Origin of the sequence: Aeromonas sp. R4-2 (assembly GCF_040908295.1) — a bacterium.
GTDB classification, from domain to species: Bacteria; Pseudomonadota; Gammaproteobacteria; order Enterobacterales; family Aeromonadaceae; genus Aeromonas; species Aeromonas veronii.
This window is the reverse complement of sequence record NZ_JBFODL010000019.1, coordinates 1-56855: the sequence shown is the minus strand read 5'-3', so window position 1 is coordinate 56855 and position 56855 is coordinate 1. Positions and strand designations below refer to the sequence as shown.

General features: G+C 59.1%; 50 protein-coding genes, 2 tRNA genes, 1 pseudogene and 1 riboswitch (1 of these 54 running past the window's edge). Of the genes and pseudogenes, 17 read left to right on the top strand and 36 right to left on the bottom strand.

Annotated elements, in window-relative coordinates:
* Positions 1-178 carry the 3' portion of a polyphosphate kinase 1 gene (ppk1, locus tag AB5Y99_RS16675; protein ID WP_368210205.1) on the top strand. The gene continues 1892 nt to the left of window position 1, outside the view, so only the last 178 of its 2070 coding nucleotides appear in the window; its start codon lies off the left edge, out of view; the stop codon is at positions 176-178.
* Positions 168-1658, top strand: a complete 1491-nt coding sequence (gene ppx, locus AB5Y99_RS16670; protein ID WP_139444045.1) for an exopolyphosphatase — start codon at positions 168-170, stop codon at positions 1656-1658. Before ppk1 ends, ppx begins: the two co-directional genes overlap by 11 nt.
* Before the next feature lie 60 nt (positions 1659-1718).
* Here ppx and mgtE read toward each other — a convergent pair whose 3' ends face one another.
* The 14 genes from mgtE to AB5Y99_RS16600 form a co-directional block, all read right to left on the bottom strand.
* Positions 1719-3062 carry a magnesium transporter gene (gene mgtE / locus AB5Y99_RS16665; protein ID WP_058056049.1) on the bottom strand — a complete coding sequence of 448 codons (1344 nt, stop codon included), beginning with the start codon at positions 3060-3062 and terminating at the stop codon, positions 1719-1721.
* A gap of 122 nt (positions 3063-3184) precedes the next feature.
* Positions 3185-3354: riboswitch (M-box (ykoK) riboswitch) on the bottom strand.
* A gap of 183 nt (positions 3355-3537) precedes the next feature.
* Positions 3538-4746 carry a flagellar hook-associated protein FlgL gene (flgL, locus tag AB5Y99_RS16660; RefSeq protein WP_323892509.1) on the bottom strand — a complete coding sequence of 403 codons (1209 nt, stop codon included), beginning with the start codon at positions 4744-4746 and terminating at the stop codon, positions 3538-3540.
* Between the two features lie 4 nt (positions 4747-4750).
* Positions 4751-6754, bottom strand: coding sequence for a flagellar basal body rod C-terminal domain-containing protein (locus AB5Y99_RS16655; RefSeq protein WP_323892508.1), 2004 nt, complete (start codon positions 6752-6754; stop codon positions 4751-4753).
* 3 nt (positions 6755-6757) lie between these two features.
* A complete protein-coding gene (gene flgJ / locus AB5Y99_RS16650) occupies positions 6758-7831 on the bottom strand; it encodes a flagellar assembly peptidoglycan hydrolase FlgJ (RefSeq protein ID WP_323892507.1) in 1074 nt (357 codons plus the stop codon).
* 43 nt (positions 7832-7874) lie between these two features.
* Positions 7875-8972: a flagellar basal body P-ring protein FlgI gene (locus tag AB5Y99_RS16645; RefSeq protein WP_005350664.1), complete on the bottom strand. Its 1098-nt coding sequence runs from the start codon at positions 8970-8972 to the stop codon at positions 7875-7877.
* An 8-nt stretch (positions 8973-8980) separates the two neighbouring features.
* Positions 8981-9652 (bottom strand): flagellar basal body L-ring protein FlgH, encoded by a 672-nt coding sequence (gene flgH, locus AB5Y99_RS16640; RefSeq protein WP_005334152.1) that lies wholly within the window; start codon positions 9650-9652, stop codon positions 8981-8983.
* A 14-nt stretch (positions 9653-9666) separates the two neighbouring features.
* Positions 9667-10455, bottom strand: a complete 789-nt coding sequence (gene flgG, locus AB5Y99_RS16635; RefSeq protein ID WP_005334158.1) for a flagellar basal-body rod protein FlgG — start codon at positions 10453-10455, stop codon at positions 9667-9669.
* Between the two features lie 14 nt (positions 10456-10469).
* Entirely contained in the window at positions 10470-11216 is a 747-nt protein-coding gene (gene flgF / locus AB5Y99_RS16630) for a flagellar basal-body rod protein FlgF (protein WP_005334159.1), read from the bottom strand.
* 144 nt (positions 11217-11360) lie between these two features.
* Positions 11361-12728: a flagellar hook protein FlgE gene (gene flgE, locus AB5Y99_RS16625; RefSeq protein ID WP_019446134.1), complete on the bottom strand. Its 1368-nt coding sequence runs from the start codon at positions 12726-12728 to the stop codon at positions 11361-11363.
* 10 nt (positions 12729-12738) lie between these two features.
* Entirely contained in the window at positions 12739-13479 is a 741-nt protein-coding gene (locus AB5Y99_RS16620; RefSeq protein WP_019446133.1) for a flagellar hook assembly protein FlgD, read from the bottom strand.
* Positions 13480-13494: 15 nt separating this feature from the next.
* Positions 13495-13914 carry a flagellar basal body rod protein FlgC gene (gene flgC, locus AB5Y99_RS16615; protein WP_005350658.1) on the bottom strand — a complete coding sequence of 140 codons (420 nt, stop codon included), beginning with the start codon at positions 13912-13914 and terminating at the stop codon, positions 13495-13497.
* Complete coding sequence (gene flgB / locus AB5Y99_RS16610; protein WP_064338293.1) at positions 13914-14312, bottom strand: flagellar basal body rod protein FlgB; 399 nt, start codon at positions 14310-14312, stop codon at positions 13914-13916. Before flgB ends, flgC begins: the two co-directional genes overlap by 1 nt.
* A 295-nt stretch (positions 14313-14607) precedes the next feature.
* The gene (locus AB5Y99_RS16605) at positions 14608-15432 is read right to left on the bottom strand and encodes a protein-glutamate O-methyltransferase CheR (RefSeq protein ID WP_005350656.1); all 825 of its coding nucleotides are present in this window, start codon (positions 15430-15432) and stop codon (positions 14608-14610) included.
* A 17-nt stretch (positions 15433-15449) separates the two neighbouring features.
* Positions 15450-16361, bottom strand: coding sequence for a chemotaxis protein CheV (locus AB5Y99_RS16600; protein ID WP_005334174.1), 912 nt, complete (start codon positions 16359-16361; stop codon positions 15450-15452).
* 144 nt (positions 16362-16505) lie between these two features.
* On the opposite strand from AB5Y99_RS16600, the gene flgA reads away from it, so the two are divergent.
* From flgA to AB5Y99_RS16585, 3 genes are all read left to right on the top strand, one after another.
* Positions 16506-17189, top strand: coding sequence for a flagellar basal body P-ring formation chaperone FlgA (flgA, locus tag AB5Y99_RS16595; protein WP_323892614.1), 684 nt, complete (start codon positions 16506-16508; stop codon positions 17187-17189).
* A 91-nt stretch (positions 17190-17280) separates the two neighbouring features.
* Positions 17281-17601, top strand: a complete 321-nt coding sequence (gene flgM / locus AB5Y99_RS16590) for a flagellar biosynthesis anti-sigma factor FlgM (protein WP_005334177.1) — start codon at positions 17281-17283, stop codon at positions 17599-17601.
* Entirely contained in the window at positions 17598-18014 is a 417-nt protein-coding gene (locus AB5Y99_RS16585; protein WP_040066163.1) for a flagella synthesis protein FlgN, read from the top strand. The genes flgM and AB5Y99_RS16585 overlap by 4 nt, the downstream gene beginning before the upstream one ends.
* 36 nt (positions 18015-18050) lie before the next feature.
* Here AB5Y99_RS16585 and yfcE read toward each other — a convergent pair whose 3' ends face one another.
* The gene (gene yfcE, locus AB5Y99_RS16580; protein ID WP_323892506.1) at positions 18051-18593 is read right to left on the bottom strand and encodes a phosphodiesterase; all 543 of its coding nucleotides are present in this window, start codon (positions 18591-18593) and stop codon (positions 18051-18053) included.
* A gap of 10 nt (positions 18594-18603) precedes the next feature.
* Complete coding sequence (locus AB5Y99_RS16575; protein WP_323892505.1) at positions 18604-20241, bottom strand: peptide ABC transporter substrate-binding protein; 1638 nt, start codon at positions 20239-20241, stop codon at positions 18604-18606.
* 156 nt (positions 20242-20397) lie between these two features.
* Here AB5Y99_RS16575 and AB5Y99_RS16570 point away from each other — a divergent pair, with 156 nt between their 5' ends.
* A complete protein-coding gene (locus tag AB5Y99_RS16570; RefSeq protein ID WP_323892504.1) occupies positions 20398-21297 on the top strand; it encodes a DMT family transporter in 900 nt (299 codons plus the stop codon).
* Between the two features lie 19 nt (positions 21298-21316).
* On the opposite strand, the gene rsuA is transcribed toward AB5Y99_RS16570, so the two are convergent.
* Positions 21317-22009, bottom strand: coding sequence for a 16S rRNA pseudouridine(516) synthase RsuA (gene rsuA / locus AB5Y99_RS16565; protein WP_323892503.1), 693 nt, complete (start codon positions 22007-22009; stop codon positions 21317-21319).
* 168 nt (positions 22010-22177) lie between these two features.
* On the opposite strand from rsuA, the pseudogene AB5Y99_RS16560 reads away from it, so the two are divergent.
* Positions 22178-23385 (top strand): annotated as a pseudogene (locus AB5Y99_RS16560) (HD-GYP domain-containing protein).
* A gap of 17 nt (positions 23386-23402) precedes the next feature.
* On the opposite strand, the gene AB5Y99_RS16555 reads toward AB5Y99_RS16560, so the two are convergent.
* Positions 23403-23582: a hypothetical protein gene (locus tag AB5Y99_RS16555; RefSeq protein WP_021231068.1), complete on the bottom strand. Its 180-nt coding sequence runs from the start codon at positions 23580-23582 to the stop codon at positions 23403-23405.
* Positions 23583-23710: 128 nt separating this feature from the next.
* Positions 23711-24364, bottom strand: a complete 654-nt coding sequence (gene fsa / locus AB5Y99_RS16550; protein ID WP_005334193.1) for a fructose-6-phosphate aldolase — start codon at positions 24362-24364, stop codon at positions 23711-23713.
* Positions 24365-24492: 128 nt separating this feature from the next.
* On the opposite strand from fsa, the gene AB5Y99_RS16545 reads away from it, so the two are divergent.
* The 4 genes from AB5Y99_RS16545 (at position 24493) to AB5Y99_RS16530 (ending at position 30644) form a co-directional block, all read left to right on the top strand.
* Positions 24493-25389, top strand: a complete 897-nt coding sequence (locus tag AB5Y99_RS16545) for a glycyl-radical enzyme activating protein (RefSeq protein ID WP_368210199.1) — start codon at positions 24493-24495, stop codon at positions 25387-25389.
* Positions 25390-25393: 4 nt separating this feature from the next.
* Positions 25394-27826, top strand: a complete 2433-nt coding sequence (locus AB5Y99_RS16540; RefSeq protein ID WP_368210197.1) for a formate C-acetyltransferase/glycerol dehydratase family glycyl radical enzyme — start codon at positions 25394-25396, stop codon at positions 27824-27826.
* Between the two features lie 93 nt (positions 27827-27919).
* Entirely contained in the window at positions 27920-28666 is a 747-nt protein-coding gene (locus AB5Y99_RS16535; protein ID WP_005350628.1) for a DNA-binding transcriptional regulator YciT, read from the top strand.
* Positions 28667-28793: 127 nt separating this feature from the next.
* Positions 28794-30644 (top strand): extracellular solute-binding protein, encoded by a 1851-nt coding sequence (locus AB5Y99_RS16530; protein WP_368210194.1) that lies wholly within the window; start codon positions 28794-28796, stop codon positions 30642-30644.
* A 94-nt stretch (positions 30645-30738) separates the two neighbouring features.
* Here AB5Y99_RS16530 and AB5Y99_RS16525 read toward each other — a convergent pair whose 3' ends face one another.
* A complete protein-coding gene (locus AB5Y99_RS16525) occupies positions 30739-31131 on the bottom strand; it encodes a DUF2750 domain-containing protein (RefSeq protein WP_005334204.1) in 393 nt (130 codons plus the stop codon).
* 159 nt (positions 31132-31290) lie between these two features.
* A complete protein-coding gene (locus AB5Y99_RS16520; RefSeq protein WP_368210193.1) occupies positions 31291-31839 on the bottom strand; it encodes a hypothetical protein in 549 nt (182 codons plus the stop codon).
* Positions 31840-32084: 245 nt separating this feature from the next.
* Here AB5Y99_RS16520 and AB5Y99_RS16515 point away from each other — a divergent pair, with 245 nt between their 5' ends.
* On the top strand, positions 32085-32333 hold the full coding sequence (locus tag AB5Y99_RS16515) for a TIGR02647 family protein (protein ID WP_005334209.1): 249 nt from the start codon (positions 32085-32087) through the stop codon (positions 32331-32333).
* Here AB5Y99_RS16515 and AB5Y99_RS16510 read toward each other — a convergent pair.
* The 11 genes from AB5Y99_RS16510 to AB5Y99_RS16460 all read right to left on the bottom strand — a co-directional run bounded on the left by AB5Y99_RS16510 (position 32320) and on the right by AB5Y99_RS16460 (position 46031).
* Entirely contained in the window at positions 32320-32625 is a 306-nt protein-coding gene (locus AB5Y99_RS16510; protein ID WP_144712481.1) for a hypothetical protein, read from the bottom strand. The two genes, AB5Y99_RS16515 and AB5Y99_RS16510, sit on opposite strands and share 14 nt — an antisense overlap.
* A gap of 90 nt (positions 32626-32715) precedes the next feature.
* Entirely contained in the window at positions 32716-32925 is a 210-nt protein-coding gene (locus tag AB5Y99_RS16505; RefSeq protein WP_005302803.1) for a cold-shock protein, read from the bottom strand.
* A gap of 208 nt (positions 32926-33133) precedes the next feature.
* Positions 33134-34234 carry a dihydrolipoamide acetyltransferase family protein gene (locus AB5Y99_RS16500; RefSeq protein ID WP_323892498.1) on the bottom strand — a complete coding sequence of 367 codons (1101 nt, stop codon included), beginning with the start codon at positions 34232-34234 and terminating at the stop codon, positions 33134-33136.
* A complete protein-coding gene (locus tag AB5Y99_RS16495; RefSeq protein ID WP_270656603.1) occupies positions 34231-35217 on the bottom strand; it encodes an alpha-ketoacid dehydrogenase subunit beta in 987 nt (328 codons plus the stop codon). Before AB5Y99_RS16495 ends, AB5Y99_RS16500 begins: the two co-directional genes overlap by 4 nt.
* Positions 35210-36298 (bottom strand): pyruvate dehydrogenase (acetyl-transferring) E1 component subunit alpha, encoded by a 1089-nt coding sequence (gene pdhA, locus AB5Y99_RS16490; RefSeq protein WP_100654074.1) that lies wholly within the window; start codon positions 36296-36298, stop codon positions 35210-35212. Before pdhA ends, AB5Y99_RS16495 begins: the two co-directional genes overlap by 8 nt.
* A 267-nt stretch (positions 36299-36565) precedes the next feature.
* Positions 36566-37435, bottom strand: coding sequence for a hypothetical protein (locus tag AB5Y99_RS16485; protein ID WP_100654075.1), 870 nt, complete (start codon positions 37433-37435; stop codon positions 36566-36568).
* A complete protein-coding gene (locus AB5Y99_RS16480) occupies positions 37432-41421 on the bottom strand; it encodes an amino acid adenylation domain-containing protein (protein ID WP_368210189.1) in 3990 nt (1329 codons plus the stop codon). Before AB5Y99_RS16480 ends, AB5Y99_RS16485 begins: the two co-directional genes overlap by 4 nt.
* A gap of 125 nt (positions 41422-41546) precedes the next feature.
* Positions 41547-42314 (bottom strand): 2,3-dihydro-2,3-dihydroxybenzoate dehydrogenase, encoded by a 768-nt coding sequence (gene dhbA / locus AB5Y99_RS16475; protein WP_368210188.1) that lies wholly within the window; start codon positions 42312-42314, stop codon positions 41547-41549.
* Positions 42311-43243 (bottom strand): isochorismatase family protein, encoded by a 933-nt coding sequence (locus AB5Y99_RS16470; RefSeq protein ID WP_368210185.1) that lies wholly within the window; start codon positions 43241-43243, stop codon positions 42311-42313. Before AB5Y99_RS16470 ends, dhbA begins: the two co-directional genes overlap by 4 nt.
* Positions 43240-44886, bottom strand: a complete 1647-nt coding sequence (locus AB5Y99_RS16465) for a (2,3-dihydroxybenzoyl)adenylate synthase (RefSeq protein WP_368210182.1) — start codon at positions 44884-44886, stop codon at positions 43240-43242. Before AB5Y99_RS16465 ends, AB5Y99_RS16470 begins: the two co-directional genes overlap by 4 nt.
* The gene (locus AB5Y99_RS16460; RefSeq protein WP_368210180.1) at positions 44883-46031 is read right to left on the bottom strand and encodes an isochorismate synthase; all 1149 of its coding nucleotides are present in this window, start codon (positions 46029-46031) and stop codon (positions 44883-44885) included. The genes AB5Y99_RS16465 and AB5Y99_RS16460 overlap by 4 nt, the downstream gene beginning before the upstream one ends.
* 266 nt (positions 46032-46297) lie before the next feature.
* On the opposite strand from AB5Y99_RS16460, the gene AB5Y99_RS16455 reads away from it, so the two are divergent.
* Positions 46298-48250: a TonB-dependent receptor gene (locus AB5Y99_RS16455; protein ID WP_368210178.1), complete on the top strand. Its 1953-nt coding sequence runs from the start codon at positions 46298-46300 to the stop codon at positions 48248-48250.
* Between the two features lie 125 nt (positions 48251-48375).
* Entirely contained in the window at positions 48376-49440 is a 1065-nt protein-coding gene (locus AB5Y99_RS16450) for a 3-deoxy-7-phosphoheptulonate synthase (protein WP_368210176.1), read from the top strand.
* Positions 49441-49517: 77 nt separating this feature from the next.
* Here the strand turns inward: AB5Y99_RS16450 and AB5Y99_RS16445 are convergent, their stop codons facing one another.
* From AB5Y99_RS16445 to AB5Y99_RS16435, 3 genes are all read right to left on the bottom strand, one after another.
* Positions 49518-50516, bottom strand: coding sequence for a LacI family DNA-binding transcriptional regulator (locus AB5Y99_RS16445; protein ID WP_042080223.1), 999 nt, complete (start codon positions 50514-50516; stop codon positions 49518-49520).
* A gap of 177 nt (positions 50517-50693) precedes the next feature.
* Positions 50694-52595: a transglycosylase SLT domain-containing protein gene (locus AB5Y99_RS16440; protein ID WP_040066126.1), complete on the bottom strand. Its 1902-nt coding sequence runs from the start codon at positions 52593-52595 to the stop codon at positions 50694-50696.
* A gap of 99 nt (positions 52596-52694) precedes the next feature.
* Positions 52695-55199, bottom strand: a complete 2505-nt coding sequence (locus AB5Y99_RS16435) for a bifunctional diguanylate cyclase/phosphodiesterase (RefSeq protein ID WP_021231088.1) — start codon at positions 55197-55199, stop codon at positions 52695-52697.
* A 368-nt stretch (positions 55200-55567) separates the two neighbouring features.
* Here AB5Y99_RS16435 and raiA point away from each other — a divergent pair, with 368 nt between their 5' ends.
* Positions 55568-55906 (top strand): ribosome-associated translation inhibitor RaiA, encoded by a 339-nt coding sequence (gene raiA, locus AB5Y99_RS16430; protein WP_005334257.1) that lies wholly within the window; start codon positions 55568-55570, stop codon positions 55904-55906.
* A gap of 111 nt (positions 55907-56017) precedes the next feature.
* Here raiA and AB5Y99_RS16425 read toward each other — a convergent pair whose 3' ends face one another.
* A complete protein-coding gene (locus AB5Y99_RS16425) occupies positions 56018-56527 on the bottom strand; it encodes a VC2046/SO_2500 family protein (RefSeq protein ID WP_201903705.1) in 510 nt (169 codons plus the stop codon).
* 124 nt (positions 56528-56651) lie between these two features.
* On the opposite strand from AB5Y99_RS16425, the gene AB5Y99_RS16420 reads away from it, so the two are divergent.
* Both AB5Y99_RS16420 and AB5Y99_RS16415 read left to right on the top strand, forming a co-directional pair.
* Positions 56652-56736 (top strand) — tRNA-Tyr (locus tag AB5Y99_RS16420).
* 34 nt (positions 56737-56770) lie between these two features.
* Positions 56771-56855, top strand: a tRNA-Tyr gene (locus AB5Y99_RS16415).

Sequence of the window (56855 nt, the reverse complement as noted above, 5' to 3'; positions counted from 1 at the left end):
GCTCAAGCAGCGCATCATGGACATTCTCGAGCTACAACTGAGTGATACCTGCAAGGCGCGGGTCATTGATGCCGACCAGCAGAACGAATATGTGAAGCGGGGCAACCGCCGCAAGATCCGCTCTCAGGTGGCGATTTACGACTATCTCAAACGTATCGAGTCAAACAATGGACAATAGTCTCTATGCCGCCGTGGATCTCGGCTCCAACAGTTTTCATATGGTGATCGCCCATCTGAGCGAAGGGCGTTTTCGCATCGTCGATCGCATCAAGGAGCGGGTACGGCTGGCGGAAGGGATGGATGAGCAGAAGCGGATGAGCCCGGAGGCGATGGAACGCGGCCTCGCCTGTCTGTCGCTGTTTGCCGAGCGGCTCACCAACATCAAACCGGATCAGATCCGCATCGCAGGTACCTACACATTGCGCCGTGCCAGCAACGCGCGCGAATTTGTGAGTGAAGCAGCCAAGGTGCTCAACCACCCCATCGAGATCATCAGCGGGCAGGAAGAAGCACGGCTCATCTATCAGGGGGTTGCCCATACCCAGCATATCGAGGGCCAGGTACTGGTGATCGATATCGGCGGCGGCAGCACCGAGCTCATCATCGGTGAAGGGTTTGAACACAAGGCCCTCACCAGCCGCAAGATGGGCTGCGTCAGCTTTACCCAGAGCTTCTTTGCCAGCGGCAAGCTGAGCGACAAGCACTTCACCAATGCCGTGCTGGAGGCGCAGCACCAGCTCGCCCCCATCGTCAACCAGTACCGCAAGCTGGGCTGGCAGAGCTGCCTTGGCAGCTCAGGCTCCATTCGTACCGTGCGCGACGTGCTGCAGGGGGAAGGGCTGACTGACGGCAGCATCACGCTGGAGGGGCTGGAGCGGCTCAAGGCGCTGATGATTGAGCGCAAGCGAGTCGATAACCTCAAACTGGTCGGGCTTACCGAGGAGCGTCAGGAGGTGTTTGCCGCCGCGGTCGCCATCCTGCTTGGCCTGTTTACCTCATTGCCCATCGAGCGGCTCGACTACTCCGATGGTGCTCTGCGCGAAGGATTGCTGTATGAGTTCGAGGAGCGCTTGCAGCACCACGATATTCGCGAGCGTACCGCACAGGCGCTCGGTACCCACTACCGGATGGACCGCAAACAAGCCGCCCGGGTGGAGCAGAGCGTGCTGACGCTGTTCGATGCCTTGCAAGAGCCCTGGCAGATGGAGATAGAACCCTATCGCGCCATTCTAGGCTGGGCAGCGCGGCTGCACGAAATTGGCCTTGCCATCAACTACAGCGGCATTCACCGTCACTCCGCCTATATCCTGCAACACACCGACCTGCCCGGCTTCAACCAGGACGATCAGGCCCTGCTGGCGGCGCTGGTACGCTTTCAGCGCAAGGGGCTCAAGCTCTCCGAGCTGCCTCCCCTGCCCAACCACGACATGCAGACGGTGCTGCGCTGCATCCGCATCCTGCGCCTCGCGGTCGCCGCTCATCACAAGCGTCAGGACAACCTGCTGCCTGAGTGGAAAGTCGCAGTGCAAGGGGATCAGCTGGTCGTGACCCTGCCGATCGACTGGTGCGAGGAGAACCGTCTCCTGATGCAGAATCTGGAGAAGGAACACCGCTACTGTCAGGAGCAGGGCTGGCCACTGTTGTTCCAGCTCGGCTAAACCGGAGAGATAAATGAAAAAGGCAGCCCACTGGCTGCCTTTTGCATCTCAATCTCCCGGTTACTGCAACTCGGGCAACAACCACTTGGCCATCTCGAAGTAGATGATAAGGCCGGTGCCATCCACCAGTGTCGCGATGAATGGCGCAGAGACCACCGCCGGATCGATGCGAAAACGGCGCAGCACCATGGGAATAATGGACGCGACTGTGGCACTCCAGAGCACGATAGCGATGATGGTAAAGGTCACCACCATGCCAATCTGGGGACCGACGCCAAGACTCCAGGCCCGCACCCAGGCCGCCATAGCAATGGCCCCCGAGATCAGCAGACCGGTGGAGAGCTCCTTTTTCAGCACGGTGCCGAGATTGCGCAGGCTCACCTCCCCGACCGCCATGGCTCGTACTATGGTGGTGGTGATCTGGGTGCCGCTGTTACCGCCAGTACCAATCAGGAGCGGAATGAAGAAGGCCAGCGCAATGGCTGCTTCCAGCTGCTCCTCGAATGCCCGCAACACGGTGCCGGTGTAGGCTTCCGCCACAAACAGGATAAGCAGCCAGCCTACCCGTTTGCGCCACAGCTGCCAGGGGGTCGCCTGCAAGTAAGGGGTATCGAGCGGTGATGAGCCTCCTTGCATCTCGGCATCCTCGGTGGATTCGAGCTCCAGAATATCCGCCGCATCATCGACGTGGAAAATACCGACCAGTCGCCCCTGATCCTCGACCGGCAATACCGACAGGTCGCGGTCGATGAGCAGGCGCGCTGCCAGCTCCTGATCCGCACGGGCGTTGATCCGCACAGTCTCCCGATCCATCAGGGTCGCGACACTGGCCAGCGGGTCGGCGATCAGCAAGGTCTTGAGCGAGAGGCTCCCTTGCAGACGACCATCCCCGTTGACCACATAGATATGGCGAAACAGCTGGGCATTGTCCCAGGCATCGTGGATCAGCTGTTTGGCGTGACCGACCGTGTCCTCCTCCCGCACCGCCAGATATTCGTGGCGCATGTTGGCCCCCACCGACTCGGTGGGCCAATCCAGCAGGGAGTAATACATGGCCTGCGCCTGGGTCGGGAAGCGAGCCAGCAACATGGTGCGATCCTGACGACTCAGTTTGCGCAGGATGGCGACCATCTCACGGCGGGGAATGGCCTCCTGCAACACGCTGACGATGCTGCCATGGAGCCGCTGCAACAGGCGCCCGGCACTCTCGGCCGAGAGTGAACCAAGCAGTTCGGCCCCTTGCGGGATTGGCAGGGTATCAAAGATGCAGTTGAGCTCTTCCGGACGCAGGGTCAGCAGTTGATCGGCGCGCTGAACCGGATCCAGATTATGTTCCAGCCAACCCTGCAGGGCGGCCAGATCGAGCAGTTGGTGACGGTTAAGAATGGTATGTGTTTTCTTCATCACAGATATCCTCATGTGATTTCAGGCGAGCCTGAATGCCTCCGGAAATAGCCGGAGGCAACGACAAGAAAACAGCAATTTGATTGACGAGTAATAGGCAGGAAATGACGCCGTTCGGCGTGTCATCATCCCCACGTACCAGCTTTAGCACTGTATAACGTATCCGGCATGCCGGAAGCCACTTGGGTTTACACCTTAATCCGATGAAAACTGTCCTGATCTTGGGCGTCTCTGGACGTCGTGAGATCAGTGGCCTGTGTTTATACAGGAGCCTCGCCTAACGAGATGCTGCAAATAATTCGCACAACCCTCTGTTGTGCGGGCGGCATGATTATCCAATCCCGCAGGGAGGTCAACCCCGCAACCACCATTAAATTGGCAACGGCAACAGCTTGTTACAATTGGCAGGAGATGACACGGAACCAATTTTCATAGTCTGGACAAAAGAAAAGGCCCCAAAGGGGCCCTTCTTTAATTAGCGAATATAGTCAAATAATGTCAGACGGCTTATTTTGCTGAAAGAGAGTTGCGAGGCACTCAATGCCGCATCCTCTTTTGACAGCGCGGAAATCACTTCATAGAGATCCGCTTCCGATACCTTGGCTCTCGCCTCGGCGTTGAGGGTACTCAATCCCTCATTGGAGCCCATAGCCTGTTCCAGACTGTTCATCCGGCCGCCCAACTCACCCAACCCATGATCGATATTCAGGCGGGCATTTTTCATATGAACGGTGGCATCGGCTATTTTCTGCTCGAAGGTCTCGGCAGAAATAGCCGGATCTCGCAGAGCCGTAATAAAGTCCGACATACCATTCAATATGTTGTCATTCTTCGGTGGATTAAGATCAAACTGCTGAGCCGCACCACCTGCAGGCAAATCAAGGGTCAGCTCCAGACCATTAAAGGGGATCTTGGTGCCAGCAGTGTAGTTACCCGTTTGCAACGTATTGCCACCGGCATCCTTGATATGATAGGTATCAGGCGGACCTATGGTGGTTGATACGGTATAAGTGTTGCTGGGCAGTGCCGAGTTATAATTGGACTTATAGAAATTATCAAAGTTACCCTGATCGCCTATCCCGACCTTGATATTTGCGGTGGTTGCACTGGCGGTTCTTCTGGTCGCCACGATTTCAAACAGATCCTGCCCGGAATCATTGGCAGCGATTTGTACTGTGGGTGAGACCTGAATATTTCGCTGACCTGGATCACCCTGATAAATATATTTTCCGTTGACGTCTTTTATATATGGCTGGGTCTTGCTCTGATTGCCACCAAATATAAATTCACCCGATGAGTTTTTGCTATTCATCAGGTCGAACATCTGCTGCTGCAACCCTTCAAGCTCGCTGGCGATGGCCTTGCGATCATCCATGCTGATAGCGCCATTATTTGACTTCTGGATCAGGGTCTGGGCACTGAGCATCGCCGTATTAAGAGAATCCAATACTGTCTCTTCATGCCCCAGGCTGTTTTCCAGCAAGCTGCCATTGACACTGTACTGCTTGAACAGGTCAATCTCCTTGGTCAGAGCCATCTTCTGACTCATCCCTGCGGGATCTTCGCCGGCAGTCTGAAATTTATTGCCGGTTTGCAACTGTTGATAGGCAGTATTCAACCGCTCGTTGGCACTGTTGAGGGAATATAAATTCCGGTCGTAGATCATGTTGGTGGTGATGCGCATGACGTTACCTCACGGAAGAGAGCAGTGTATCGAAAATGGTTTTGGCCGTGCTGACGATTTGCGCCGATGCCGCATAGGATTGCTGGAAGCGGATCAGATTGGCCGCCTCCTCCTCCAGATTGACCCCAGACACGCTTTCAAAGATGCCGGTGCTCTGGATAAGCTTGGATTCATTGGCCTTGAGCAGCGTTTTTGCCTGACTGGTATTGTTACCCACTTCCATCACCAACCCGGAATAGGCCTGATTGAAGGTCATCTTGTCGTTGGTCGTCCCACCATTGGTGCTCTTGCGCACCAGATCCTTGTTTTGCAGCTCGGCCAGAACCAGGCCATTGCTGTTATCGGCAAAGCCATTGCTGTTGTAACTGAGCTTGAAGCTGTCACCGGCATCCACCGTCCCGGTGATGCTGAACTCGTAGCCGGGGGCCTGTTTCGGGTTGGCATAGACTGTGGCTCCGGCGGGAAAAGGGTTGACGATCGCAGACATCAGGTTTTGCCCTTTGCTGCTCGCAGGGGCAGTGCCAATCAAGGTAGTACCATCGGCTTGAAACACCTGATAGTTACCACTGCCATCAATTTTGACCACCTGGGGCGCTGTCGGGCTCAGACTATTGGTACCAAAACCTGACCCTGCACCTGTATTGAATACGCCACCCAGTTTGATATCTGCCCCGCCGCCATTATTGGTGGTCTTTTCCGCTTTAAGCGGAGAGGCCAGGGCCAAATCTTCCGGTCGGGTGATCAGCTGACCCAGACCGGCGGCCGCACTTTTGGTGGGTTGCAGCAACAGTTTGTCACCCGCAGCCGGCGTGCCGGTGAGATCGATCGAGATCCCGTGCCCGGACAGCTCAAAGGTCGCTGGCGGCATGGTCCCCGTGCTCACAGAGGTACGATTGCCAGACTTGTCCAGCGAGAACACCTCATAACCGGTAGCGCTGCTAAATTGCACTTCGTAATCAAACGGGGTCACTGATGTCCCCTTGCCCGGCACGAAGCTGACATTCGCCCCGACCGTCCCCGTGTTATTGCCGTAGGGTAAGCCCTTGCTGGTAGGCAGGGTGAAGATATCGCCGCCAATCTCGTTATCCAAGTCCATCCCGAGGCGGTTCTGCTGGTTCATCGCATCAGCCATCGCCACGGCCAGCTGCCCCAGTTCGCGCTTGGTCGGCTCAAGGTCGGTACGCGCCTTGAACAGCCCCCCCATGGCACCACCAAACGTATCGTGATCGATGGTTGCCTTGTTCGCCCCCAGGGTCAGCTGCAGCTCCTGATCCCGGGAGTCAGGATCTCCTGCAATCACCTTGAACTGGGCGACGCCCCCATCAAGGATCAACGAATGGCCAGTGCTCATATTGACCAGCATGCTGCCGTTGGGTTGGGCTACGGTGCGAATATCCATCTTCTCCGACAGCTGGCGGATCGCCTCATCCCGCTGATCAAACAGCATCAGGTTCTCTTCGGGTGACCCCTGGGTGCGGATGATGGCCTGATTAAGATCATTGATGCTGGTGAGCAGGCTGTTGACCTGCTTGGTTTCATCTTCAATACGGGTGTTGAGGGTATCGCTCTGCTTGTCGAGCTGCGCCGAGAGGGTATGAAAACGGTTGACCATGCCACTCAACTCCGTCATCACCACCTTGCGCCCACCGATCTCGGCAGGCGATTCATTGGCTGAGTGAAATGACTTGAAGTAGGAGGTGATGGCCGCCCCCACGCTGTTGCTGGTATCCCCCAGCAAGCTGTCAACGCCTGCCAGCTGTTCATAATGGGTCAGGGAGGCATGATAGGCGGAGGTATCACGGCGCACCTCCCCCTGCATATAGTCGTTGATTACCCGCTGGGTCTTGATGTCACCGGTCCCCAGACCGATGGTATTGGTATACACCAGCGTACGCTCACGCACATAGCCCTGGCTATTGACGTTCACTATGTTGTTACTGGTGGTCTGCAGCAGGCGTTGCTGTGCCAGCACGCCCGATGAACCAATCCCAAGCAGGTCGCTTGCCATATGTTACAGCTCCATCTCGTTGTATTGGGCAATGGCATCACTGCGCAATACCTGTTTCAATTTTCTGGCGTAGTGCGGGTCGGTGGCATAACCCGCCTGTTGCAGCGCCTCAAAGTAGCGATCGGGACTATCCACCTTCGCCAGGGCTCCCTTGTAGCGAGAGCCGGAAGTGAGGAAGTCCACGTAGTCGTTGAAGCTCTCTTCAAACGACTCATAGGAGCGAAATGCCGCTTTCTGGCGGGAGGCGACGCCTTGCTCATATTCGAGCGTGCTGACCACCGCCTTGGGCCCTGCCCAGCGCGGATCGGCCTTGATGCCAAACAGGTTATGGGTCACCTGCCCCTCGCCATCCTTGATCACCCGCTTGCCCCAACCGCTCTCCAGTGCCGCCTGGGCGACCAGTACCGCCGGGCTTAACCCCAGCTTGTCGGCCGCTTTCTTGGCCAGCGGCATCAGGCGATTAACAAACTCTTCCGGTGTATCGAACTCTTTGCCCCCACTACCGGTGGCACTGCTCTCTTCGCTGGCCATGCGTCCCATGGGCGGAATGCTGCGGTGCGGTCGACGGGGCATAGTGAGTCCGTGGCTCTCCTTGACCCCCTCGGTCATCTCTCTTTCAGCAAAATCTTTGCCAACTTTTGATGCCGCGATCAAATCATCGGCAGCGGCCGTGGGTGGCTGATAGGGTTTGTAGGTCCGTTCGGTACGCTGCGGCATCTTGAGCACCCGTCCATCCTGATGGGTAAAGGTCTCGGGAGAGAGCTGCTTGGCCACCATGTCAGCCAATCCCAGTCCCCCCTTGCTGGACATGTCGGCAACCCGCTGCTCATCCAGCATCCCTTCATAGAACTGGGTATAGCTGCTGTTCATCGGGTTGTCCTGAGTCAACACCCCGTTGGCCTGACGCATGCTCTGAAACAGCATCTGGGTAAAGATTGACTCGAACTGGCGTGACGCACTCTTGAGCGCTTCGGCCTGTCCCTCTTTGCTTTGGCTCATCTGGCGCAGACGATCCAGGTTCTTGATGTCCTGTACCATCCCGAGATTCATGCCGCTGTTGCTGTCAAACTCCGCCATTTTGCTTACCTCATTGCCACCCGTGGCAACCACTTGCCGCTTGTTACAATATGACCAGTTGCCCCTCGATGGCGCCTGCCTGCTGCAGCGCCTCAAGGATGGCCATCAAATCACCGGGGGCGACCCCGACCTGATTGACCGCCCGGACCAGATCGTCCAGGGTCGCACCGGTATCAAACTTGAACATTCGCCCCGGCTCCTGCTGGACATTGATGGTCGAGTTGTTGGTCACCGTCGTCTCTCCTCCCGCCAGCGGGTTGGGCTGGGAGACCTGCTGGTTTTCGGCGATGGTCACCGTCAACCCGCCGTGGCTGATGGCCGCCGGTTTGAGCTTGACCTGACTGCCGATCACTATGGTCCCGGTGCGGGAGTTGACGATGATCTTGGCCGCCTCGTTGGCCGGATCCACCTCCAGATTCTCGATGGTGGCGAGATAGGAGACGCGCTGACCCGGATCCCGCGGGGCATAAACCTTGACCGAGGTGGCATCGAGCGCCTGAGCGGTATTGGGCCCCACCAGATCGTTGACCACATCGGCCAGACGGCGCGCAGTAGTAAAGTCGGGTCGGTTAAGGTTGAAGGTGATGGTGTCCCCCTGACTGAAGGAGTTGGGCACCTCCCGCTCCACGGTCGCACCGTTGGCAATCCGCCCGACGGTCGGGGTATTGATCACTACCTTGGAACCATCAGCCCCCTCGGCCCCCAGACCACCAACCACCAGACTGCCCTGGGCGACCGCATAGACCCGCCCATCGAGCCCTTTCAGGAAGCTTTGCAGCAGAGTGCCGCCCCGCAGGCTCTTGGCCTCGCCAATGGCCGACACCGTTACGTCGATGGTCTGGCCCGGCTTGGAGAAGGGGGGCAGGTCGGCATGGATCGCCACCGGCGCCACATCCTTGATCTTGGGCTTGATGTTATCCGGCACCTTGATACCAAAGTTGTTGAGCATGGTACGGAAGGTCTGCTCGGTGAAGGCGTTGTTCTTCTCGCCAGTGCCGGGTAACCCCACCACCAGACCGTAACCAATCAGCTGGTTGTTACGCACCCCTTCAACCGAGCTGATGTCCTTGATCCGGGCCGCATTGGCCACGCCCAAGGGCAGCAGACAGCAGAGCAGTGTGACAAGACGGAGTGACTTCATAACATCTCCTAGAGCGGCCACCAGGGACCATTGAAAAAGCTGGTAAGCCACCCTTGCTCCTGGCTATTGGCCAGATCGCCGGTACCACCGTAGTAAATGCGGGCATTGGCCACTTTCTGGGATGAAACGCTGTTATCCGACGTCACATCCTCCGGGCGAATAAGGCCGGTGATCCGGATATATTCATTGCCATTATTGAGCATGATCCACTTCTCGCCACGCACCACCAGATTGCCGTTGGGCAGCACCTTGGCCACGCTGACCGAGATATTGCCCTGCAGGCTGTTGCTCTGGTCCGCTTTGGCCTGCCCCTTGAACGCGCTGTTCTGACCAATGGAAGCCGAAAGATCATAGGGGCTGGCGGTGACCGGCACGCCACCCAGCTTGACCGGATCCAGATTGAATTTATTGTCCTTGCCACTCTGGGTATTGGCCTTTTTCGAGGCGGAGGTCGACTCCGACAACTCGATGGTAATGATGTCGCCTACCTTGTGCGCCTTGATATCCGAATAGATGCCATTGACCTGATCCGGCTGGAAAATCGCCCCTGTCGGCCGCACCGACACCGGCTCCGACTCCCCGTAGACGGGGGAAAACTCGGGATCATCAGGCTTGGGCGTATTGGGAGTGCTGCTACACCCACCCAGCACCAACAATCCCAGCATCCATACGGCTTTCATCATGCACCTCCTAATTAGGTACGCTGGATCAGGAAGGACATCATGCCGTCCACGGCGGAGAGCACCTTGGAGTTCATCTCGTAGACCCGCTGAGCCTGAATGAGATTCACCAGTTCTTCGGTCACGTTGACGTTGGAAGTCTCCAGCATCCCCTGCTTGATCACCCCCAAGCCATCGGCACCGGCAGTCCCCTGGGCGGCAGCACCACTGGATTGGGTCTCGACGAACATGTTCTCCCCCATCGGCTGCAAGCCGCTGGCGTTGACGAAGTCGGAGATGTTGATCTGACCGACGACCTGAGAAGCGCCATCGCCCTTGAGCTGCACCGAGACCTGGCCATCTTCACCCACCGTAACGCTCTGGGCGTTTTCCGGGATCTGGATTTCCGGTTGCAGCGGGTAACCATTACCCGGCGTCACTATGGTCCCTTCATCGTTAAGGGTGAACTGACCGTTGCGGGTATAGGCCGCACTACCATCCGGCAGCTGAATTTCAAAGTAACCACGACCACTGATCATCAAATCGAGCGAGTTGTCAGTGGTTTGTACGTTGCCCTGGCTGTGGTTTTTCTGGGTCGCCACCACCTTGGCACCCGCCCCCAGCATCAAGCCGGAGGGGAGCTCGGTATCGGCAGAAGAGCGGCCACCGGGCTGGTTGATATTTTGATACAGCAGATCTTCAAAGATGGCCCGTGACTTTTTAAAGCCCACGGTGCTGGCGTTCGCCAAGTTGTTCGAGGTGACCGAAATATTGGTCTGCTGTGCATCCAACCCGGTCTTGCTGATCCAGAGTGCGGGATTCATAGGTAACTCCTTGATTAGCTGATTCGCAGTAGTTGGGTTTGAGCTTCATCATTCTCTTCGGCCGTCTTCATGATTTTGACCTGGGTTTCGAACTGGCGTTGCAGCCGGATCAGGTTGGTCATCTCATCCACCACATTGACGTTGCTCCCCTCAAGGGAGCCGGCAATCAGGCCAACGTTGGCAGAGGCGGGTTCATTCTGGCCATCTTTGCGGCGAAACAGACCATCTTGGCCCTTCTCCACCGCATCAGCGGCCGGGTTGACCAGCTTGATCCGCTGAAAATCTTCCGGCAAGTTGGCGGCAGCCCCCTCAGGACGACCGCTGATGGTGCCATCCCGATTGATCTCGAGTTTCTCCATCGGCATAGGCAACACGATTGGCTGACCACCGTCATCCACCACATTCAGTCCGGTCGAGGTCTGCAAGTTGCCGGTCGCATTGACCTGCAAATTCCCCATGCGGGTATAGGCCTCACCGCCCTTGGGATCCTGCACGGCAATCCAGCCCGGCCCATCCACCGCCACGTCCAGATCCCGTCCGGTGGTCATCAGCATGCCATGCTGCAGGTTCTGCCCCGGGCGCTCAGCCATGGCAAACACCCGGCTTGGCAAGCCCTCTCCGAACGCCTGCATGCTTCTCGCCTGCTCAAAATCGGACTTGAAGCCGGTGGTATTGGCATTGGCGAGGTTGTTGCCCCGAACAGCCAGGCTGTTCATGGTCTCTTTGGCCCCGGACATGGCGATATAAAGCAGGTGATCCATGGAATTCTCCGTCAAACAGATGACTCTGACAGAAGAAATGCAATTAGAGTGCCAACAGCAGAAATATGGGGGGAGAAGGAGGATTGGAATGCGACAGAAACAGAGAGGGGGCCAAGCCCCCTCTCATTATCATGTATTGTGCAATTAACGGATCTGCAGGATGGTCTGCTGTAGCGAACTATTGACCTCCAGAGAACGGGAGTTGGCCTGGAAGTTACGCTGAGCAGTGATCAGGTCCACAAGCTCCGAGGTCAAATCCACGTTGGACTGCTCTAGGGAGGATGATTTGATGGTGCCAAATGTCCCTGAGTTTGGCGTCCCCGGCAAGGCATCGCCAGAGAGCAGAGACTGACGCCAAGAGGTATCACCAACCTGAGTCAATCCTTGTGAGTTGGCAAACTTGGCCATTGCCACCATGGCTACCTTGATGGTGGTTGCGTTACTGTAAGTCGCGGACACGATACCATCCGGAGTAATCTCCACCTTGGTCAAACGACCGACAGTGGAACCATCCTGAGTCAACTTGTTGACTTCAAACGGTGAAGCATACTGGGTCACCGTTCCGAAGTTGATATCCACCTGCTGAGTGGGATCTGCACCATTGGTGATAATGCCAGCGCCTGTCGGGGGCGCGGCTCCCAATTGCTCTGTCTTGATGGTCGCCGGTGTAGTCGGGGTAATCATCTTGCCATCAGCCCCGAAGGTAACTCTTGCGCCAGCAGGCGCCTGACTCAAACCAGTCGCCATAGTGGGTGTGACACCACCGACAATATCAATAGGCTTATCACCTTGGTAGAGGTACATACGCCAAGCAGTAGGATTGGCGGGTTTGGTCAGATCTGCCGGGTCAGCCTCTTTGACAAAATATTGCGTGATGGTATGCGGCTCACCCAGTGAGTCATAAATCACCACAGAAGTTGAAGAGGAATATGTTTTCGAATCTTTGGGGTCAAAAGTAGAGGCATCACCCACCGCATTACCTGCGGGCAGGGGCGCCGCTGTCGATGGCAGGTTGAAACTGGCGTCAATCTTGGTTGTCTTGATTGGTTCACCGGCCTTGTCAGGTATCTGAATCGGCTTGGTCGCATTGATACTTACCGCCTTGGGCGTGCCATCAGCGTTGATTTCGTAACCTTGCAGATAATGGCCCTGATTGTTGACCATATAGCTGTTTTCATTGAGCTTGAAGGCACCGGCACGGGTGTAGGTGCGATCCAGGTTGGTCAGACCGTCAGAGGTCACAAAGAAGCCGTTACCCTGAATAGCCAGATCCAGTGCGTTATTGGTAAATTGCAGCGCCCCCTGGTGGAACTGCTGAGCAACTGCACCTGTCGCTACACCGTTACCGACCTGGGTCTTGGCATTGACAAAGATGGAGTTGGCGTAGACATCCGCAAACTCGGCACGGGACTCTTTAAAGCCCATGGTGTTAACGTTGGCAATGTTGTTGGCGGTGACGTTCAAGTCTTTTTGTGCCGCGTTGACACCGCTCAAGGCATTGTTAAATGACATATCCAGCTCCTTAGATCGATGCTGTCGACGTGGTTTTTGACGGTGTAACCGTCTGGTTTGAATTAGTTCCTGATATTTGCAAGATGCTACTCAACAGCGTGCTACCCAAGCCTTTCACGTTAAGCATTGTCGGATTGCTCGCATTGCCCAGCGCCACACTATCCACCTTGCCGTAAGCATAAGCAGCAATACTTTCAGATTTGCCATCCAGAGTACCGCTTGCCTTAATCACATATTTACCTGACTTGACCCGCTTTCCATCTTTGTCTGTGCCATCCCAGGCAACTTCAACGTTGCCTCGCTGCTCCCCTTCGAGAGAGAATTCCTTGATAACCTGGCCTTTTTCATCTTCGATGGTGACCTTGACGCTCGAATATTTATTCGTCGTTCCCACAGCCACAACACCGGGGAGAGAGCCCTCCTTATCCAGATAGCCGGTATTGCTCTGCAACAGCACATTTTGTCCCACCAATGCGGAGGCTTGCAGTGCCTGACTGGAGATCATCTGGTCATTAAGCTTACCCATCTGAGTGGACAAACTGCTGATCCCCTCAGATGTCGACATGGATGCCATCTGGGAGAGCATCTGGGCGTTATCAACAGGCTTGAAAGGATCCTGATACGACAGCTGCATGGTCAGCAGCTTTAGAAAGGAAGCCTGATCCAGCTCTTTCTTGGGCGTCGTGGTGGTGCCTGTCGTCTGGGTCGTGGTACGGCTTATACCGTTAGCACTGTTGGTTGTATCGACCATGCTGCATCCCTCCTATCAGGATTTGCCAAGCTGGAGCGTCTGCTGCAGCATCTTCTTGGCCGAATCAGCAACCTGTACGTTGGTCTGGTAGCTGCGCGAGGCGTTGATCATGTCGGCCATCTCTTCAACCATGTTGACGTTTGGCTTGAAGATAAAACCGTCTTTGTCCGCCATCGGGTGGTTGGGGTTGTACTCCTTGAGCAGTGGCGCCTTGCTCTCGACAATCCCTTTCACCTCAACCCCGACCGAGCCCTGCTTGTCAGACATCGCCTGATCGAGCTGGGCGGCAAAGACTGGCCGCCTGGCGTGGTAAGTATTTTCCACACTGGAGCTGACGCTGTCCGCGTTGGCCATGTTGCTGGCAACCGTGTTGAGGCGCACTGACTGTGCACTCATAGCCGAGCCTGCTATGTCAAAGACCTTGAACAAACTCATCACTGCTCTCCTTTCAGTGCCTTGAGCAGGCCACTGATCTTGCTATTCATAAATTCAAGGGAGGTTTGATACTCGAGGCTATTGCGCAGAAATTCGCTGCGCTCCTGCTGCACATCGACTGTATTGCCGTCACCGGTATCCGGTTGCAGCGGGTTGCGATATTGCACGGTACCCAGAGCGTCCATATTCAAGGCAAAGTGCTTTTCGCTGGTCGTTGCCAAACCAAAACCCTGATGCGACTGAGCCTCCTGCAATGCCTGAGCAAAATTGATATCCCTGGCTTTGAAGCCTGGGGTATCTGCGTTGGCAATATTGCTGGAAAGCACCTCAGCACGCTTGGCGCGAACGCTTATGGTGTGTTGATGCACACCGAATGCCTTGTCAAATGAAAGAGCCATAGCACACCTCCTGCTTGGTATATTTTGTTAGCAAGAGGTGTGCCATAAGCAAATCACTCAGTTCGATGGTTTGGGTATGAGCACATTTCAGACCGAAAACGGCAGGAGCATCTCGCGCATTGGGTCAGACGGCATCATTTGGCCACCTTAAGGCTTCAACCACTTTTGCAGTGGCGAGATATGGTAGGTAAATAGAAAGACGGTGCTGTAGATAAAGAAAGAGGGAAGCTCGCGGCTTCCCTCTTTGTATGAACTGGCAATATCCGGCAGACCCCGAATATCAAGGCGGTCAGGCCTATTTTACCTTGTAGACAATCCCCGGATTACAGCGGATCATCTCGAACCGGTCAGTCAACCCGGCCAGTGACTCCGACGCTCCCAGCATCAGATATCCACCGGGGTTGAGACTGGCAGCAAACTGGTTGAGGATCTTCGACTTCACTTCCGGCGCAAAATAGATGAGCACGTTACGGCAAAAGATAATGTCAAACTTGCCGAGCAGACTATAGCTCTCCAGCAAGTTGAGTGGCCGGAAGGTGGTCAATTTTCTGACTCGCTCGGCAACCCGCATCTTGTTGTCACCGTAAGGCTCAAAAAACATCTTCTTGCGCTCCGGTGACAAACCGCGCGCCAGAGCAAGGCTATCGTAAACGCCTTCCTTACACTGATTGAGCATGGTCGTCGAAATATCCGTCCCGACAATCTGCACTCCACCAGGCAAGGTACCCGGCTTTTTCATCTGCTGCTCCAGTGCCGTCATGGCAATGGAATAGGGCTCCTGACCTGACGAGGATGCGGCTGACCAGATCTTGATGGGACGGCCACTTTTCCCCAACTCGGGGAAAATCTTGTCGGTAAGAAGCTGAAACGGATAGGTATCACGAAACCAGAGGGTCTCGTTGGTCGTCATGGCATCCACCACGGCCATTTTCAGGTCACGCTCTCGCACACTCATTGCACGGGTAACCAGATCAGACAGACTCTCGATGCCAAACTGAGCCATCAAAGGTGAAAGACGGCTCTTCACCAGATACTGTTTGTTATCCCCCAGCACAATTCCGCTCTGTACCGCCAGAAAATTGCTGAACTGTTTGTATAAGTCGTCCGAAAGTGTCTTCATGCAGCTGTTCTTCTTTATTAGAGTGCGTTTTGTACGGCCTTGGCCAATTCATCAGGCTGGAACTTGGCGATAAAATTGTTCGCACCAACTTTCTGCACCATTGCCTGGTTGAATACTCCACTGAGCGAGGTATGCAGAATAACATGCAAATCCTTGAGATTGGGATTATTCCGGATCTCGGCAGTGAAGGTATAGCCATCCATTTCCGGCATTTCGATATCCGAAATAACTAGCGCAACCTGATCCTTGATAGGACCATTTTTGGTCATTTCCAGCAGCATGTTCAATGCTTCGCGGCCATCTTTTGCCAACACGCACTCGACGCCGATGGCCTCAAGCGCACGTTGTACCTGTTTGCGTGCCACTGAGGAGTCATCCGCAACAAGAACAGGACGCCCCAGAGTCGGGTGGTCGACGCTGGCCTGAACCAACTCCTCACTCACATCCGTTGCAACCGGTGAAATTTCATTCAGTATCCGCTCAACATCAAGAATTTCGACCAACTCGCCGTCGACTTCAGTCACGGCTGTCATGTAGTTGATGCGACCCGCACCTTTGGGCGGAGGCAGGATGGATTCCCAGTTCATATTGATGATGCGCTCGACCGAATGCACCAGAAACCCCTGAATAGAGCGGTTGTACTCGGAGATGATAATGAAGCATTTGCTCAGATCATCAATCGGGCGTTTGCCAACCGCCATGCTGAGGTCGATGACCGAGATAGTCTGGCCACGAATATGTGCGACCCCGCGGATGCAGGAGTTCAGTTTGGGCATCACGGTCAAGGGGGGACACTGCAACACTTCACGCACTTTGAATACGTTGATGCCAAATCTTTGACGTCCATTGAGACGAAACAACAACAACTCCAGCCGGTTTTGCCCCACTAGCTGGGTACGTTGGTTGACCGAGTCCAGGATACTGGCCATAAACACTCCCTAAAAACGCTTGGCATTAATCATGCATGCGTGATGGATTGCGTCAGACTATCGATGTGACAACGAACAGATTCTGAAGCAATCATAGTTAAATATGGTGATATGCGTGAACAACTTATCGACCAACGAGCGAAAATGATTAACCGACTTTTACTCATCAGCCTCTTTTTTGGCAGCATATCTTCCAGCTACGCCTCGGACGTCACTACTTATCTGCAAGAAAAGGCACAAGAGTTCGTTTACAGCCAGCTGGATATTCCGTTGGATGCCAGAGCAGAGGTCACCTCTGCCACGCTAGATGAACGGCTCCCACTGACCCGCTGCGAAGATCTGCTCACTATCAGCTTACCAGCAAAAATGGAAATTCGCCGTAATACAACAGTTTACCTTAAATGTGAGGAAGAAAGGCCCTGGGACGTCTATCTCCCGGTGCGGGTCAGCATTCAAAAGCCCTATGTCACTGTGGCCAACCCCATCGCCAAGGGGGACCTGCTGAGTGAAAGCCAGCTGGTGTTGGCCTATCAAGATCAGACCCTGATCCGCGGCGACTACCTGACTGACACAACCCCTCTTGTCGGAGTACGCAGCAAGCGGGAGTTAAAACCGGGGCAACCCATCCGTTTGAGCCAGGTTTGTGTAGTGTGCAAAGGGGATCAGGTCACCTTGACGGCAGAAAACAGCAACTTCCAGATCAAAACCATGGCCCGAGCCTTGCAAGATGGCAGCTTCGGAGAGATCATCAAACTCGTCAATATTCGCTCCGGCAAAACCGTTGAGGGTAAAGTCAGTGCAGTAGGTGCCGTATCCGTCACTTTTTAAATCCGGATCCTTGACAACTTTTTTCTAAAGTTTTGATCTGCCGCACCGATAAACAGGTAAGCAAACCTTAAAGCAGACGAAGGTAACTAAAATGGCCATCAACAATATCAACAACTTGGCGAATAATCGGTTGCAAAATACCGCTAATAGCCAGGGGACAGGCAGCAAGTCAGTCACCTCATCGCCCGAAAACAAAGCGGCTACTGTCAAGCTGGACTCCGTCTCCTTGACCAGTGAGGCGCAACAATTGCAAAAGATGCAACAAAACCTCAATACCGCCTCGACCGGCAATGAGAGCAAGGTCGAACGGCTGAAAAAAGCCGTCGCGAGTGGCGAATATCAGGTTAACAGCGACGCTGTGGCCAAGAAGATGTTCAGTTTCGAGGCCAATCTGGACAAAGTTCTGGGATGATGGATTTACCTTCGTTACTGCACACCCAAGATGATTACCTCAGCCAGATGCAAGGCATTCTGGAAGAGGAGTTCAGCTTGCTCGAACAGCATCAGGCACTGGCCCTGCCCGCACTGACCGAGCGCAAACAGCAGTTGCTTGCTGCGATAGAAACCCTGGACAAGACCCTCGCAGAGATGCCGGAACTGGCACTGCAGCTGGCAGCCTATCCCGACGAGATGGCACAGCTTCGTGCAAAACTGGATGCCTGCCAGGCACAAAATGATATCAACGGTCGCTTGCTTGAATTGAGCATCGTCTCCAACCGTCGTCTGGCAACCTTTCTGAGTCAGCTGCGCGATCGCAACAGTCTGACCTATGACGCCAAGGGTAATACTCGCTCTGGCACCCGCTCCTATGGTATCAAGGCCTGACATCTCTTATCAGGCCTTGCATTTTTGCTGTCCGTTTTAAAGCTCCAGTCGCAACAGCTCTCGCCCGTTCTCACACGCATTGACGCGCAGTACCCCGTCCTCATAGCACCCGTAACTGGCAGGCAACTCGCCGCGCGGGAAACAGATCGACCCCGGGTTCATCAATACCCGCTCCCCCTGCCACTCCAGCACCGGCACATGGGTGTGACCGCTCAGGAACAGACTGCCCGGCGGTAGCTGTACCTCGTCCGGGCGATAAAGATGGCCATGGCTGACAAACCAGCGCCGCTCATCGACCAGCAACTGGTTGTAGGGGGCTGTGATGGGAAAGCGCAACAGCATCTGATCCACTTCGGAATCACAATTGCCCCGCACCGCGATGATCTGCGGTGCCAGCTCGTTGAGCCGATCAGCCACGGCGGCCGGGTTATATCCCTCCGGCAGAGGATTGCGCGGGCCATGGTTGAGCAGATCGCCGAGCAGCAGATAGTGGTCCGGCTGCCAGGGCTCAAGTTGGGTCAGCACCCGCTCCAGCGCAATGATGCTGCCGTGGATGTCGGAAATGATGGCAAGTTTCATGAAATGCTCCTCACTGCGGGCTGAAATAGAGATCCTTGGTGGCAATCGTCCCTTTCAAATTCTGGCTGGGCAGCCCTCGCAGCGCGGGATCGACTAGTCTCATCTGATTGTAATGATACACGGGGAGGATCGGCGCCTCCTCAAGCAGCAACTGTTCGGCATGCCGGTAGAGTTCAACCCGGCTCGCGCTGTCCAGCGTATTGGCTGCCTGCTCCAGCAACAGATCAAAGTCGGGATTGCAGTAGCCGCTCTCGTTGCGCAGGTCCTGACAACGGAAGCTGCCCAGCATGGCAGACGGCTCCACGTAATCGCCAAACAGGAAGCTTCTGGCCACCTGGAAATCACCGCTATCCTTGGCCACCTGATAGGCACCCCACTCCAGACTGTTGAGGGTGACCTGTACCCCCAGCTTCTGCCACATGGCGGCAATGGCCATCGCCATCTGCTTGTGGGTTTCTGCGCTGTTGTAGGTAATGCTCAGCTTGAGTGGATTGGCACTGTTATACCCGGCCGCTGACAACAACGCTGCCGCTTTGGCCTGGCGGGTCGGCATATCTTCAAGCGCCACAGGCAATATCACCCGGGGGTAACCCGGCATCTCCGGCAACAGCGACCATGCTGCCTGTTCATCCTGCCCGCTCACCGATCCAATGAGCTGCTGTCGATCAACCGCCATGGAGAGCGCCTGACGCACCCGCACATCCTGCAGTTCGGGTCGCTTCAAATTGAACGCATAGAGATAGGTGCCAAACAGCGGCAAGCCCCAGAGCCGCTCCGGAGATTCGCGCTTCATCTTCTGGTAATAGCCGAGGGAGACCTTGTTGGTGAGCTGGATTTCACCAGCCTCATAGCGCAGCCGTTCGGCATGTTGCGAGGTGATCGGCAGGTAGGTGACCCGTCCGATACGGGTGTGAAGGTCATCCCAGTAGTGGATATTGCGCTCGGCTTCTATCCGCTCGTTCGGCGTCCAGCTTGCCAGCCGATAAGCACCATTGCTCACCAGCTTGCCGGGCTCGGTCCACTGTTTGCCAAATTTGGCTATCGCCTTCTGATTGACTGGCACAAAGGGGCGCTGACTGATGAGTTGCAGGAAATAGGGAGCCGGCCGCTCCAGAGTGATTTTCAGGATCTGATCGCTTTGCGCTTCAATGCCAAGATTGCCGAGCTCCAGCGCACCGGCATAGATGGATTGCGCATTGTTGATCCCCGTCGCCAGCAGCAATCCGGCAGAAGGAGAGTTGATGGCAGGATCGAGCAGACGGCGCCAGGCATAGACAAAATCAGCGGCCACCAGCGGCTCGCCATTGGACCACTTCAGTTGGGGACGCAGGAAAAATCGCCACTCCAGTCCATCTGCACTCACCTCCCAGCGCTGGGCCTGAGCGGGGACAATATGCCCCTGCCCATCATCGCTGACCAGCCCTTCAAACAGATCGACCAGTACCGCCTCCCCCGGGAAACCTGAGCGCACCAGTGCCGGATCCAGCGACTCCGGCTCGGCACCGTTGCCCTTGACCAGGGTTTGCCGATCGGCAAGCAGAGGCTGCTGCTCAACGGTGGTGGCATGGGCCAGGGGCCCAGCCAGCACGGCAAGCAATAGCGGGGAGAGCCAGCGTTGCGCCAGCTTGGGGAAGAAACCATACCTCATGACAAAACCTCGAATAAAACCACTGCAGGAGGGGAAGGCCGACGGCGCGCCTGGTGAATGCCTGAAGCCGCTCTTGTTATCCCCGAAAACGCCCCGTATTGTATCGGGCTTGCCCGGGAGATGGAGTCTTTCGGGTTAATTTTTTCAGGAGTTTTTATGGGTTATGAGTGGCTGGCCCTCGCGTCGGCCAGTTTATGGGCAGTTGCAGCGCTAATTTCGGTCAAACCGGCCCGTCATCTCGGCGCATTTGCCTACAGCCGCTGGCGCATGTTTCTGGTCAGCCTGATGCTCGGCACCATGAGTCTGCTCACCGGTGGCTGGCAAACCCTCACCGCAAGCGCCCTGCCCCTGCTCGCCATCTCGGGGCTGGTCGGTATCTTCGTGGGCGATACCGCGCTGTTTGCCTGCATGAACCGGCTGGGGCCAAGACGCAGTGCCATGCTCTTCTCCTGCCATGCGCTGTTTTCCGCCCTGCTTGGGCTCTGGCTCTTTAATGAACAGCTGACGGGCTGGCGACTGCTGGGGGCCGTGCTGGTCTTTGCCGGCGTGATGCTGGCGATCCTGTTTGGCAGACGCAGTAGCAACAACGAGTGGGAGCAGATCCGTGGCAATCTGGCGTTGGGAATTGGCCTTGGCCTGACGGCGGCATTGTGTCAAAGCGTGGGAGCCATCATCGCCAAGCCGGTGATGATGAGTGGTGAGGTGGATGCGGTGAGTGCATCGGGTATCCGGATGGGCAGTGCCCTGCTGGCCCATTGCGTCCTGCGGCTGGGGCGCTTGCCGCTGGCCATGCCGCTAAAACCGGTCAATCGCCATATCCTCGCCATGATTGCCACCAACGGTTTTCTGGCGATGGGGCTGGGGATGACGCTGATCCTGATGGCGCTGCGGCAGGGCGAGGTGGGCATGGTGGCCATTCTCTCCTCCACCACGCCGGTACTGCTGCTGCCGCTGTTGTGGTGGCACTCGGGGGAGCGGCCATCCATTGCCGCCTGGGCGGGTGCACTGATTGCCACCCTGGGCACGGCGCTGGTGCTGGGTTTCAGCACTCACTGACACCCGGCACCATCCCAGATCAGAACAGGGCAATCTCCTCAGCGGTCAGCTCGCGGTATTCACCGGGGGCCAGATCTTCGTCCAGCGTCAGGCCGCCCACCCGCTCGCGATGCAAGCCAACGACCTTGTTGCCGATGGAGGCAAACATCCGCTTGACCTGGTGGTACTTGCCTTCGTGGATGGTCAGGCGTGCCTCGCACTCACTGAGAATTTCCAGCTGGGCAGGACGAGTTTTATCGGTCTCGTTACGCAGGTAGACCCCTTCGGCGAACAGCGCGATCGCATCCGGGCTTACCGGATCGGCCAGCCAGACGTGATAGGTCTTGGCACACTCGTGACGCGGTGAGGTGATGCGGTGGGACCATTGACCATCGTCGGTCACCAGCACCAGACCCGTGGTATCGAGGTCGAGGCGACCCACTACGTGCAGCTTGCCCATCGCCGGTTCATCCATCAGGAAGAAGACGGTCGGGTGATCCGGATCCTCGTTGGAGCAGACATACCCTTCCGGCTTGTGCAGCATGAAATAGCGGTTGCGCTGCTCCAGCGTCAGCAGCACGCCGTCAAACTCGATCTGGCTCTGCTCATTGATATGAAAGGCGGGCTGCTTGACCACAATGCCATCCACCATGACCTCACCCTGACGGATCAGTTTGCCTGCCAGCGAGCGGGTCAAATCGGAACAATCGCACAGAAATTTATCAAGCCGCATTCACAACCTCGGAGTCCAACAAGTAAAGGGGCGTCATTATATCGGGCGGGGGCGACAACGCCACTGTTAAGGGGTTGCCAATTATGACGAACTGGTCATCCGATGTTACACTTCTCCGGTGTGACCCATCCGAACGATACTCATAATAATAAGAGTCAGGAAGCCCTCATGAAGTCTCAAGCATCCTATCCCGTCATTCCCGTCAACCAGCTGAAACCCGGCATGTATGTCATTGCTATCGCCAGCCAGACAGGTGGGATGGAGATCGCCCAGATGGGCTTGGTGACCAGCGTGGCGCAAATTGCCAATCTGGTGCGTCAGGGGGTGCTTACGGTACGCATCGATCTGGCCCGCAGCAAGCTGGGCAGTGCCGAGAGTGACGCCGTTACCTCCCCCGATCTCAATGCCAACAGCGCCCAGGTAGGGCGCCGTGCCAGTGCCAACGGCGAAGGACGGGAGCTTAAAATCCGCCGCCTCTATCAGGAAGCGCGCGAGCTGCAAGGCAAGTTCATTCGCCACCTCAAAGCGGGTGAGCCCATCGACATCACTCCGCTGGCCGAAGTCGCCGAAGAGATGGTGGACACCATGTTCACCCACGGCGATGCCATGCTCTGTCTGGCCCGTATTCGCGCCAAGGATGCCTACCTGATGGAGCATTCCATGAACGTGGCTATTCTGCTGGCCAACTTCGGCCGCTATCTGGGGCTTGAGCGCAGCGTGCTCAAGGAGTTGACCCTGGGTGGCCTGCTGCACGACGTGGGCAAGATCATGACCCCGGACGAGGTGCTCCACAAACCGGGCAAGCTGACCGACGAGGAGTTCGCCATCATGCGCCAGCATGTGGTGCACAGTTACGAGATCCTCAGCAATACCCCTGGCATCACCCCCACCATGCTGGAGGTGGCCGCCAACCACCACGAGCGGCTCGATGGCTCCGGCTACCCGCAGCGACTCAAGGGGGAGCAGCTCTCTCTATATACCCGGATGAGCGGCATCGTCGATGTCTATGATGCCATCACAGCGGATCGGGTCTACAAAGCAGGTATGCAGCCGACCCAGGCCTTCCGCATTCTGCTCAAGGGGATCAATCAGCACTTTGATGCCGAACTGGTTACCAAGTTCATCAAGTGCATGGGGGTCTATCCGGTGGGCACTCTGGTACAGCTCTCAAACCAGCGCCTGGCTATCGTGATGCAGCGCAACGAGCAGCAGCCGCTCAAGCCGGTGGTCAAGGTGATCTATCACGCCACCCAGCGTCACTACCTCGACGTACAGTGGCTGGATCTGGCCAAGTCAGGAGTGCAGGAGAGCAGGAGAGCATCGAGAATACAGTCGACCCCAAAGAGTTTGGCATCAACCTCGCCAACTTCTTCTAATCCCTCACCTCAGATATTCATGATTGGCGCTGGCTGTCGAGCCAGTGCTGGATCAGAAACTCCTCATCCAGCGGCGAGAGATCAAAACGCAGGCTGGCCTCTTCAATGGCAGAGATATCATGCTGGTGATGCTCGCTGAGCCAACGCACCGCACGACGCAAATCTTCACCATGGGGGAGTAGCAGATGGTCGCTCATGGGATACCTCCGGTAGACTGCAGGGCGGCCAGCGAACGTGGCCACCTGTTTCAAGTCTAGTCGGTCATCTCCATCACCCGCGCTTCTTCACCCCCACCTCAATCACGCCAATCAGCTTGCCACCGGGATCAGCGACCGAAAGCGCGCTGCCAATCCTGATCGAACTTCACCAGCGCCGCATCCACCGCAGGCACGTTCAGCAACTGCTCCGCCACGTCGAGCGGCAAGGTGATCGATTGGCAACCCGCCAGCAGGCAATCGAGCGCCTGACGGGGAGTACGGAATGACGCCGCCAGCACCTTGCTGTTCGGGGCGTGCAGCGCAAGCAGCTGTTGCAGCTCCTGCACGGTGGCGATGCCATCGCCCCCCTGAGCATCCAGCCGGTTAACGTAGGGCGCGACATATTCCGCCCCCGCCACCGCCGCCAGCCAACCCTGCAGCGGGGTATAGACAGCGGTGCCCAAAGTCGGCACACCGTTGGCGGTCAGGCTCTTGATGGCCGCCAGCCCCTCTGCGCATACCGGGATTTTGATCACCAGATCCGGGTCCAGCTCACGCAGGGCAAATGCCTCGCGCACCATCTCGGTTTCGGTTTTGGCCATCACCTGGGCAAACAGGCGCGCCTTGGGGCCCAGCACGTCGCGCAGGGCGGGCAGCAGCTCACAGAGCGGCAATCCCCCGGCGGCGGTAATGGAAGGATTGGTGGTGACACCGGCCAACGGCAGGATCCGTGACCAGCGACGCACTGCCGCCACATCGGCGGTATCGAGATACAGCTCCATCTCTAACTCCTTAACGGGATGTTCAATATGTCGCCATTCTAGCGATAAAACATCTGCAAATAGCTTGATCGCAATCAAATCAACTTTCGAATGAAAGCAAATAGAATGCAAATACAAAAGGAGGCGGTATGATTTTTGACCTGCAACGATATTCAACTCACGATGGCCCCGGCATTCGCACCCTGGTGTTTCTCAAGGGGTGCTCGCTGGCCTGTCGCTGGTGTCAAAACCCGGAAAGCCGCTCTCCCAAGCCGGACATACTACTCGACCGGCGCCAATGCATCGAGGGATGCCAGCTCTGCAGCCAGGCGTGTCCGGCAATCTTGCGTGACAGCAAGGGCATCCAGCTCAGCCGTTCTGCCCTCAAGGCCGACGATATGGAACGGCTGCGCGGCCTCTGCCCCAGCGAAGCGCTACAGGTGTGCGGTCGGGATGACACCCTGGACACCCTGATGGACACCATACTGCGGGATCGCCCCTTCTTCGAGCGCAGCGGCGGTGGCGTCACCCTCTCCGGCGGCGAGCCCTTCATGCAGCCCGACTTTGCCGCGTCCCTGCTCGCCCGCTGCAAGGCAGAAGGGCTGCACACGGCGGTCGAGAGCTGCCTGCATGTGCCCTGGCACCAGATTGAGCAAAGCCTCCCCTCACTGGATCTGGTGCTGGCGGATCTCAAACACGTGGATAAAGAACGTTTCTTCCACTGGACCCGCGGCAAGGTTGAGCAGCCCATCGCGAACCTCAAGCGCCTCGCCGAGCGCGGCGTGCCCATGCAGATCCGGGTGCCGCTCATTCCCGGCTTCAATGCCGACCGCGCATCGATCAGCGCCATCATCGACACCGCCGCCAGCCTCTGCACCGTGCAGGAGATCCACTTCCTCCCCTATCACACCCTGGGGATGGGCAAATATGCCCTGCTGGATCTGCCCTATCAGGCGCCGGACACACCGCTCGATGACCCCGATTTACTCAGCTTTGCCCACGCATACGCACAACGTCAGGGGCTGACCCCTGTGACCAGAGGATAAGATCATGACCCAGCTCGACCTCAATACCCTCAGCCCGCGGATCCGCGCCCACAAAGAGAGCCTGATCCACATCGTTCAGCCACCGGTCTGCACCGAGCGTGCCCGCCACTACACCGAGGCCTATCAGGCTCATCTCGCCCGGCCGCTGCCGGTGCGCCGCGCTCTGGCGTTGGCCCATCACCTCAAGGAGCGCTCCATCTGGATCAAGCACGACGAGCTTATTGTCGGCAATCAGGCCAGTCAGGTGCGGGCGGCGCCACTGTTTCCTGAATACACGGTGAGCTGGATTGAGAAGGAGATCGACGAGCTGGCAGACCGTCCCGGCGCCGGTTTTGCAGTCAGCGAAACCGACAAGGAGATCATCCACGCCCTCACCCCCTTCTGGCGCGGCCAGACGGTGCAGGATCGCTGCTTCGGCCTCTTTACCGACGAGCAGAAAGCGCTGCTGGAGAGCGGCATCATCAAGGCCGAGGGCAACATGACCTCGGGGGATGCTCACCTCGCGGTCAACTATGAGGAGCTGCTCACGCTGGGGCTCGATGGCTTCAAGGCCAAGGTGGCCGAGCGGCGCAGTCGGCTGGATTTGGCGGATTGGGCCGATCTTCAGCGCGAGCAGTTCCTGCACGCCGTCGCCATCACTCTGGATGCGGTCAGCGCTCACATCGCGCGCTACGCCGCCCTTGCCCGTGACATGGCAGCACAAGAATCTCGCCCCGAGCGCCGAAACGAGCTTGAGACCATCGCGCTCAACTGCGCCCACATCGCCCACCAGTCCCCCGAGACCTTTTGGCAGGCACTGCAGCTCTGCTACTTTATCCAGCTCATCCTGCAGATCGAATCCAATGGCCACTCGGTGTCGTTCGGCCGGATGGATCAATACCTCTACCCCTGGTATCGCCGCGAGGTGGAATTGTCGGAATCCCTGCCACGGACGCGCGCCATCGAGCTGCTGCAAGGGTGCTGGCTCAAGTTGCTGGAGGTGAACAAGATCCGCTCCGGCACCCACTCCAAGGCATCCGCCGGCAGCCCGCTCTATCAAAACGTCACCATTGGCGGCCAAAACTGGCGGGATGGCAGTGCCCATGACGCAGTCAATGGCCTCTCCTACGCGATTCTGGAGTCCTGCGGCCAGCTGCGATCCACCCAGCCCAACCTCTCGGTGCGCTACCACGCCGGGATGAGCGAGGATTTCCTCGACGCCTGCATTCAGGTGATCCGCTGCGGCTTTGGCATGCCCGCCTTCAACAACGACGAGGTGGTGATCCCCGAGTTCATCAAGCTCGGGGTGAGCGTGGAGGATGCCCACCACTACGCCGCCATCGGTTGCATTGAGACCGCCGTACCCGGCAAGTGGGGCTACCGCTGCACCGGCATGAGCTTTATCAACTTCGCCCGCATCCTGCTGGCCTCCCTCGATGGTGGCCGCGATGCCACCACCGGCAAGGTATTCCTGCCCCAATCCCAGTCGCTGCAAGACGGGAGTTTTGGCAACTTTGACGAAGTGATGGCCCGCTGGGATGAGCAGGTGCGCTACTTCACCCGCAAATCCATCGAGATCGACTGCGTGGTCGACAGCGTGCTGGAGGCTCAAGCCCACGACATCCTCTGCAGCACCTTGGTAGATGACTGCATCGAGCGCGGCAAGACCATCAAGGAGGGGGGCGCCGTCTATGACTGGGTATCCGGTCTGCAGGTGGGGATTGCCAACCTCGGCAACAGTCTGGCGGCCCTGAAGAAACTGGTGTTCGAACAGGGTGTGGTGGGGCAGCAAGAGCTGGCTGCCGCGCTGGAGCAAGACTTTGCCGGGCTGGCGGGGGAGCAGTTGCGCCAGCGCCTCACCAATGCCGCCCCCAAATACGGCAACGATCTGGACGAGGTAGACCTGCTGCTGGTGCAGGCTTACCAGAGCTATATCGATGAACTCAAGGGGTTGCACAACACCCGCTTCGGCCGTGGCCCCATCGGCGGCACCTACTATGCCGGCACCTCCTCCATCTCGGCCAATGTGCCGTTCGGTGCCGCCACCATGGCTACCCCGGATGGCCGCCACGCCCGCACGCCGCTGGCGGAAGGGGCCAGCCCCTCGTCGGGTTCGGATCGTCTCGGTCCGACAGCGGTATTCAACTCCATCGGCAAGCTGCCCACGGCGGCCATTCTCGGCGGGGTGCTGCTAAACCAGAAGCTGAGTCCGGCGAGCCTTGAGAACGAGCGGGACAAGGCCAAGCTGATGAGCCTGCTGCGCACCTTCTTCGAAGTGCACAAGGGGTGGCATGTGCAGTACAACATCGTCTCGCGCGAGACCCTGCTGGCCGCCAAGGCCAATCCGGATCAATACCGGGATCTGGTGGTGCGGGTGGCGGGCTATTCGGCCTTCTTCACCGCCTTATCCCCGGATGCGCAAGATGATATCATCGCCCGCACCGAACACAGTCTCTGACGGGGCGCCCCCATGGCGCCTGTGACGTCATATGATTGGCAAGCCACCCTCGGGTGGCTTGCCGCTATCCACCACCTTGCATGCGAGCCCACCATGAATCCACGCCACCAACTGATCCTCACTCTGGTCCATCAGGCTCGCAAGATGAGCGTGAGTGAACTCTCCCGACACACAGGTGTGTCTGAGGTGACGGTGCGCAACGACCTCACCGCGCTGGAGAAGCAGGGACTGCTCAGACGGGTACACGGCTCGGCCATGGCGCTGGAGACCGATGACCCGGATGCCCGGATGAACATCAATTACCTGCTCAAGGAGCGCCTCGCCGAGCGTGCCGCCCAGCTGGTGGAAGATGGCGAGACGGTCTTTATCGAAGGGGGCAGCGCCAACGCCATGCTGGCGCGCCATCTGGCCCTGCACAAACGGGTCACCATCATCACCATCAGCAGCTATATCGCCCATCTGCTCAAAGACACCCCGGCTCAGGTGGTGCTGCTCGGCGGGCTGTTCCAACATCAGAGCGAGAGCGTGGTGGGGCCGCTCACTCGCCTCTGCATCGAGCAGGTGCACTTCTCCAAGGCCTTTATTGGGGTCGACGGTTTTCATCCCGAGATGGGGTTCACCGGCCGCGACATGATGCGGGCCGACGTGGTCAACAGCGTGCTGGCCAAGGGGATGACCAATGTGGTCATCACCGACAGCAGCAAGTTCGGCGCCATCCACCCGAGCCAGCTTGGCGCGCCGGGCCAGATCAACGTGCTGGTTACCGATGATGCCCTGCCCGCCCCCATGCGGGCTGCCATTGCGGCCAAGGGGATCACCCTGCACTGCGTTGCGGCCTAGGCCACCCGCTAATTCACGCTATTTCATTGACCTGACAGGATAAAATTTTCATGATGAGCCAGTCCCCATCGGGACTGACATCATCAGAACATGATCTGCAGGAAGCAGACTTCAGGAGAGCAAGGACATGCCATCGACCATCACCGCCGGGGGGCGCCGCCTCCCCCCTATCATTCGCGCCACCGCCATCACCCTGACCCTGTGCTGGAGCCCGTTTGGCTGGAGCGCCACGCTGCCCGCCGACTTGAAGTGGGAGAGCAACAACCAGGATCCTCTCTATGCCGATCCGGCCGCCAAGCGCGGCGGCACCTTTCGCACCTTTATGACCAGTTTCCCCCTGACCCTGCGCAAATATGGCCCCGACTCCAACGGCGGCTTTGCCGGTTACGTGCGGGAAACCAACCTGCCACTGCTGAGCACTCATCCCGTCACCGGCAACCCCATGCCGATGCTGGCAAACGAGTGGGCTTTCGGCGCCGACAACAAGACCCTCTATTTTCGCATCAATCCCAAGGCGCGCTGGTCAGACGGCCAGCCGGTCACCGCCAATGACTGGCTCTTTACCCTCAAGATGATGCGCAGCAAAGAGATCAACGACCCCTGGTACAACAACTACTACAGCACCCAGATAGCCGATATCACCAAGTTTGATGATCACACCCTGGCCATCACCAGCGGCACCGAAAAGAGCCGTCAGGATCTGCTCGAATCACTGCCCGTCAGCCCGGAGCCGAGCCACGCCATCAAGCTCACCGCCAACTGGGTCAAGGAGTACAACTGGAAGGTGTTGCCGGTCACCGGCCCCTATCAGATCGATCAGGTGAAAAAGGGTAAATCGGTCACCTTCAAGCGGATTGAACACTGGTGGGGGGATGACGAGCGCTACTTCCAGCATCGCTTCAACCCCGCGCGGATCGAGATCAAGGTGCTCAGGGATCTGAACATCGCCTGGCAGCACTTCCTGCGCGGCGATCTCGACAGCTTCCCGCTGGTGATGCCCAACTGGTGGCACGACAAGACCAACACCGCGGAGTTCGAGAAGGGGTATATCGCGCGCACCTGGTTCTACAACCAGACCCCGCAACCGCCGATGGGGCTCTATCTCAACACCGCCGATCCGCAGCTGAATAATCTCGATGTGCGGCTCGGGGTCCAGCATGCCCTCAACCTCGACAAGATGCTCACCACCCTGCTGCGGGGGGATTACCAGCGACTCAACAGTTATGGCTCCGGTCAGGGTGAATTTACCAACAGCGAGATCAAGGCCCGTCCGTTCGATCCCAAACTGGCACGGGAATACTTTGCCAAAGCCGGTTTCAACAAAGTGGGGCCGCAGGGAATTTTGCAAAACGACAAGGGGCAGTCACTGACCCTCGCTATCACCTACACCACGGCGGAGCACGCCCAGCGGCTCACCTTGCTACGGGAAGAGGCCAAGAAGGCGGGGCTTAATCTGGAGCTCAACCTGATGGATGCCTCGGCCGGTTTCAAATCGATGCTGGAGAAAAAGCACCAGAGCGCCTGGATGGCCTGGGCGGGCAGCCGCTATCCCGCCTATTGGGAGTTCTTCCACAAGGTCAACGCCAACAAACCCCAGACCAACAACATCATGAACATCGATGACGATGCCATCACGGCTCTGGTGGAGCAGTATGACAAGGAGTTCGACTTTGCCAAAAAGGCGGCCCTGTCACGGCAAATCCAGCAGCGGCTCTATGAGCTGGCGAGCTTCGTCCCCGCCTATCAGGTGCCCTACACCCGGGAAGGCGCCTGGCGCTGGATAAAACTGCCAAAAGTACCTGCAACACCCAAGAGCGAGCAGCTTTACTGGCCTCTTGGGGGCGACAACAGCGGTTACAGCTATGGCGGTCTGCTGTGGATTGATGAAGAGCTAAAATCCGAGACCAGGGCAGCCATCAAGAGCGGCAAGACTATCCCGGCCGAGCCCATCATCGACACCACTTATCGCCAGCCCTGATAGCGACAACTCATTTGGCAAACAGACCTAAAACAAAGACCCCGCCAGATAGCAGGGTCTTTGTTGGCAACCGGTGTTGTGAATCGAGCGGTTATCAGCCGCGTTTGGCCTGCTTCTCGGCAATGGCGTCAGCCACGTCAGCCGGCTCCAGCACGATGCCTTCCTGATCCGGGGTCGGGAACACGGCAACACACAGCTCGTCCTGCTCCATACCGTCAACCCAGCGCTCCAGCCATACCTTCAGGGTGATGGACTGCGGCTTGCAATCGGCCCACTCGCCTTCAGCCCACGCCTTGGCGTACTCCGGGTGCGGCCATACCGGGATGCAATCTTCATCGTCGGTGGTCAGCATCATGACGCCATGCTCGTCAGTCAGGACGAACAGCTCTTCATGCTCGACCAGCTTGCTGATGAAGTGATCGTAACGGTAATCAGCGTTCAGTTGCAGCGCGGCATTGCGCTCGGTGTCGCTCAGTTCATAGCTCATTGGCCAAGTCTCTCTCTCGATAAAGGGCGCCATGTTCACATCTTGTCGTCAGCTTGTCCAGCTTGCAGCCCCTTGGCACCGGATGGGGAGGGCAATGACGCCAATAAGGATAGAGCAGCCTCCTCGATAGCGAGACCGCCAGCCATCATATTGCCCCTTTTACAACGCAGGGGTGATCAGCTCCACATCAGGCTGCTCGCTCAGCTTTTGCCGCAGCCAGTAGGCGGACTCCACCTCGACAAAGCAGAGCAGATCCCGGCCATTGGCCGCCATCGTCATCAATTGTTCAAAACGCTGCTGTTGCTGTTGCTCCCAAGCGGCAGCAAGTTTCACCCCGTGGGCTTCATCCACCACTTCACGACGTAGCTCGAACAGGTTATCGGTGATCGGGCTGTTGATCTTGGCGGCGGTGTGCCAGTACATCAGCAGGTTATCCATCATCTCGCTGTCGTAGTTGGCCAGCGCATCCAGCTCGGGTGTCTCACCGCTGTCGCTGGCGGCAAAATCACACCAGCCCGCATCGAGTGACGCCAGCTCATGAGCCCCATTGGCATGCTTGCGCAACAGTGCAATGTCGGCCCCCTTGCGTGCAGGCAACCATACCTCGCCCTGATGGGCATCCAGCAGTGACGTCAACGAAGCAGCGTGGTAAACCGGAAAGCGGGTACAAAGTGAATGCAGCAGGGATACCAGAGTGATCTTGACCATGAGCGATACCTTGAACAGGGCGAACAGCCACCAATAGACCGTCCGATATAAAGAAGTGCCCTATCCTACCACGTTTGGTCCGGCTCGGCCCTTGGCGAAGCTGTCAGCCAACCATCTGATTACGCCGAAAAAAACAGCATTTGAAACGCAGCATCCAGCCAAAGATCAATAATTTGAGCCAGCGCCCACTAAAGTGGATCCGGGGATGCTAGTTTGCATACATCTTTAGCGTAAGGAGTAAATCCATGATTGGGATCGACCAGGTTTCTAACGAATTCGTGAACGATTTGAAAATACTGGCATGCTTTGATCCGGCCAACATGAGCCTGGGGATTAAATTACGCAGCGATATGTCTGAAGAGTTGTGCCAGGCGGCAGCCCGTCTGCATCAACAGGGGCTCATCAGCGCAGAAGATGGCGGCTATCTCACCCCGTTTGGCATGACCATGGTTGAACACCTGCAACATCTGCTGGTCGCACTCAAACCGCTTTGACCGGCTGTGGTGCCCAGAGCGAAAAGTTGAGTAGCTCCCAGCGCTCCCCTTGGTGAAGATGACAGGCAAACAGCAAAGGACCTTCGGGTCCTTTTACTTTGCCATCCACCAGCCACTCCCCCTCCCTTTCAGGCACCAGTCGCGCATTCACCTCATCGGGTTGCTGTGCAGTGCCCATCCGGACCTGGACAAATTGCTGGCAGATCATCTGTGCTTCCATCGCGGATTGCATCGGTACCGGCGCATCGGACGTCGGAGTCAAGGTGGCAGCAAGCAGGAGCGATAGCAGCATGATTCAGCACATAGGAATTAGTAGCAAAAGCCATATAAACAAAAAGCCGTGGCACCAGAGGTACCACGGCTTTCTTAAATTCTGTAAGAATTACAGAGCGGTTACGTTCTCAGCCTGCGGGCCTTTCTGACCTTGGGTCACAGAGAACTGTACGCGCTGACCTTCAGCCAGGGTACGGAAACCGTTACCTTGAATGGCGCTGAAGTGAACGAAAACGTCCGGGCCGTTTTCTTGCTGGATGAAGCCAAAACCTTTGGTTTCGTTGAAAAACTTAACGGTACCGGTGATCATGTTAGACATATCTTTTAAACCTGTATTCAAAATAATTACTTATGCTTTTCAGCGGGTAAAGCTCAAAAAACGGGATTAACTTATGAACAACAGGACAAGATGTGAAACATCGTATTCATTGACATAACTATCGCCCTTTCAAGCTGGTTTGGATTATACGTGGCTTTGTAGATTACGCAAACAAATTTGTGCCCTGCCAATGACAGGGCACAAACCGTTATAAGGTGGCTGCTTCCAACGCTTCGACCAGCGCTCTGAGAAAACGAGCCGCCTCCCCGCCAGTACAGGCTCTGTGGTCAAATGTCATCGACAGCGGCAATGCCCTGACGGGACGCGCTTCACCATGGATGAACACCACTTTTTCGAACAGTTTGCCTGCCCCTATGATGGCCACCTGCGGCGGCGTGACGATGGGGCTGGCATAACGGCCTGCGATGGCACCGAAGTTGGTGAGCGTAATGGTCGCCCCCTGCAACATCTCGCGCGGCACGGCGCGCGCCTTCACATCGGCGATCATCCGATCCAGCCCCTGCCGGATATCCCCCCCCTCCCGCTCGGCCACGTTCTCCATCACCGGCACATAGAGGCCATGCTTTGAATCCACCGCGATGGCCACATTGACCTCTTTGAACAGCCGCCGTGACAGGGTGTCGCCATCAAACCAGGCATTCATCGAGGGCTCGGCGCGGCACGCCACGCCAATGGCCTTGATAAGGCGCACCGTCACATCCTCATCAGGCCGCCAGTGACGCAAATCCACCTCGTCGGTGATGCTGACCGGCACCACAGTCTGATGAGAGAGCTCCATCGCCTTGGCCATGGCCCTGCGCGACCCTTTGAGGAATTCGTTGCCACTGCTCTGCTGGGCCTCGAATGCCTGCTGCACATCCAGCTCGGTCACCATGCCGCCGCTGCCACTTCCCTTGATCCGGTCGATTTCCAGACCCAGCTTCTGCGCCAGCAGGCGCACGGCAGGCATGGCTTGCACCAGCGCTCCCCCCGGGGCAATGGCCCCCACCACGAAGTGATCCTCGATATGCTGCTGATGGGCACTCACCTTGCCCACCACGGTGCCATCATCTTCGCCCCCCTCGAACTCCACCAGCGGCGCACCGATATGGAGGATATCCCCCTCGGCGCCGCAGAGACGGGCAATCACTCCGGCTACCGGAGAGGGCACATCCACCAGCGCCTTGGCCGTTTCCACCGACAACAGCACCTGATCGACCTCGACGGTATCCCCGGCACTCACCTTCCATTCGACGATCTCGGCTTCGGCCAACCCTTCACCCAGATCCGGTAATTTGAAAAATTTCATAGCCACTGGTTCTCCATCAGCTGGTGAGCGGCATCGGCGATATCCTGCTCGGTGATGAGGTAATACGCTTCGTTGCGATAGTAGGGAACGGCTGCATCCACGCCGGTCAGCCGTTTGGGCGGCGCCTTGAGGCTGGGAAGTGCCTGCTCGGTCACCCGCGCCACAATTTCGGCCCCGACTCCGAAGCTGCCACACGCCTCGTGTACCACCAGTAAACGGCCGGTCTTGCGTACCGAGGTGAGGATGGTCTCCATATCCAGCGGCTTGATGGTGGCCAGATCCAGCACCTCGCACTGGATATCCTGCTCGGCCAGCAGGTTCGCCGCCCGCATCACCTCCTGGATGCAAGCCCCCCAGGCCACTACCGTGATATCCCGGCCCGGGCGCAGGGTGAAGCAGACATCCAGCGGCAGGCCGACACCGTCATCCACCACCTCGGATTTCATCGAGCGATAGATGCGGTCCGGTTCGAAAAACATCACGGGATCCGGATCGCGGATGGCCGAGAGCAGCAGGCCATAAGCACGCCTCGGGCTGGAGGGGATCACTACCCGTATCCCAGGGATATGGGCAAACAGCGCCTCGACACTCTCGCTGTGATGTTCAGGCGAATGAATGCCCGCGCCATACGGGGAGCGATAGACAAGGGGACAGGAGAGGCGGCCACGGGTGCGGTTTCGCATCCGCGCCGCCTGACAGATGATCTGCTCCATCCCGGGGAAGATGAAACCCTGAAACTGGAACTCAGCCACCGGCTTGAGCCCCTGGGTCGCCATGCCGACCGCCACCCCGGCGATCAATCCCTCGGCAAGCGGCGTGTCGATCACCCGCTTGAAACCGAACTTGTCGCGCAGGCCCACAGTGGCGCGAAACACCCCGCCGTTGACCCCCACATCCTCGCCCAGTACCACCACATCCGGGTCGTGTTCCATCTCGTAGTGAAGGGCCATGTTGACCGCTTCCAGCAAACTGATCTCACTCATGACCAACCTCCTGCTTCATCCCCTTGGCAATCACTCGCTCGCGCTGGGGCAAGAGTTCGGCGGGCAGGCTGGCATAGTGATAATCGAGCATCGCCTCCGGCGGCTGGGGCGCCATCGCCTCATAACGGGCAACCGCCTGCTCTACCTCTCGGGTAGCCTCCGCCAGCAGGCTCTGCTCCTGCTCCTCATCCCACCAGCCCTGGCTGTGCATAAACTGGCGCAGCCGCTTGACCGGCTCTTTCGCCCAGGCGGCCTCGACCTCGGCCCCATCGCGATAGCGAGTGGCATCGTCGGCCGTGGTGTGATCGCCGAGGCGATAACTGACCGCTTCTATCAGGGTCGGCCCCTTGCCGCTGCGGGCCCGTTCGACGGCATTGCGCGCGGCATCGTAGACCGCCACCACATCGTTGCCATCCACCTGCAGGCTGCGCACCCCTGCACCAATCCCCTTTTGGGCCAGCGTAGGAGCGCTCGATTGCAGCTTGCGCGGCACCGAGATGGCCCACTGGTTGTTGTTGACGATGATGACCATCGGCAGATGCCAGACCCCGGCGCAGTTGAGCCCCTCTAGAAAATCACCCTTGGAGGTACCGCCGTCGCCGATAGTGACTACGGCGACGCGCGGTTGATTACGCAGTTTGAAGGCCGAGGCAATACCGCAAGCGTGGGTGATCTGGGTGGCGATGGGGACGCAGATGGGGAGATCTTCAGAGGGGGTCCCATCGGGTTTGAGAAAATAACTGCCCCGCTCGTCACCACCCCAATATTGCAGGTTCTTCTCCATCGGCACGCCCCGCACATAGAGGGTGGGCATGTCCCGATAGTAGGGAACGTAGACATCCTGCGGCTGCATGGCCAGACCAATGCCAATCCCCACGGCTTCTGCGCCGAGATGGGAGGGAAAAGTACCGAGTTTGCCGGTTCGTTGCAGCGCAATCGCTTTTTTGTCATAGCTGCGCACCATCACCATATTGCGGTAGAAGGTGTGCAGTATCGCCTTGTCCAGCCAGGTCGGTAAGGTGGCGACCGGGCACCCTTCCGCATCGAGGTAACGAAGGAAAGGGATGTCGACATGGGTCATAACTGGCTCCTTGCCGTTGTGAGCGTCACCGATGCTGGTGACACCTAGATGTAAATACCTTGTTAAATAAAAAGCAAAGAGATTTGCTCAGGTAAGACCAGTAGAAACTTCTTTAAAGTAGCGAAGGAGCTGAATTTTCGGCGATGAGTGGCAAGATATGCCGTAAATGGTGCAACTTTGCAGCGCTGAATGCAGGATGCAAAATGTGAAAAAGGGGAGCCTTGCCCCCCTTCTGTTACTCAAGTCAGCGGTTACACCAACCAGTAGTTACGCCAGCCAGTGTTGCAGCTGGCGGGCCATGCCAGCTGGCAGCAAGTGAGCGCGGCTTAGCAAGTGGCTGCGCCAGGGCTCGGCCAGCAAGGTCGGGCAAATTCGCATCTCCCGTCCCCGGTCAGCCACGCGCACCAACCTGTCGATAAGAGTCTCCAGCGGCGGATGCGTCGGCCAGTGGGGATAGAGGTCGGCAGTCGCGATCCCGGCCAGCTCGCACACTCGCACCTCTTCCTCATCTCCCTTTCCATCAGCCATTGGCCAAGGGTGAAGCACCTGCAGCCAACCCGGCCGTGCGGCCTCCAGCAACTGGCCCAGCGTCGGCTGCGCAAAGTGGGGATCCCCTGCGACTTTGAGCAGATGGCGCGCCCCTGCCAGCACCACCACGCCGCGGGCGGGAAGTGCAAGAAGATAGTCGGCCAGCGCCTGATCCCGCCCCCTGTTGTGTTGCTGCCAGCGCTCCGGGCTCATCTCCTGCCACTCGAATGAGGGCTCGCAGAGATGCACCCGCAGTCGCATATGTTCAGGGCGCACCAGATTGCTCTGGCGCAGAGCGGAAAAGAGAGCCGGAAACTCGGGGGCCATCCAGGCAGGAAAGGCGCAAGAGTCGAGCCAGACCGGATAGAGCCGTGCCAGCGTCAGCGGCTCACCCTGCCAGCTCTCCTCCCCCGTCAGCCAGGCATCGAGCAAGCCCTGATGGCGGCGGTTGCCGCACTCCAGCACCAGATCGGTCATGACTCCCCAGAGCGCCGGATCGCAGAGCCAGGCGTGCTGGCGCCGGATAAAATCCGGGTGCCAGTGCGGCTCCCCCAGCCCCACCAGCTTGCCCGCCAGCAAGGCTTCCCGGATGGCGGCAACCGGGGTCATGCGTCCTCCTTCTGCCGGATGTGCGGTTGCTGCCCGACCCCATCGACCCGCTCACCAATAAGGGCGCCGATCTTTGCCAGCCAGTCGGGATGCACCATATCCTGATGCAGGCAGGGGAAGCGCTCATAGCGGATGTCCCCTTTTGTCAGCGACTCCCAGCCGCGCCCATCCAGCCAGGGCTGGCGGGAAGCTGACGCCTCGATAAAGATCACCTCCCCGTGGTAGCAGTAGTCGACCGGCTCACGGATCAGCCGGTTGTTGTGGCCCACCAGCTCAATCATGGCGCTCACCACCTGCTCGTCGAGCATGGCCAGCGCACTCCCCTCCGCCCCCAGCCGGGCCACTACCTCGTCGCGAGTGAGAGAGTCCAACGCCTCGTCCGCAACCGCAATGCCCCCCATCCGCAGCAGCGCATCGAGCATCCTCTGCTCGTCGGGCAACGGCTGGGTCTGCCACTGCAGGCAGGGGTAGGCGTCGAGCAGCAGCACCATGGCCACCTCTTGTCCCTGCTCTTGCAGCATGGCGGCCATCCGGTGCACCAGCATGCCCCCGAGCGACCAGCCGAGCAGCCAGTAAGGCCCCTCGCTCTGCTGACGACGCAGCTCGGTCACATAATCGAGCGCCAGCTCGTCGAAGCTGACGGGCAGCGGGGCATCCGGCTGACAGAGCGCCCGCGCCTGCAGGGCATAGACGGCCATGTCGGTCGGCAGATGGGGCACCAGTGGCGCATAACACCAGCCGAGCCCGCCGGCGGGGTGGACGCAAAAGAGGGTGGGGCACGATGTGCCAGACTGCGCACCATGCGCCCGCAGGGGCAACAGCATGGGCATGGCCTCCCGCTCACCGCCAAGACGGCACGCCAGCTGGGCGGGGCTCGGCGCTTCGAACAGACTGGCCAAGGTGAGAGTCTGTCCGGTCGACTCTTCAATACGCACCACCAACTGCGCCGCCAGCAGGGAGTGGCCGCCAAGGGCAAAGAAGTTATCGTCGGCGCCGACCCGCGCCAGCCCCAGTATCTCGGCGAAGAGGCGACAGAGCCGCTCCTCCAGCAGGGTTTTCGGCAGTGACTGACCCACCGCCGACGCCATGTCGGGCAGCGGCAGCCCCTTGCGATCCAGCTTGCCATTGGGGGTAAGCGGCAGTTCGGCCAGGTTTACCAGAAGCCCCGGCACCATGTAGTCAGGCAAGGCTGCGCCAAGGGTGGGTACCAACTCGGTCAGCGTCAACTCGCTGCTATCTGCGGCCACCACGTAGGCCACCAGACGGCGATCGCCGGGGGCAAATTCGGGGGCCAACACTACCGCCAGCGCCACTCGGGGATGGCGCAGCAGCACCTGCTCGATCTCCTCCAGTTCGATGCGCTGGCCACGGATCTTCACCTGAAAATCGAGGCGCCCCAGATACTCGATGGCGCCATCCTCGCGCCAGGCGGCCAGATCGCCGCTGCGATAGAGCCGTCCCGCTCCGAAGGGGTTGGCAATAAAGCGCTCGGCGGTGAGCTCGGGCTGGCCAAAGTAGCCCTCCGCCACCTGCACGCCGCCGATCCAGAGCTCCCCCGCCACACCGGGCGGCACTGGCTGCAACCAGGGGTCGAGAATGTGGATACAGGTATTCCAGACCGGATAACCGATGGGCACGCTGGTCACCGCCTCGTCTGCCCGGCAGGGATACCAGGTGACATCCACCGCCGCCTCGGTCGGGCCATAGAGGTTGTGCAGGGGAGCTGAAAATATCCCATACCAGCGCTGCACCAGATCCGCGGGCAGCGCCTCGCCGGAGCAGAAGACCTGCCGCAGGGCGCGGCAACGCGCAGGCTCGGCTTGTGCGACGAAGATCTGCAGCATGGAGGGAACAAAGTGCAAGGTGGTGATCCCGGCCTGCTCAATCAGCTCGGCAAGGTAGGCGGGATCCTTGTGGCCGCCCGGTTTGGCGAGCACCAGCCGCGCCCCTGTCATAAAGGGCCAGAAAAACTCCCAGATGGAGACATCAAAGCCAGCAGGGGTCTTTTGCAGCACCCGATCCGCCGGGCCGATGGGATACATGTGCTGCATCCAGAGCAGCCGGTTGACGATGGCGCCATGGCTCACCACCACCCCTTTGGGCCGACCGGTCGAACCGGAGGTGTAGATGATGTAGGCCGCATCTTCCGGTTTAGGGGCTGGCAGATCACAAGGTGCTATCCCCGCCACGTCTATCGTCGCCAGTTGCTCTGCCACACCGGGGGCATCGAGGCAGACAAGTGGCGCCGCCACATCGAGCGGCATCTGAAGCGTACGACTGGTCAGCACCAGCGCAGGATCGCTGCTGGCGAGAATGTAGCCGATCCGCTCCGCCGGATAGTCCGGATCAACGGGCACATAGACGGCACCTACCGCCATGATGGCCTGCTGGGCGAGAATAAGCTCGGGAGCGCGCGGGATCACCACCGCCACCCGACAACCGGGGCTCACGCCCCTCCCCGCCAGATAGCAGGCCAGCTGACGGGTACGCTGGCGCAACTCGGCCACACTCCAGCGCTCGGCGCCACACTCCAGCGCGATGGCGCTCTGATCCGCCGCCGCCAGCCCTTCGGCCAGCAGAGCGCTCAGGGTAGTGGTCGGCAGCGGATGATCGGTCTGGTTCCAGTGCTCCAGCTCAGCTTGCTCGCAGGGCAGCAACAGCGGCAAACGCACCGCCAGGGCCTCGTCACCCGCCTCACTCCAGGCAGCCAGATAGGCCAGCAGCCGGGCCAGATGACGCTCGCTCTCCTGATGGCTGAAGCGCCCCTGATGTGCTTCGAGGGTCAGGGTCATAGCGCCTGCCTCCTCGGCAAAGTAGAAGGCGCACTCCTCCACCGGCCCCGCCGCCAGCACCTGCACCTCGCCACGAACCTGGTTGTGCCCTTCACCAAAGCTGAGGGTGCGGGCAAAGGGCATCAAATTGACCTGAGGGCCAAACAGCGGCTGGCCCGGCTGACGCTGCTGCAACCACTCCTGACGGCAGCCCTGATGACGGCGCAGGGCGGCAAATTGCCGCTCGACCTGTGCCAGCAACTCTCCAACCCGGCTGGAGCCACTCAGCTCGATGCGCAGGGGCACCACATTGACCTTCATGCAGGGGGTATCGGCCGCCGCTGAGCCCAGCCGCCCCATCAGCGGAATACCCAGCACCACCTCGCCAGCGCCGCTCATCCGCTGCACATAGTTGGCCACCGCCGCCAGCAGCAGACTGTATGGGTGACAGGCCGAACGACTCGCCCGTGCCACCAATGCCTGCCACTGGCGGCCAGCCAGCCGCTGCTCAAGACGATATGTGGGTCCCGGCCCTTGCGCCGGACGGCGGGAGAGCGACGCCGGATTCTCCACCCCGGCCAACTGCTGCACGAAGAAATCGCGATCCCGCGCGGCACGCGGCGAATCCTGATAAGCCGCCTCCTCGGCCAGCAGCTCTTGCTGGGATGCATAGCGACAGGGGGCAGGCTGCTCACCGGCGCAGAGCGCCTCATACCAGCTCACCACCCGCTGGGAGAGCAAACTCAGGCCAAAGCCGTCGATGGCGATATGGTGCACAGCGATAAACCAGGCCCACCGCCCCTCGTCAAGGCGATAAAGGGTGGTGGCAAACAGCGGCCCCCCGGCCAGATTGAAGGGGACGGCCAACTGCGCACGCATCTCGACCTGCGCGGCCGCGAGTGGGTCGGCTTCGCTGCGCAGATCCCGCTCTGCCAGCTGCCAGCAGGCGGGGTTGGCCACCATCTGCGGGCCATCGGCAGTGGCCACAAAAGCGCAGTGCAGACCGGGGATCTCGTCGATGGTCTGGCGCACAGCGCGGGTGAAGTGATGGGGAGCCAGCGCCCCCTCCAGCAGCCAGTACTCGCCGGTATTGCAGGCGGGGCTCTGCGGATATTTTTGCTGGGCAAACCAGATGCCCGCCTGAGCGGTGGTAAGCGACCAGCGCGGCTGCTCCCCACGCTGGTGGGTGGCGCGCATCGCCATTGTCTGTTCCATGGGAATGTCCTTGCGCAAACATCGAGCGAGCAGCGGCTTGCCCCTGCCCGCATAGCTGAAAAGCGAGGAGACAAAGCCTCCTGCATAAAGAGAGTGTCACGCCTGCCAGATCGGCAGCCCGCGGGCTAGACCCCCAGGGTGGCACCGCCATCGACCACCAGATCCTGCAGGGTGATATGGCTGGCCGCATCGGAGGCGAGAAACAGCACGCAGGCAGCCACCTCGTCGGGGGTCCCAAGTTTGCCAAGGGGGATCCCCAGCTTGAACTGCCCGGGCAGACCCGCGATGGTGCGCATCTCTCCTTCCCGCTGCGCCGCCTCCCCCTCCTGCCACATGCCGTACAGCATCGGGGTACGGGTCGAGCCCGGTGACACCAGATTGCAGCGCACCCCATAGGGGGCGAGTTCCAGCCCTGCCGTTTGGGTGAGACTGGTCAGCGCCGCCTTGGAGGCGCCATAGATGCCCATCCCCACTCGCGGTACCCGACCGGCATTGGAGGAGACATTGACGATGGCGCCCCTGCGTCGCCCCTGAAACCAGGGGGTCAGGGCCCGCATCAGGTAGAAGGGGGCGAAGGTGTTGATGGCAAAGGTGCGCAGCAAGAGGTCGTCATCCACCTCATCGAGCCTGCCGGTCGCCAGCACGCCCGCGACATTGACCAGCACATCGGGCCCCAGCCCCTCGTCCAGCAGTTGTTCGCAGCAGCGGGTCACGGCCTCGCTGTCGCTCACATCGATCAGCACTCCCTTCACGTTGCCGGGCAGTGCCTCGACCAGTTGCAGATCGAACGCCACCACGCTGGCCCCCGCCTCGGCAAAGGTGCGCGCCACCGCATGGCCAATTCCCTGCGCCGCACCGGTTACCCAGACGGTTCTGCCTTGCCACTCGCTCATGGGGTGCACTCCGGTTCGCTGACGTGATCTTCGTTGACCTGATAAGCCGTGTCCTGACTGACATTCAGCTGACGGGAGAGGAGCGCCCACCAGTGAGCCAGGGTCGGCGTGCGGGCCAGCTCGGCCAGCTCCACCACCAGCCCCTGCTGATGCCACTCCTCCACCAGCCCCATCACCGCCAGCGAATCGAGACCATAGTCGAGCAGGTTCTCATCCTCGGTGGGCTGCTCCTGCTGCATCTCGGCGGGCAGCCGTGCCAACACCTGAGCACGCAGTGACTCGCGAGTCAGAGGGCGTTTGCTGGCCGCCATCACCTCGGCCACGGTAATCACCCGACCGGCATTGCGGCTGACGTAGGATAGCGCCAGCAGATGATCCTCGCGGGAGAAGTCGGCGATGGCATCAGCCACCAGGAAGGGGCGGATATCGCGCATAAAAGCATCGACCGCCGTCTGCATCACCCCGATATGACCGTAGATGCCGCAGATCACCAGCTGATCCCGCCCCCATCCGGCCATCAGCTCGGCCAGCGGTGAGCGGCAAAAAGCGCTGTAGCGCCACTTGGTCAGCACCGTATCCTGCGGCTCGGGCGCCAGCGCCGAAACAATCGGCTGACGCTCCGGCGCCCGGGTCAACCCCGGCCCCCACATGTCGTTGAGCAGCGCCCGATCGGCCTGGCTCTGCTCGGCGGGCTGGGCGGTATAGACCACCGGCATGCCAAGAGCACGCGCCTGACGGATCAGGGTGGCGATATGGTCGATGACCTGATTGATCAGCGGATTGCCCGGCCCGTAGAAGTCGACGAAATAGTGCTGCATATCGTGGACCAGCAAGGCGGCGCGGCCCGGTTCGAAGGGCCAGTTCACCCGCCCGGTAGGCAGCTCCTCGGCGGTGGGCAGCGGATAGGCGGCGAGGGATTGAATGGTCATGCACACTCCTTGGCGAGCTGCTCGCGCAGCCTCTGTTTGTCTATCTTGCCGACCGGGGTGTGAGGCAGTTTATCCACCAGCACCAGGCGATCGGGCAGTTTGTAATCGGCCACCCCCTGCTCGCGCAGGAAACGGCGCAAGCGGGGCAGATTGAGGGGCTCGCGGCACATCAGAAAGGCGCAGCTGCGCTCCCCGAGCATGGGATCAGGCATGGCGACCAGCGCCACCTGCCGCACCTCCGGGTGGGTCAGCAACAGCTCTTCAATTTCGAGGGCATCGATCTTCTCCCCGCCCCGGTTGATCTGATCCTTGTTGCGCCCCACCACTATCAGATGACCACTGGGCAAGCGGCAGACCAGATCGCCGGTGCAGTAGAAACCGTCCCGGCCGAAGGCACGCTGATTGTGGGCATCAGCTTTGAAGTAGCCACGAAAGGTATAAGGGCCGCGCGTCCAGAGCTCGCCGCACTCGCCATCGGGCAAGGGGCGTCCGTCGCTATCCCGCACCTCCACCTCGTCGCCCGCGCTCATCGGGCGGCCCTGGGTATTGACGATGTGCCACTGGTCATCCTCGATGCGGGTGTAGTTGACCAGCCCCTCGGCCATGCCAAACACCTGCTGCAGGCGGCAACCAAGGCGGCTCGCCACCGCCTCGGCGTGAGCCGGGCTGAGGCGCGCACCGCCCACCTGCACACACTCCAGAGAGGTCTGCGGATAGTGGCTGGCCGCCTCCAGCCAGAGCGCCAGAGCCGGTGGCACCAGCGCCGCCCAGTTGACCTGATGGCGCTGCACCAGCGGCAGACAGGTTGCGGCGGAAGGATCCTTTGCCAGCACCACGCAGCCACCGGCATAAAACACTCCGAGTGCCCCGGGGGAGCTCAGGGGAAAGTTGTGGGGCGCTGGCAGAGCGCAGAGATAGATCACCCGCTCATCCCAGCCGCACACCGCGACGCTCTGGCGCACGCTGTAGCCATAGTCATCGTGGGTACGGGGGATCAGTTTGGGGGTGCCGGTGCTGCCGCCGGAGAGCTGGAAAAAAGCGACTTGATCGGCCGGGGTAGGAGTTGGCGAGATAGCCGTCAGCGGCGAACCATCAGCACGGGCTATCGGGTCAGGCTGACGCCATGCAAATCCTGACTGAAGATCGGAGCCTTCAGCCTGCTCGAACAGCAGTGTCTGGCAGGAAGGAGATACAAGCTCATCAAGGGCCGCGAGGCTCCCCGCTTCACCGGCAAAGCCGAGATGGGAGGGGTTGAGTACCAGCAAGGCGGGCTCAATCTGGCGGGCAAAGGCCACCAGCTCGCGCCGTTGATGGCTGTAGAGGGCATGCACCGCCACTACTCCGCAGCGGATCAGGGCAAACCAGCAGATATAGAACTCGGCACAATTGGGCAACTGCACCAGCGCGGTATCGCCGTGGCCCAGCCCGCGCGCGGCCAGCCGCGCCGCCAGCGCATCAACCTCACGCTTTAACTGGCCATAACTGAGGGTGCGTTCGCCACAGATCAGAGCCGTGCGCTCGGGATAACGTTCGGCAGATTCATCGAGCAGGGCGGTGAGCGGTTGTCCGCGCCACCACCCTTGTGCCCGGTAGTGGGCTGCCAGCTCGGCGGGCCAGGGGGTAAAGGGCACCAGCGGCTTCATGCAGTTACCTCCGGCTCCCGGCTTTCGAGGCCGAAGGCGCGCAGCATGGTGCCGAGCTTGGCGGCGGTCTCCTGCCACTCCGCTTCCGGCGAGGAGCCCACCACTACCCCGGCGCCGGCATAGAGCCGCAGCTGCTTGCCGGCCAGCACGCCACAGCGAATGGTGACTACCCACTCGCCATTGCCATCGGCATCCATCCAGCCGACGGCGCCACAGTAGAAGCGGCGATCGTACCCCTCGAGCCGGGCGATGGCCTGACGCGCAGCCGAGAGCGGTGTGCCGCACACCGCCGGTGTCGGGTGCAGCGCCAGCGCCAGTGCCAGCACGGGAGAGGGCTCATGGAGCCGTCCGGCGATGCGGGTCGAGAGGTGCCACATGGTAGGGGTCGCGATCACCTGCGGCTCCAGAGGGACGTCCAGCTCTCGGCAGAAGGGAGCGAGGGCAGCAGCGACTGCATCGGCCACCAGCGCATGTTCATAGCGATCCTTCTGGGCGCCCAGCAGGTCGGCACTGGCCGCCTGTTGATCAGGAAAAGCGTGGCGCGGACGGGAGCCCGCCAGCGGATTGCTCACCACCGCCATCTCACTGCGAGACACCAGCAGCTCGGGGCTGGCGCCAAGCAGGGTCTCCCCCTCCGGCAGCGGGATCTGGAACACATAGGCCCCCGGATTCTGGGCCAGCAGAGAGCCATAGGCGTGTGCGGGGGAGGTCTGCTCTGCACTCTGCACATCAATGGCGCGCGACAGCACCACCTTCTCGAGCAGCCCCTCGCTGAACTGCTGCAACGCTGCCCGCACCGCCCCCTGATAGTGGGCAGAGCCGGTCACTTCACTCACCTCACCATTGAGCTGGCAACAGCGGGCGGGCAACAGCGCATCCCTTGCGACCCACTGCGATTGCACCGGGATCACCAGATGCCAGGGGGATTGGGTATCAAACGGAATGGCGCCGATGGCGATGGGATTGGCCATCCCCTGCTGGCGCAACTGACGCAGATGGGCGAGCAGCTTCTCCGGTGGGATGCCAGTAAAACTGTCGTGGATACCGGAGGCGACCAGTACCCTGTCACCGCTGGCAAAACAGCACACTTTATCTAGCCCGGCAGTTGCTGCGGGCCACTCTCCTTCCAGTGCATGGTCACACATGACGGTGCTACTCCTTGGAATGAATCACTGCCTGACACGACTTAAAGTGAGTCATTTGAATCACAAGATATCAGGGTGAACGGCATCCTAACAAGGAGCGAAAAAACGATCAACACAAATGAGAATCAATTTCATTAACTTCTTTTTAGTCAAAAGCGGGTGACGAACGAAACTGAACTTCGCCGATAAAAAAGAGTTGCGATCGGAGCAAATTCAACTTGATAATGATAACGCTTATCATTTGAATATTATGGAAGATGTAAATAATGAAATCCTCAACCTCCCGTTTTATTGCTCCCAGCCTGCTGGCCACCACCATCATCACCCTGCTGACCCAGCAAGCGATCGCCGCCAGCAACGCCCCTCAAGTCGATGAGGTGATCACCGTCACCACCACGGCGCACAATACCCGCTCGGCGCCAGCCTCTATCTCTGTCATCACGGCCGAACAGATCGCCGCAGCGCCCGTCAATGACCTTGCCGACCTGCTGCGCCACGAAGTGGGCATTCAGGCTGAAGCTGACACCAATGGCCGCAGCGATATCGGTATTCGCGGCATGTCCGGCAAGTACACACTGGTACTGGTGGATGGCAAACGCCTCTCCTCCTCCAATGCCCTGTGGCGCGGCGGCAACTTCGACAACACCCCCGTGCCCCTTGGCATGATCCAGCGGGTCGAGGTGATCCGTGGCCCCATGTCGGCACTTTACGGCTCCGATGCCATCGGTGGTGTCATCAACATCATCACCAAGCAGCCGGGCAAAACCTGGCAAGGGGCGGCCGATGCCGACTTCAAGGCCATCGAGGGCAAGGATGGCGGCGATCAGCACAGAACCAACCTGGGCTTTACCGGCCCGCTGACCGACAACCTGCTGATCCGGATGAACGGCGAGGTGTATGACCGTCAAGCCTGGACCCCCACCGAAGCTGCTGACGGCATCCCCCTTATCGAAGCCAAGCAGACCCGCAACTTCGCCTCTACCCTGAGCTGGCTGGTGGATGAGCAGCAGCGCTTCGAGCTGGATTACCTCTACAACCAGGATGAGCGGCCTCTCGATATCTTCCGCAAAACCGGCAACAAGGTGCACAGCCGCCAGCAGCAAAACGATCGCAACCTGTTTGGTCTGACCCACAAGGGGAACTGGAGCTGGGGTGACACCACCGTCATGGCCAACTACGAGACCTCCCAGATCGACGACTTCAACACCAGCTACTCTGCCCCGCAGCAGCGGGAGCTGGAAGAGAACACCCTGACCCTCAAGGGCTATACCAACCTGGCGCTGGCTAACCACTACCTGACCCTGGGTGGTGAATATCTGGATCGGGAGCTGGTGGATGCGGTGAGCTACAAGGATATCGGCGGCAAAGAGAGTCACTCTCAAGAGGCGCTGTTCGCCCAGGATGAAATTGGCCTGACCGACAGCCTGACCTTCACGCTGGGCGGCCGTTACGATCACCACGAGATCTACGGCAGCCACTTCACCCCGCGCGGCTATCTGGTCTATGAGATGAACGATGTGGTGACCGTCAAGGGCGGGGTCAGCCAGGCCTTCAAGGCACCGGCGCCGCACCAGTACTCCAACGGCTACAGCATCGAGAGCTGCGGCGGCAGCTGCCGCATCTATGGCAGCGACAAGGTCAAGCCGGAAACCAGCACCAACTACGAGCTGGGTGTCATCGCAGGAGAAGGGATCTGGGAGACCAGCGCCACCCTGTTCTACTCCGACATCGACGACATGCTCACCTTCAAGCAGTTGCCGAACTCCACTGACCGCACCTGGTACAACCTGGAGAAAGCCACTACCAAGGGGCTGGAACTAACCGGCAAGCTCGATCTGACCGACGATATCAACCTCGGCGCCAACTACACCTACCTCAAGGCGGAAGGCGATCAGGGTCAGGCACTGCCCGAGCGGCCGGAGCACAAGGCCAACGCCAAGATCACCTGGCAGGCCACCGAGCGGGTCAATGCCTTTGTCGGCACCACCTACACCGGTACCCAGTTTGCCGAGCAGACCGTCAACAAGGTTGTCGTACTGCACAAGCTGCCCAGCTATCAGACCTTCGATCTCGGCACCGGCTTCAAGGTCACCGAGAACTTTGACCTGCGACTGGGGATCAACAACCTGACCGACGTGCGCCTGCAAGAGAAAGACACCGTCTTCCAGAACGTCGAACCGGGTCGCAGCTACTACGTCAGCGGCTCAGCCCGCTTCTAAGGTAGCCAAGGCCGATATAACAGAGCGCGGGCCCATGCCCGCGCTCTGTTAACCAAGAGAATAAGGGGAAGATCCCCACTGGACAGCAAAGAGCATGCAGATTTCCATTTTCATCAGGATCGCTCATGTTCACCTCACTTCTGAATGCTTCACCCCTTGCCACCCTGCCCACCCCTGACGAGATGTTAAAGGCCAGACCCTGTCCGGCACGGCTCGCTCGCCAAATCGCACGCAGCCGCCAGCAAGCCCGCCATATTCTGCAGGGAGAGGATGATCGCCTGCTGCTGGTGATCGGCCCCTGCTCCATTCACGATCCGGCAGCCGCCCGCGACTATGGTGGCCAGCTCGCTGAACTGCAGGGCCAATACGGGGAGCAGCTGCAACTGGTGATGCGCACCTATTTCGAAAAGCCGCGCACGACGCTCGGCTGGAAGGGATTTATCTTCGATCCCGACCTCGATGGCAGCGATCAACTGGAAAAGGGACTAACCCAGGCTCGGGAGTTACTGTTGGCACTTGGACAGGAAGGGCTCGCCTGTGCCACCGAATTTCTCGATCTCACCAGCATGCTCTATCTGGGGGATCTCATCAGCTGGGGTGCCATCGGCGCCCGCACCACCGAATCCCAACTCCACCGCCAACTGGCCTCGGCCCTTCCCTGCCCCATCGGCTTTAAAAACGGTACCGACGGCAATATCCGGATCGCGGTAGAGGCGATCCTCGCCAGCCGGGCGGCCCACCTCTATACCCAGCCTTCCGGTGATGGCCAGCTGGCACTGGTACGCAGCCATGGCAACCCCGACTGCCATCTGATCCTGCGCGGTGGCCGCCAACCGAACTATCAGAGCTGTCATGTGGCAGAGGCTGGCGAGCTGCTGCGCCAGCATCATCTCTCCCCTCGCCTGATGATCGATTGCAGCCACGGCAACAGCCAGAAGCAGCATGCCCGCCAGCTGCTGATTGCCCGTGACATTGCCGACCAGCTGGGCGCTGGTAGCCATGCTATCGCCGCCATCATGGTGGAAAGTTTTATCTGCGAAGGGCGTCAGGAGATAAGCCGCAAACCGCTGCGCTACGGCCAGTCGATCACCGATAGCTGCATCGGCTGGGAACAGACAAGGCAGTTGCTCGATATATTGGCAGAAGGGGTAGAGGCGCGCCGTCAGCAGCGAGTCGCCCTGGCGGGATAAATAGCGGATTAGAGAGATAACGCAGAAAAGAGTGTGGCCCCGATGGGGCCACCTTGTTGTTCACTGTTTGACGCACATCAGGCGACTGACTCACGCTCCACCAGCTGGGCTTCAAACTTGAGCGCCAGGCCGTCCACCGGCTTGTGATCGAGCAAACGCAGCGCCAGCTCGGCAGCGCGGCTGCCCATCTCCTCGATGGGGTAGCGCACCGTGGTGAGCTTGGGATAGATGTAGCGGGCGTAAGGGATATCGTCGAACCCCACCACCGACACCTGCTGCGGGATCTTGTAACCCCGCTCCAGCAGGCAAGAGATGGCGCCGGCCACCATACCGTCGTTGAAACCGAGCACGGCCGTGAACTCGACACCACGGGCCAGCAATTCACTCATCGCCACATATCCGCCATTTTCGTCGGCATAGGCGCGGCTGACGAGAGCAGGCTCAAAGGCGATCCCGGCCCTGGCCAGGGTCTGGGTGTAACCGGCCATCCGCTGCTGACCATCGACAAACTCTTCATCATCGGAGGTGATAAAGGCGATGTTGCGATGACCGGCATCCAGCAAGTGCTGGCACGCGGTGGTGATCCCCGCCTGGTTATCGAGCCAAACGCAGCGATCTTCCGCGCCCGGCACCTGACGGTTGATAAACACGATGGGGGTAGAGCCTGCCGCCAGCTCGCTCAGCTCCTCGTCCGGAAGCGCCTTGCTGTGGAGGATCAGCGCATCGCACTGGCGCTGCAGCAGCGCCTGAATGGCGTGACGCTCGCGCGCGATATCGTGGTTGCCAGACATGACGATGGTGAACTTGTTGGCCTGATCGACCATGGTTTCGATGCCACGCATCATCTGGGCAAAGAAGGGGCCGCCGCAGAGGTCGCCAACCAGCACGCCAATGCAGTTGGAACGCTTGCTGACCAGTGCCTGGGCAAAACTGTTGGGTCGAAAATTCAGTTCCTTCATGGCCGCCAGTACGGCCTCACGCTTTTCCGGTGCTACCTGTGCCGTGTTGTTGATAACCCGCGACACGGTGGAGATAGACACATTTGCCAGCTGAGAAACGTCTTTAATCGTTGCCACTATCCATTCCTTTATTGTGGGGGAACCTGTCGATGCCGACGCCCGAGTATACCCTGCGGCCTGATGCAATTCCCGGAGCCAGGTCACCAGGCATGTTTCCTTTGGTAACAAAACCTTACCCGATGATACCCGGCAGCAGGGAAATTTGAAAACAGGGGCCGGCTGGCGGCCCCCGACTCAATAGGCGTGATTGAGCTCCCGCTCTGACATGAAGCGCAGCGGCTGCTGCAGCTTGTGCTGATAAATGAGATCGAACGACAACACGTTTTGCACGTAGTTGCGGGTCTCCTTGTAGGGAATGCTCTCGACCCACACGTCCATCGGCTTGTTGTCACTCTGCTCTCGCCAGCGTTTTACCCGTCCTGGCCCGGCGTTGTAGGCGGCCGCCGCCAGGATCCGGTTGCCGTCATAGACATCCAGCAAGCGCTTGAGATAGGCGCTCCCCAGACGAATATTCATCGTCGGATCAAACAGTTGCTGCTCGTTGCGATAGGGCACCCCCAGCTTGCCAGCTGTCTCTTTGGCGGTGGCCGGCATCAGCTGCATCAGACCCCGCGCCCCCACCGGCGACTGGGCCAGCGGATAGAGGGCACTCTCCTGACGGGAGATGGCATAGAGCAAACTGGTGTTCATGGTGCGCTCTTGCGCCATCTGGGAGAAAGTGCGTTTGAGCGGCAGCGGGAAGCGCAGGTCGAGGGCATCCCACGCCTCGGCGCGAATGCTGGCGAGAATGGCCAGCTCGTGCCAGCCCTGATTGAGGGCGATATGACCAAACTCGATGCGCTGGGCCACCGGATTGCGATCCATGTTGTGGATCCACTCCGAGCGGGCCGCCGCAATCTCGTTCATCGACAGCAGCTCGCGCACCCGCAACAGGAAGGGCCAGCGCTGACTGGCCGTACGCCAGTCCGGTACATGCTTGACGCTCTGGTTCTTGATGCGATAAGGCACCCCGGTGCGCTGGGCGGCCATGAAACCGTAGAAACCACGCAGGTTGGCAGTCTCCAGATAGAGGTCCCGCGCCGGTTTTTGCTGCCCCTGCACTTCAAGGGAGCGCGCCATCCAGTAGCGCCAGCGATCTTCTTTCTGACGGGCCATCGGCATCATCTTCACCCAGCCGGAGAGGCCACGCCAATCCTGCTCCCAGATGGCCAGTCGTGCCCGCAGCTCGGTAATGTCGGGATCCGCCAGCTTTTTCACCGTGCTGTCGACCCAGCTGCGCTGGGCTATGGAGCGATCCAGCAGCAGGCGGCGGGCAATCGCACGCTCTACCGGTTTCACCTCGGCCTGGGTCAGGCCGAAACGGCTGCGAAACAGCGCAAGCTGGCGCAGCACCGACTCCGGCTCCTGATTGGCATAGCGGGTCAAACCAAGGGAGAGCAGCTTGCGGGAATAGGGGTTGCTGCTGAAATAGGCCGGGTTCATCGCCTTGGCTGGCTGCTCGAACAGGGTCACCATCTGATCGCCATAGCTCTGCAAGCCGCTACCCAGGGTCGCGCCAAGGTGGCGGATCAGATTGGGGTTTTCCGCCTCGAACGCCAGCGTCATCCGCTGCCAGATCTTCTCCTGGGTACGCTGACCGGATGCCTGCCACAGCTGGAACAGCGGGGAGCAGGCATCAGGGCGCGATTGGCCACTCATCCAGATCTTGCCCGCCCCCTGCAACGCCTCTTTCGGCTTGCCGGTGTAATAGAGCGCCTGATAGTGCATGCAGAGCAGGTCGGTGGAGCTCGGCTTGGCCGGATAGAAGCGCAGGAACTGCGACCACTGCTGGCTCTGGGCCAGATAGGTCAGATAGCTGCGCTCCAGCCGGTTGGACTGGGGGGTATCTCCATGCTGGCGGATAAAGCGGGTCACATCGTTGTAATCGGCCGCCCCCGGACGAAAGGCGAGCTGATAGTAATCGAGGTAAGGGAGCAGGGGGTAATGGGTCAAACGGGCACGAATTTGCTGGAAACGGGCCTGATCATTGGCCCGTACGGCGTCATACGCCTGACGGTAGAGCGTCTGGTCGGCAGTCTGCGCCATCAGGGTCGGCACAAACAGCGCCGACAAAACAATTCCCCATACAGCTTTCACTGAACATCTCCATTGAGGGCAATACACCGCCCGGTGGCGGTGGGTCTACTGCCTCTCATTCTACCCGTTGCCGAGCAGCGCTACAGCGGGGAGCAGGGACTATTTTTCTGACTCGCTCAGCTGCATTTCACGCAGTTGCTCCGGTCTGGTCAGCCGCTGTACATATTTCTCCAGATAGGGCACCGGCAGCGGCTTGGAGGCGAGATAGCCCTGATAGAAACTGCACCCCTGCGCCTTGAGAAACTCCAGTTGCTGACGGGACTCCACTCCTTCCGCCGTGACGTTAAAGCCCATATGGCGGGCCATGGCGATCACCGCCTCGACGATGGCCATGTTGTCGCCATCTTTCGGGATATCCTGAATGAAAGAGCGGTCGATCTTGAGCTCATCGGCAGGCAGCCGCTTGAGGTAGCTCAGGGAGGAGTAACCGGCGCCAAAATCGTCGATGGCAAAGCTGATGCCGAGCTCCTTGAGCTCGGTCATCTTGCTGATGGTGTCCTCGGCATGGCCCAGCACCACGGATTCGGTGATCTCCAGATTGAGGCAGGCCGGATCCATGCCGGTTTGCGCCAACACATCGTGGATCCGCTCGACAAAGTCGGTGGCATGGAACTGCTTGGCACTGACGTTAACCGAGATCTGCGGAATGTGGATGCCGTTCTCCTCCCACAGCACATACTGGGCGCACGCCTCGTGCAGCACCCAGTTGCCGATATCGACAATCAGGTCCGTCTCCTCGGCAATGGGAATAAATTCGGCCGGCGAGACCAGCGAGCGACCGGCTGGCTGCCAGCGAATGAGCGCCTCGACACCGATGATATCGCCGCCATCGACCATATGCTGGGGCTGATAGTAGAGGGTCAGCTCTTGCTGGCTGAGGGCGTTGCGCAGTTCGTTGTGAATGAGCAGACGGCGATCCGCCTGCTGCTGCATCGAGGCATCGAAGAAGCGACGGGTCTTGCGGCCAGCGGACTTGGCCTGATACATGGCGGTATCCGCCTGCTTGAGCAGATCATCGACCCCCTGCTCCCGATCCGGAAACAGGGTAATGCCAACGCTGGCGCCGATGTGCAGCACTTGCCCCACATAGGTATAAGGAGCGGCAATCTCGGTGATGAGCCGCTCGGCAATGATATCGGCCTGCATCTCCGCCTGGGGCGGGCTGGCCGAGAGCGATGGCAACAGCAACACAAACTCGTCACCGCCGAGGCGGGCCAGGCAATCTCCTTGCCGCACCAACCGTTTGAGACGGGCAGCGACCTCCTTGAGCAGCCAGTCACCGGTGGCGTGGCCGAGGGAGTCGTTGATGGTCTTGAAGTGATCGAGATCGATAAAGAGCAGCGCACCAATCAAGCCATCGCGGGTCGCCTCGTTGAAGGTCTGCACCAGGGTCTCATGCAACTGACGGCGATTGGGCAATCCGGTCAGCTCGTCGTAATAGGCGAGATCCTGGATGCGCCGCTCGGCCGCCTTGCGCTCGGAGATATCCTCGAAGCAGATGACAAAGTGGCTGATCACCCCCTTCTCATCCTGCACCGGCGTCACTATCTCCCACTGGGGATAGGTGTGACCATCGACATGGCGACGCTGGGTCTCCCCCTGCCAGCGGCTGAGGGTATTGAGCTCGTAGCCGAGCCCACCCAGATTTGGCCAGAGATCCTCTTCCAGATGCAGGCCCAGCACCGACTGGCTGTCAAAGCCGGTGATCTGGCTGAAGGCGTTGTTGACCCGCAGGATCTTGAACCCCGGATCCGTAATGATGATCCCTTCGTGGGTCTCGAATGCAACGGCAGAGAGGCGCATCTGGGCATCTGATTGCAATCGCTCCAGCTCGGCCACCATCCGTACCGAAAAGGTATTGAGCACCGAGGTGAGATTGCTGGTATCTGCCGGGGCCGAATAGAGCAGCGCCAGATGGCCCAGAAGTTGGCCTCTGGCATCAAACAGCGGCTGACCATAATAAGTCTGCCCGGCCGCCAGCCAGGGTTGATACTCCTGCGACTCGTCGATCACCTCGAAACAGATGGCCCCTTGCTTGTAGAGCTCCTGACAGGGGGAGCCCGCCAGCGGGTAGTCCTTCTGCGCCAGCCCGTCGGCGGCCAGCACTTTGACCCGGTCGGCACCGCACAGCTCACCCACCCAGACCGCATCCACCTTGAGAATATGAGCCAGCTGGCTGACCAGGGTATTGAAGAAATCGAGCCCGGTGCGGGCAGAGAGCGCCTGCGCCAACTGGGTGAGCAGGGTGGTTTGCAGCAATGGCAAAGAGAGATTGAGGGAGGAGACCGCACTGTTGGCGGTATCAAGAGGGGCCAGCCAGCCACAGCAGATCTGCTGGGTGGGCACAAACTGGCCGCTCCAGAGCACATGGTTGAGCTGCCCCTGATCATCTTTCAGATGACCGATGAACTGTTCAGGCAGATGTGATTCATGAAGCCGGACGAGAAAGTCGGCAAAACCTGCCTCATCTTCCGGTAACAGGCGAGCGGCCCAGGGATGATTGCCCTCCCCTTGCCACTGCTGGTAGGCCCCCTGATCAGAGAGACTCCACTGATCATGTTGCCGATCGAAAAACCACATGACTTGCGTGGCCTGCTGCTTCATTTACCACTCCAACACAACAACCAACCACGTTTGATGTCCAATCAGGCATAGCAACGCCCCCTGCATCCGCTCATGAGATCAGAGGTTGCGAGGGAAGAGTACAAACATGCGATATCAAGCAGTGGAAACCGGACATGAGGTCGACACGAAGTGCTGCCAAGAAGGGACAGAAACGATCCTATTCCCGTCATACTGCCTGCCAGTTTCATGGAGCTCAAGCTGTTTTTGGCACGAAACCGGAAAAGATCACAATTTATAAGTTGCTGAATAGCCAAGGGAAGTTTATGTGACATGGATCACATTTCAATCTTTACCAATGAGTAATCTGAAGGTGAAGACACAAGCAAGACGACCCGAAGGGGGCCAATATGAAAATCGAAATTACCAGCAAAATCATCGACATCACCCCGGCTATCCGCGAGCGCATCGAATCCCGTTTTGAAAAGCTCGAACGTCTTCAGGTGCCTCTCATCACACCCCATGTGATTGTTTCCAAAGAGCGTCTGATGTTCACTGTCGAAGCCAGTGCTGGCATCCCCAACGGCAAACTGTTTGCCCAGGCAGAGCATGAGGATCTCTACGCCGCCATCAACGAACTGGGGCAAAAACTGGAGCGCCAACTCAACCGTCACACCGAAAAGCCGATTGCCCGTCGTGCCAATGCCGCGCTCAAAGAGCAGCCGCAACCGGATGAAGCTGACGCTTGATAGCATGCCGCAAGGCTAAAAATTCTAAAGAGCATAAAGGCGGGGTTACCCGCCTTTTTGTTGCCTGTGATTTGCCGACAAGCATCGCGTTACACCAGTGAACAGGCGCCATCAACTGAGCCAGTGCAACCGGGTATCCACCCCCTGTTGCAAACGGTCGAGGATCGGCAACAATACCAGCGGATCCTCCTGGCGTGGCATATCGGCCAGCTTTCCTTGCAACCGCTCCCGCGCCAGCGGTGACAGGTTGTCGTAGACAGCCTCATCGAGCAGCGGTTGTTTGACCGCCAGCGGCGGTGTTTGCAGCGCCAGCCAGAGCCGCACATCCACCATGCTTCCCCCCTGCTGCAGCCGCTCATTGATGGCACTGCAGTCACTCCCCGCCCCTTCAGCCACCAGCACCTCTGCCGGTCTCAGCGCAAAGTGCAGACGCCAGTCACGGCTCTGGGGAGTGGCCGCCGGTTTGGCATCAAACCAGGGCTGCTCCTCCACCGCGTCGGTGAGCAGGGCCAGATGCAACCGGAAATCCGCCCGATCCCCATGCTGCAGGTCACGGTTGAGGCGCTGCCCCAACTGGCCCTCATCAACGAGCAGGTGATTACGGATTGAACTGGGCAGCATGAGATAACTCTCGAAAATGGCGATTTCACTGGTTATCGGCCACAAATCCAATTCTTTTAATGGAAAAATCCTGCTTGGGGGTTCACAAAACCGGAAGATCTGTTAGTATGCGCCTCGCACTTGTGGAGGGGTTCCCGAGCGGCCAAAGGGATCAGACTGTAAATCTGACGGCTCTGCCTTCGAAGGTTCGAATCCTTCTCCCTCCACCATTTCAAGTGCGACAATTTGAAAGCAATACCCCGTGGAGGGGTTCCCGAGCGGCCAAAGGGATCAGACTGTAAATCTGACGGCTCTGCCTTCGAAGGTTCGAATCCTTCTCCCTCCACCA

Excerpts from the sequence above, each read along its gene's own strand:
- AB5Y99_RS16620 (WP_019446133.1), bottom strand. The coding sequence starts at position 13,479 with ATGGTCGATACAACCAACAGTGCTAACGGTATAAGCCGTACCACGACC.
- AB5Y99_RS16585 (WP_040066163.1), top strand. The coding sequence starts at position 17,598 with ATGATGGATTTACCTTCGTTACTGCACACCCAAGATGATTACCTCAGC.
- rsuA (WP_323892503.1), bottom strand. The coding sequence starts at position 22,009 with ATGCGGCTTGATAAATTTCTGTGCGATTGTTCCGATTTGACCCGCTCG.
- AB5Y99_RS16510 (WP_144712481.1), bottom strand. The coding sequence starts at position 32,625 with ATGCTGCTATCGCTCCTGCTTGCTGCCACCTTGACTCCGACGTCCGAT.
- flgG (WP_005334158.1), bottom strand. The coding sequence starts at position 10,455 with ATGAATCCCGCACTCTGGATCAGCAAGACCGGGTTGGATGCACAGCAG.
- AB5Y99_RS16485 (WP_100654075.1), bottom strand. The coding sequence starts at position 37,435 with ATGACCCCGGTTGCCGCCATCCGGGAAGCCTTGCTGGCGGGCAAGCTG.
- AB5Y99_RS16530 (WP_368210194.1), top strand. The coding sequence starts at position 28,794 with ATGCCATCGACCATCACCGCCGGGGGGCGCCGCCTCCCCCCTATCATT.
- flgE (WP_019446134.1), bottom strand. The coding sequence starts at position 12,728 with ATGTCATTTAACAATGCCTTGAGCGGTGTCAACGCGGCACAAAAAGAC.
- AB5Y99_RS16535 (WP_005350628.1), top strand. The coding sequence starts at position 27,920 with ATGAATCCACGCCACCAACTGATCCTCACTCTGGTCCATCAGGCTCGC.
- flgC (WP_005350658.1), bottom strand. The coding sequence starts at position 13,914 with ATGAGTTTGTTCAAGGTCTTTGACATAGCAGGCTCGGCTATGAGTGCA.
- raiA (WP_005334257.1), top strand. The coding sequence starts at position 55,568 with ATGAAAATCGAAATTACCAGCAAAATCATCGACATCACCCCGGCTATC.
- AB5Y99_RS16495 (WP_270656603.1), bottom strand. The coding sequence starts at position 35,217 with ATGAGTGAGATCAGTTTGCTGGAAGCGGTCAACATGGCCCTTCACTAC.
- AB5Y99_RS16435 (WP_021231088.1), bottom strand. The coding sequence starts at position 55,199 with ATGAAGCAGCAGGCCACGCAAGTCATGTGGTTTTTCGATCGGCAACAT.
- flgH (WP_005334152.1), bottom strand. The coding sequence starts at position 9,652 with ATGAAAGCCGTATGGATGCTGGGATTGTTGGTGCTGGGTGGGTGTAGC.
- flgB (WP_064338293.1), bottom strand. The coding sequence starts at position 14,312 with ATGGCTCTTTCATTTGACAAGGCATTCGGTGTGCATCAACACACCATA.
- flgF (WP_005334159.1), bottom strand. The coding sequence starts at position 11,216 with ATGGATCACCTGCTTTATATCGCCATGTCCGGGGCCAAAGAGACCATG.
- fsa (WP_005334193.1), bottom strand. The coding sequence starts at position 24,364 with ATGGAGCTGTATCTCGATACCGCCGATGTGGCGGCAGTGCGTCGCTGG.
- dhbA (WP_368210188.1), bottom strand. The coding sequence starts at position 42,314 with ATGAGCGAGTGGCAAGGCAGAACCGTCTGGGTAACCGGTGCGGCGCAG.
- AB5Y99_RS16450 (WP_368210176.1), top strand. The coding sequence starts at position 48,376 with ATGTTCACCTCACTTCTGAATGCTTCACCCCTTGCCACCCTGCCCACC.
- AB5Y99_RS16645 (WP_005350664.1), bottom strand. The coding sequence starts at position 8,972 with ATGAAGTCACTCCGTCTTGTCACACTGCTCTGCTGTCTGCTGCCCTTG.
- mgtE (WP_058056049.1), bottom strand. The coding sequence starts at position 3,062 with ATGAAGAAAACACATACCATTCTTAACCGTCACCAACTGCTCGATCTG.
- AB5Y99_RS16600 (WP_005334174.1), bottom strand. The coding sequence starts at position 16,361 with ATGGCCAGTATCCTGGACTCGGTCAACCAACGTACCCAGCTAGTGGGG.
- AB5Y99_RS16655 (WP_323892508.1), bottom strand. The coding sequence starts at position 6,754 with ATGGCAAGCGACCTGCTTGGGATTGGTTCATCGGGCGTGCTGGCACAG.
- yfcE (WP_323892506.1), bottom strand. The coding sequence starts at position 18,593 with ATGAAACTTGCCATCATTTCCGACATCCACGGCAGCATCATTGCGCTG.
- AB5Y99_RS16555 (WP_021231068.1), bottom strand. The coding sequence starts at position 23,582 with ATGAGCGACCATCTGCTACTCCCCCATGGTGAAGATTTGCGTCGTGCG.
- AB5Y99_RS16540 (WP_368210197.1), top strand. The coding sequence starts at position 25,394 with ATGACCCAGCTCGACCTCAATACCCTCAGCCCGCGGATCCGCGCCCAC.
- AB5Y99_RS16515 (WP_005334209.1), top strand. The coding sequence starts at position 32,085 with ATGATTGGGATCGACCAGGTTTCTAACGAATTCGTGAACGATTTGAAA.
- flgJ (WP_323892507.1), bottom strand. The coding sequence starts at position 7,831 with ATGGCGGAGTTTGACAGCAACAGCGGCATGAATCTCGGGATGGTACAG.
- AB5Y99_RS16455 (WP_368210178.1), top strand. The coding sequence starts at position 46,298 with ATGAAATCCTCAACCTCCCGTTTTATTGCTCCCAGCCTGCTGGCCACC.
- pdhA (WP_100654074.1), bottom strand. The coding sequence starts at position 36,298 with ATGACCCATGTCGACATCCCTTTCCTTCGTTACCTCGATGCGGAAGGG.
- AB5Y99_RS16605 (WP_005350656.1), bottom strand. The coding sequence starts at position 15,432 with ATGAAGACACTTTCGGACGACTTATACAAACAGTTCAGCAATTTTCTG.
- AB5Y99_RS16465 (WP_368210182.1), bottom strand. The coding sequence starts at position 44,886 with ATGAAGCCGCTGGTGCCCTTTACCCCCTGGCCCGCCGAGCTGGCAGCC.
- ppx (WP_139444045.1), top strand. The coding sequence starts at position 168 with ATGGACAATAGTCTCTATGCCGCCGTGGATCTCGGCTCCAACAGTTTT.
- AB5Y99_RS16500 (WP_323892498.1), bottom strand. The coding sequence starts at position 34,234 with ATGAAATTTTTCAAATTACCGGATCTGGGTGAAGGGTTGGCCGAAGCC.
- AB5Y99_RS16505 (WP_005302803.1), bottom strand. The coding sequence starts at position 32,925 with ATGTCTAACATGATCACCGGTACCGTTAAGTTTTTCAACGAAACCAAA.
- AB5Y99_RS16460 (WP_368210180.1), bottom strand. The coding sequence starts at position 46,031 with ATGTGTGACCATGCACTGGAAGGAGAGTGGCCCGCAGCAACTGCCGGG.
- AB5Y99_RS16545 (WP_368210199.1), top strand. The coding sequence starts at position 24,493 with ATGATTTTTGACCTGCAACGATATTCAACTCACGATGGCCCCGGCATT.
- AB5Y99_RS16575 (WP_323892505.1), bottom strand. The coding sequence starts at position 20,241 with ATGAGGTATGGTTTCTTCCCCAAGCTGGCGCAACGCTGGCTCTCCCCG.
- AB5Y99_RS16480 (WP_368210189.1), bottom strand. The coding sequence starts at position 41,421 with ATGGAACAGACAATGGCGATGCGCGCCACCCACCAGCGTGGGGAGCAG.
- AB5Y99_RS16525 (WP_005334204.1), bottom strand. The coding sequence starts at position 31,131 with ATGAGCTATGAACTGAGCGACACCGAGCGCAATGCCGCGCTGCAACTG.
- flgM (WP_005334177.1), top strand. The coding sequence starts at position 17,281 with ATGGCCATCAACAATATCAACAACTTGGCGAATAATCGGTTGCAAAAT.
- AB5Y99_RS16570 (WP_323892504.1), top strand. The coding sequence starts at position 20,398 with ATGGGTTATGAGTGGCTGGCCCTCGCGTCGGCCAGTTTATGGGCAGTT.
- flgA (WP_323892614.1), top strand. The coding sequence starts at position 16,506 with ATGATTAACCGACTTTTACTCATCAGCCTCTTTTTTGGCAGCATATCT.
- AB5Y99_RS16425 (WP_201903705.1), bottom strand. The coding sequence starts at position 56,527 with ATGCTGCCCAGTTCAATCCGTAATCACCTGCTCGTTGATGAGGGCCAG.
- AB5Y99_RS16520 (WP_368210193.1), bottom strand. The coding sequence starts at position 31,839 with ATGGTCAAGATCACTCTGGTATCCCTGCTGCATTCACTTTGTACCCGC.
- flgL (WP_323892509.1), bottom strand. The coding sequence starts at position 4,746 with ATGCGCATCACCACCAACATGATCTACGACCGGAATTTATATTCCCTC.
- AB5Y99_RS16470 (WP_368210185.1), bottom strand. The coding sequence starts at position 43,243 with ATGACCATTCAATCCCTCGCCGCCTATCCGCTGCCCACCGCCGAGGAG.